Here is a 56,900-nt window from a genome sequence, read left to right as displayed (position 1 = left end):
TGTCTCGGCAAGATCTCGGCAAGATGGCTGAATCTCAGAACATGGCCATGACCTGCGCAGCACAGCCCCGGTTGGCAAGGTCACACTGCCATCTCCGGGGCAACGGCAGAGACCTTGGCGACCGCCTTGCGGGTGCGGTCCGAATCGACACCGGCCACCACCGGCAGCGCTGCCCGCCACAATCGGGCCGCGTCCTCGTGCCGTCCGAGTTTCCAGCGCAGTAGCCCGGTCTCGATTTCACTCAGCGCGCGAATCCGGGTGTGAGTCTCCGGGTTCCAGGCCGCCGCGCTCATATCCAACTGCCGCTCGGCCTCACTCAGATCACCGAGCGCGGCGAACGCCTTCGACGCCTGTCGGCTGACCGATGCCTTGTTCGGGCAGAACAGCGACAGCCAGCGCGGCAACTCCGTCGTCGTGGTCGGCGTGAGCCACGGATCAATCCCGCGCAGCGTCTCCCGCGCCGCGCGGTGGTCTCCGCCTTCGGCGTACATGCGAGCGAGCGCGACATCGAACACCGCCATCGCATCCACGTCGACGTGCCCGCGTGCCCGCGATACCGCGCGCTCGGCCAGCTCGATGCTGTGCTGCGGCACGCCCACATCATCAGCGTGCAAGGCGATGATCCGCAGCACGAAACCATCCTGACCGGGCACGCCGGATTCCTCGGCCAACCGCAGCGCGGCCAGGAAATACCGCAGCGCCGCCCCGTCCGCGCCGACATCGTGCGAACTGAACCCGATTGCGTAGGCCAGTTCCGATGCCGCGCTGAATGCGTCGGCACGAATGTGAGCGTCGGCGAATCGGGACCGGAGCAGGGCGGAAACGTCGGTCGACAGAAACGCCGTCATCGCGAGACGCCCGGACCCGCCGCCACGGACTTCATCGAACCGGAGCAGGGCATCGGTCACGCCGCGCACCGCCGCCACGTCAGCCGCGCCGGTACCGGTGCCGTCACCGATGGCCGCCAGGCGCGCGTGTTCGGGCATCGGCAGCAGGGCCGTGGCAGCGAGTGACGCACTGTAGGCAGCGGAGCGGAGAAACCCCCGCCGGTCCAGGTCGGCTCGGCCCAGCGCTTCCGCCGTCGTGACCGCGTCCAGCAGGCCGCACGCGCGTCGATACTCCGCCAGAACATCGGCAGTGGGTACGCGCCGCCCGGTCTCATAGTGGCCCAGCGCGGCCCGGCTGTAGGCCACTCGGTCGGCTAGTTCGGCCAGGCTGAACCCCGCTGCCTCACGGGCCGCGCGGAGCTGTGCCCCGACGACTGCGGGGGGTGGGCCGGATTCCATACAACACACGGTAGCCGCGCAATGGAGTTGTAGACGCGCTGTAGCCGAAGAACGGTTCTACCTGGAACCCGTCAGCGGAAAGCTTGGTCTCAGCCCCACCGCCGGGGTATGCCGGGCAACGCTGCTCGGCACATCGGGCGCAGCGAGCTGCGGGACGATGGCGAAAGCTCTGCGGCGGTGGGCGCACTGACCTGACACCCACCAGGGGGACCCGTGACACTGCCTCAGCCCACGCCGCACACGAAACGACCGCACCCAGTAGAAGTCGCGCCACCCGAAGTGATCCGGCGGCTACTCGCCGCGCTCGATCGGTGGGAACCGAAGCGGCGGACATCGTGAGCGGCGCGATACAGCCCCGCCTGGACAAACTGACCGAACGGGCCGCGCTGCGGTCGATGGCGATCCGCAAGGCGCACGAACCGCCCTATGGCTGGGAGTTGTACAGCCCGTTCCGCGTGGTCGTCACGGGGTCGCTGGACAACGTGGCCGATTGGCTTACGGCGGCCGAAGCGCGCGACGATCAACCGCCGGTGCTGAACCTGGCAGGCGAGAAGGCTGACGGGTGACCGCGCTGGGGTTCGCCATCGCGATCGGCCTGCCGCTGCTCGTGCTGTTCGGGGTGATCGTGTGGCCCGAACCCGTCGCGCCGGAGCGCACCGTGGACGCGATCCGGCGGCGGGCGGAGTCTGAGACCGAAGGCCATCTCGGTCACCGCCGACCTCCGCCGTGGTGATCGGCCGACCCGCTGTGAATGTTCGAACTTGTCCGCTCTGGTTCCGGGTGGTCACGTTATCGGGGACTCGCCATGTCCCCCTCCGTGGATCACGATCGTCAAGGCGTCGGGTTGTTCTGCCGACCCCAAGACCAGTTGGCATACTACCGACAACATCTTGTCTCGCCCGGGTGCGTTGGCGATGTCTGGTCGATCGCACACGTGTAGACACACGTCCCACACCAAGGCGGCGCGGCGGTCGTCTGACAGCGGTGTCTGCACCGGCATGCCGCCGGAGTTCGTGCGGACCCGCGCCGAAACCGAGGCGCTGCTGGTCCTGTATGGACACGACCCCTGTGAGGTCGCGCGCCAGCTCACCGAATTCACTGACGAACCGCCGCGGCACGCAACAGATGACCTGGCGGCGAGTCTGTTCACTCCCGACGATCTGGCACAACTGCGCGCTCGGCTGGATCGTTGAGCAATCCGCACGACGCGTGTGCTCTCCGGGAGAGAAGTGCCGGGCAGCTGGATGAGACGATCGCAGAAGCGGTGCGCGGCGCGCTGATTGCCCAGAACTGGCTTGTCGCAGCGTAGGAGTTAGGCCTCCAACACCAGGAACAGGAAGGCCAGGAACCTGGGGTCCTCACGGTCCTGGAAGAACTCGGGGAACCGCTCCACCGCTTCCGGGGCAGGTGCCGGTTCCTCCAGGCGGGTGATACGGAATCCGCTGTCGGAGAATGTCTGGAACATGGTTGACAAGGACCGATCCCAGAATGTGAGGTCTGCGGTCTGCCCGGCCATATCGGTCACCTTGCGTTGGCGCGTGGCGAAGTAGTTGGTGGTCTCGCCGGCCTGAAGTTGCGTGAACCACATGACCAGCGGGTGCTCCACCGAGAGGATTAGGCGGCCTCCGGGCTTGAGCACGCGGCGCATCTCCGCCAGCGGGGAGCGCCAGTCTTCGAGGTAGTGCAGCGCGAGGGAACAGACAACGTCGTCGAAGGTGCTGTCGCTGAATGGAAGAGGGGCAGCCAGGTCCCCGACGTGTAGCTCGGCGGCGCCCCCGACTCTGTCTGTGGCGATGTCGATCAGGGCTTGGCTGCCGTCGATTCCGACCGCAGTCGCTCCGCCTTCGATGAGGTCGACGAGCGTGGGACCGGAGCCGCACCCGGCGTCCAGCACATGCTTACCCGTCACGTCGCCGAGTAGGTTCCGGATCGCGGGCCGGTTGTAGTACTCGTTGAGGAGGCTCGTCGCGTTCTCCTCGGCGTAGGCCCTGGCGATCGGGTCGTATGCGGCCGCGCCGCCGGAGTCAGTTCGCTGCGTTGTTGTCCCCACGTGGCCGACGCTAACACGGCAGTAGCGGATGGGCCTGAACGCTCCCTGTCCACGTGCAGAATCTGAGTTCCTTTGCGCGCCAGACCATCACCCCCACTCAACACGACGACGGGGGCGCCAGTCGGGTCGCCGCCGCGTCCACTGGTTCGGCAAGCCTCAGCATCGGGTGTTTCATAGGTAATCACCTATGAAACACCGGCAGTCGCGGTCGGCATCCAGCGCGTTTCTCGTTTCATAGGTTGTTGCAAATGTCTATCGTAATGAAACGTACCTATGAAACACTGTGTGGGTGAGTGACGACGATTTCCTCCGCGTGGAGGTCCACGACTGCCCGATGTCGAGTTGCGCCGCCTCGGCCGGGTCACCGTGCCGGACCGGCAAGGGCAAAGTCGCCATCGGCTACCACACCGCCCGCTTCCGCCTCGTGCCCTCACTCGCCAAGGTGCTCAACGTCGCCACCCCCGCGGTGCGCAAGCCCGGAACGGTGTGGACCGAGCTACCGCGCCCGGCCGCGACGGTCACCGCCACGGGCGGGCACGTGCGTATCGGCTACGCCCGCGCCTCCACCGTGCGCCAGTCCCTCGACACCCAACTCGATTCCCTACGCGCCGCCGGCATCGGCAGGATCTTCTCCGAGAAGATCTCCACCCGCGCCCTCATCCGACCGGAACTCGACCGCGCTGTGGCCTTGGCGCGGGAGATCCGCGCCTCCGGCGCCGCGGTCACCCTGGTCGTGCACGAGCACAAACGCCTCGGCCGCGGAATCGAACTCGCTGCCCTGGCCGAACAGCTCAAAGCCGCCAGCATCGGCCTGGAATTCCTCACCGGCGAACTCCAGGGCTCCCACGACCCGTCCGGGGTGGTGTTCACCGTGCTGGCCGCCCTGTCCGGGATGGAACGCGAATACATCCGTGACCGCACCCTCGAAGGCCACGAATCCGCCCGCCAGCGCGGCAAAACCATCGGCGGCGCCGCCGTGGTCGATGACGCCATGCTCTCCATGGCGTTGCACCTGCGTAGCAACAACCACAGCCTGCGCGACATCGCTGCCCGCTTGGTTATCACCAAGGGCAAGAAGAAGGGCCAGCACCCCTCACCGGCCACCGTCCTGCGGCTGTTGCGCGAGCACGATCGGACCAGCGCGCCGATAGGTTGATCACCTCCGAGTCGACACGGGGTTCTGGCACTTCCCGTGCTGGCCCTTCCACACCCGAGACGGGTTGTCGGCGAAGGACGTTTGCCGACAACCTGATCCGCGACTTTTTCGCGGATCGAGACACTCCGTGCTGACTACGCGATTGACTGGCGTTCCGACGGAATACTGGAAAAATGGCAATGTTTCCCGAGGGCAACTTCACCATCGTCAACAACGAGACCGGCCGGTGCGTCCGGGTTCGACTAGGCAGAACGCACGACGTCAGCGACCACAGGCTCGGGACCAAGTACCTCCAGACCGTGACCGAAGACCCGACCCTCACACTGGGGCCCGCCGACAACAGCCCCGCGACCGCCTGGTGGTTCCATTCCAGCCGAGACTCCCTGGAGCGCAGGCCGTTCGACCAGATCGCCAACTTCGCCGTCAGCGAGTACCAGAACATCGGCAACCTCTGTGTGTGGATGCACAGCGACCCCCGCACCGAGGAGGAGGACAGAGAGCGGACGGTCGAGGTGTTCGTCGACAAGCTGAACAGGATGCCCGCAGAACTCCGGGAGAAGCTTGGCACGCTGATCTCCGAGGAATGGAAGGCCCTGGATGCCGAGGTGTCCAGGGCCGCGCAGCAGCTCTGGAGGCGTAAGAAACTGCCCGAGCCGGTGATCCGGGATGAGGTGGAGATGCTGAACGAATGGCACAAACTCTGCGCCGGTCTCGCGTTTCGCGGTGCCGATGGCATCTACCTGGCCGACATCAATGACGTGAAGGAACAAGCTCGGGAGCAGCGGATGATCTTCGACGACGACGAGGATGTGGATTCGGCCGCCGTTGCCCCCCAGGCGGAGTGGGACAAGGCAGAGTGGGACAAGAGGGTCATCGCCGCGCTGCGTGCCTACCTGGACGAGGCTGCGAAGGAAGGCATCGCCCCGTCGCCGTTCACGTCTGCCTCGCGGACCCGCATGTTCGGTTGCGGCGCCAAGAGGGGCAAAGGCGCCACCTATCGGTGGGCGTACGACGGCACATACATCTACGGCTCCGACAGCGAAACAGTGCCGTCGGAGCGAACCTACTGGACAGACCACAACGGCCAACTGGTCGGCAAGCACAAGGGCGTCCCCGGGCAGACCTGGACCATCGCCCCATGGAAGCCCACCCCCGCCCAGGCCGAGAGCGACGTTTCCGCCATCCTGCTCACTGGCCTGTTCGGCCCCATCGGCAGCGTCCTCGGACTCTGACACGGGAACAGCCCCGCCCCGCCCGGCGCTTCTGCGAGGTCAGGGCGTCACGGACGGCGCGGGGCCAACTGATCGTTTCAAAATGAGTTGAGATCTTGTGCCTGGCGATCTTGGGCGGCAGGCTGCCGACAGTCCAGCTCGGGGGTCCACCAGCTCTACGTCGGCGGCCTGGCCTTCCCCGTAAACCTGATCACCAACGGGATGGGTCAACGGGCCGGAACCCTACGAGACCCCCACATGACTGAACAGGACTTCGAACATCACTGAAGGCGACTTCGAACACTGACAAGCGTCGACAGCGGACTCGCAGGCGCGGGTGTTCGGAAACCCGTTCGGAAACAGGCAGTCTCGTTCCTGATTGTCGAACACGTTTCCCGAACGGGCGGAGGGGTGTCATGGCGTTGGTCGCACCACCCGAGCTAGGCGGTCCCAGCAAGGCTTGGCACGGGCCCGAATGCCCAACCCTTCGCCAGCGGTGGCGGCGCACAAGCCACCACCGGTGCGGCCCCGGCCGACTGCGTCCACATCGTCCGTCGCGGCGGATCGGAACCGCGACAAGGCGGTCCGCAGACAGCATCCATCAAACACACAGCCAAAACGGGGGGTTTACGGGGGCCAGGACCGAAAAACAGGTCAGGCCCGGTCGCTGACCGGGCCTGACCTGCTATTTCTGTGGAGCTAAGGGGACTCGAACCCCTGACCCCCACACTGCCAGTGTGGTGCGCTACCAGCTGCGCCATAGCCCCGTGTTCAGTTGTTCAGCTGCTCTCGCTGCTGCCTGAATGAAGTTACACCATGCGTCTGAGAGACAACAAATCGGCTGGTAGATGGCGAAAATGCGGGGTGTGGGCTGGGGCTTCGGGGGCGCGTGGGGCGGGACGGATCGGCTGGTCGAGGGTAGAATGTGCCGAACCTCACGCGGGGGCTCATGGGGCCAGGTTCACTACCCAGTTCTCGTCTTGCCAGTTGATCTTGGTGGTGCCGTCGTAGATCGAGGGGGTGGCGGCCTTGTTGCCCGTGCGGGCGTCGAGGTCGGCGAGGTTTTTCGCGGCGGCGGTCTTGGCGGCATCGGATTGGGCGCTGTTGTTGATGCAGGCGGCGACGGATTCGGGGGCGCCGGATTCGGTGGCGATGGTGGCCAGCGCGGGGTTACTCAGGTCGGAGCCGCCTTCGGCGGGCTGCCGCTTCGTGAACAGCGTCTCGTGGAACTTGCTGTACGTGGGGCCCGAACCCGATTGGGCGACACAGAGATTCGCGGCGGTCGCGCGGGTGGAGTAGTCCTTGCTCTTGGACTGGGGGTCGAGGAAGGCGACGAGGTGGTAGTTCACCGCGAGCTTGCCTTCGTCGATCTTCTGGGCGAGTTCCTGGCCGAAGCTGTTTTCCATCGCGCCGCAGGCGGGGCAGATGGGGTCTTCGAAGATGTCGACGGTCTTGGGGGCGTCGGGGCGGCCGAGGCGGATGACGCCTTCGGGGGTGGTGCTGACCTGCACGGCGGCCTCGCGGACGGGGCCGTAGCCCTCGTTGCGTACGGCGGGCGGCGGTTCCGCGCTCCACTTGTAGGCAGCGAACACGATCAACCCGATGAGGACGACCGCCACCGCGGCCAGCGCATAGGTGGTGTTGCTGGAAACGGGGCGCGGATTGTGCGAAGAACCGGCTGTGCTCACCCGTCCACTCTGCCTCGAGTCGCGGGCGGCCCGCCGCCCGGGCGGGCCGAAATGGCGCTGACCTGCTATTGCGGCTTGTGGTAATCGCTGGGTCGACCCGCGGGAACCATGCCGTCACGCACCACCGGCACACCGTCGGGGCTGCCATCGCAGCTGCATTGCGGGTCGATGCCGTCGCCCGCGTGATCGGGGTGCTCGGGATCTTCGGGATGGGTGATCTGCGAGGGCTCGGGTGTCACCACCCACACCGCGGCCGACACCGCGAGCACCGCACCGGTAACCGCCATGCCCACCCCGAAGGAGGTGCGCTCGGCCAGCCAGCCGATGACGATCGGGCCGAGCACGGTGCCGAGATCGGCCGACATCTGGAACGCGGCAAGCACCGGGCCGCCGCGAGCGCGCGAACCGATCACATCGGCCAGTGCCGCCTGCTGCACGGGGCTGAACATCCCCGACCCGAGGCCTGCGATAAATGACGCGATCAGGAACCACACCAGGTTCGGCGCGAAACCGAGCGCACCGGTCCCGAGGGCGCAGATGGCGGACCCGGCGATCAGGAACGGCTTGCGACCGAACCGGTCGGAGAGCCGACCCGACAGGAACAGCACTGCCGCATTACCCGCGGCGAACACCGTCAACGCCACGCCCGCCATGCCGATTTCCTGATGCAGGGTCTCGACAACCAGCAGGGGCACGAACGCCATCCGCACACCGAATACCGCGATGCCACCCGCGAAACTCGACAGCAGCACCGCCCGGTAAGCGGGCTCGGCCCACCCTTGACGGAAGGTGAATTCGATCGGCTGCACACCGTTCTCGGGTGTGAGCACCGGCGATTCACGCAACCCGGCGAACACGATCACACACACCACCAGCAGCGCGGCCATGTAGATGACGAACGGCGCACGCAGCCCGAACTCGGCCAAACTACTTCCGACCAGCGGGCCGAGCAGCGACCCGATCAGAAAACTCGTCGAGTAGACGCCGGAGATCCGGCCACGCGCCGCAGGCGGTGACACCCGGATGATCAACGCCATCGACGACACCGTGAACATCGTGGACCCGATGCCGCCCAGCGAACGCAGCACCAGCAGTTGCCAATACGTCTGCGCCAGCGCGCACGCGCCGGTGGACAGGGCGACGATCGCGATGCCGGCCAGATACACCCGCCGCTCGCCGAGCTTCTGCACGAGCCGCCCACTGGCCGGCGCGAACAGCAACCGCATCAACGCGAACGCGCTCACGATCGCCGAGGCGGCCGCGATGCCGACCCCGAATTCACGCGCGTACTGCGGCAGAACGGGTGCGACAAGGCCGAACCCGAGTGCGATCACGAAGGCAGCCGCGATCAGTACCCAGATCTCGGCGGGTAGCCGGACTTTGGCCGGAGCGCTCACTCGATCAGCGCCTGGTTCACCATCTCCTCGGCCGCCGCCTGCACCTGGGTGAGATGTTCGGGGCCGAGGAACGACTCGGCGTAGATCTTGTATTTGTCCTCGGTGCCCGAGGGACGTGCGGCGAACCAGGCGTTCTCCGTGGTCACCTTCAGCCCGCCCAGCGGCGCTCCGTTGCCGCGCGCGGTGGTGAGGATGCCGGTGATCTCCTCACCCGCGATCTCGGTGCCGGTGACGGCCTCGGGCGTCAGGCGCGCGAGTTTGGCTTTCTGTTCGCTGGTCGCGGCGGCGTCGATGCGCGCATAGGCGGGGCTGCCGTACTGGCGTTCGAGTTCGCCGTACCTGGCCGACGGGGTCTGGCCGGTGACGGCGGCGATCTCGGCGGCCAGCAGCGCGAGCAGGATGCCGTCCTTGTCGGTGGTCCACACGGTGCCGTCCATCCGCAGGAACGACGCGCCCGCGCTCTCCTCACCACCGAAAGCCAAACTGCCACTGAACAATCCGGGCACGAACCACTTGAACCCGACCGGCACCTCGTGCACATCCCGCCCGAGCACGCCGACCACACGGTCGACCATGGACGAGGTGACGACGGTCTTGCCGATTTTGGTGAGCGCGTCCCACCACATCCGATTCGCGACCAGGTATTCGATCGCGACGGCCAGGAAGTGATTGGGATTCATCAGGCCACCGTCGGGGGTGACGATGCCGTGCCGGTCGGCGTCGGCGTCGTTGCCGGTGGAGATGTCGTAGTCGTCCTTGATGCCGACCAGCCCCGCCATGGCATGGCGTGAGGACGGATCCATCCGGATCTGGCCGTCGCTGTCGAGAGTCATGAAACGCCAGGTGGGGTCGACGAACGGGTTGACCACCTCGAGCTCGAGATCGAAGCGCTGCCCGATCTCCTCCCAGTAGTCCACACTCGCGCCACCCATCGGGTCGGCGCCCATCCGGATGCCCGCACCACGAATCGCGTCCAGGTTCAACGCGTTCGGCAGATCGGCGACGTACTTATCGAGGTAGTCGTAGCGCTGCACGTGGGAGTTCATCGCCTGATCGAGCGAGACCCGCTTGACCCCGGCCAGGCCGCCACGCAGCAGTTCGTTGGCGCGAGCGGCGATGGCGTCGGTGGCCTTGGTGTCGGCGGGGCCGCCGTGCGGTGGGTTGTATTTGAAGCCGCCGTCGCGCGGGGGGTTGTGCGAAGGGGTGACGACGATGCCGTCGGCCTGGTGCTTGGTGCCGCCGCGATTGTGGTTCAGCACTGCATGACTCAGCGCGGGCGTGGGGGTGTAGCGGCCGCGAGCGTCGATCACGGCGGTCACATCGTTGCCTGCCAGGACCTCCAAAGCGGTGGTCCACGCGGGTTCGGACAGGGCATGGGTGTCGCGCGCGAGGTAGACCGGGCCGGTGATGTCACGGGTGGCGCGGTATTCGACGATCGCCTGCGTCATCGCCATGATGTGGGCTTCGTTGAACGCGCTGTCCTCGCTGGACCCACGGTGCCCCGAGGTGCCGAACACCACCTGCTGGCTCGGCTCGTCCGGATCGGGGACGAGGCTGTAGTACGCGGTGACCAGGTGAGCGATGTCCACCAGGTCGGTCGGGCGGGCAGGCCGTCCGGCGCGATCGTGGGCCATGGTGGGTGTTCCCTTCCGTGTCGGCTGCGCGCGGCTGGTCATGAGAATCATGCGCACAACCACTGGGTCAGGGACGCGGCGGCGTACACCGCGGCCAGGCTCGCCGCGACGCTGATCACGACGTTGCCCACGGCATACACGTAGGCGCCCTCGGTTACCAGACGGATCGTCTCGTACCCGAATGTGCTGAACGTGGTCAGCGCACCACAGAAGCCGGTTGCCGCGAATGCCAGCAGCGCACTGCCCGCACTCGCGCCGATCAAACCCCCGAGCAACGCCGAACCGACAATGTTAACGGCTAGCGTCCCCCACGGCAGCCCAGTCGGAAACCGCGCCGACATCTGCCGGTCGATCAGGTACCGGGCGGGTGCGCCGAGCATGCCACCGGCCATCACCAGCGCCACCGTCATGCCACGCCTCCCTGTGTGGGAGCCCATGTCTCGACCATCGGCCCACCCCCTTCCGTCGTCGATTTCATGCGCATCCCCGTCGCGCGACCCACCGGGTCGCGCTCATGGCGACTGCCACGGCACCGAGTGCCGCCAGCACCGACAGACCGAGATAGGCCACCGCCGTGCCCGTCGCACCGGTGCCGATGAGTGTACGAATCTCGAGGCTATAGGTGGAGAACGTCGTGAAGCCGCCCAGCACACCGATTCCCAGGAACGGCCGCACGAGTTTCGGTGCGTCCCATCGTTCGGTGACCACGACCATCAGCACCCCGATCGCGAAGCAGCCGAGCACATTCACCGCCAACGTCGACCACGGGAACCGGCCGGGGAGCACCGGCCACCAGTGACCCATCCCGAATCGTGCGGTGGCGCCGAGGCCGCCGCCCACCGAGATCGCCACGAGGACGGCCGGATCGAGCGCCGGGGGCCGCGATGTCATGCGTTCCCCTCCCGTTGGCCGATCCGTGTGGTGGTCGTTGCTCATGGTATCGAGACCCACCGACACCGATCCGCGCGGTGCGGTCGCGGCAAACATTCAGCAGACTGCGCGAACGAACGCCGATGGCCCGAACCGACTGTCGGTTCGGGCCATCGTCTGGCGAGGTTTTCCAGATCAGTGCGCCAGCACCGGCTCGCCTTCGGCCGGAGCGGGCACGGTGTTCGGCATGAGCACCGCGATCACGATCGCACCGAGCACGAAAGTGGCCGTCGCCCACCAGAAGCTGGTGGTGTAGCTCTCGATCGCGCCCTGCGCCATGGTGAGCGGGCCCGGCTCATGTGCCGACACGTAGTCGGTCATCGCCGAGGCCGCGATGGTGCTGAGCAGCGCGGTGCCGATGGAGCCACCGACCTGCTGGCTGGTGTTGACCATCGCCGAGGCGACGCCGGCGTCCTCGTGCTGCACACCCGCAGTCGAACCCTGGAACGCGACCGACATCGCACCACCGAGGCCGAGGCCGAGCAGTACCAGCGCGGGCAGGATATGGGTGACGTAGCCCGAGTCGAGACCGATCCGGGTGAGCCAGAGCATGCCCGCGGCGGCGACCAGGAAGCCACCGCTGATGACGATCTTGGGGCCGAACTTCGGCAGCAGCAGCGACGGCGCGGTGGTCGAGGAGACCACCATGCCCGCCACCATCGGCAGGAACGCCAGACCGGTCACGATCGGCGTGTACGCCAGGGTCAGCTGCATGTAGTAGGTGAGGAACAGGAAGATCGCGAACATGCCGATGCCCATGACGAACACGGTCAGGTACGACGCGCCACGGGTGCGGTCGGCGACGATGCGCAACGGCAGCAACGGATGCGCGACCTTGGTCTCGATCCACACGAAGACCGCGAGCAGCACGGCGCCGCCGATCAGGAAGGCCAGCGTGGCCGGGTTGCTCCAGCCATTGGACTCGGCGTGGGAGAAGCCGTAGACGATGCCGAACAGCGCGACGGTGACGGCGACAGTGCCGGTCCAATCGAGCTTGGGCCGCGAGGTCGCGACGTGCTTGGCGAGCAGCAGCACGGCGCCGACGAGCGCGACGGCGGCGAAGATCAGGTTGACATACATCGCCCAGCGCCACGACGCCCATTCGGTGAGCACGCCACCGAGTAGCAGACCGATCGCGCCACCGGTACCGGCGACGGCGCCGAAGATGCCGAATGCCTTGGCTCGTTCCTTGGGTTCGGTGAAGGTGACCGTGAGCAGCGAAAGCGCGGCGGGCGCGAGCAGCGCACCGAACACACCCTGGCCGACCCGGGCCGCGACGAGCATCTCGAAGCTGGTGGCCGCACCGCCGATGGCCGAGGCCACCGCGAAGCCGATCAGGCCGACGATGAAGGTGTTGCGGCGACCGAACAGGTCGCTGAGCCTGCCGCCGAGCAGCAGGAGGCTACCGAAGGCGAGGGCGTAACCGGTGATGACCCACTGCCGGTCACCGTCGCCGAAGCCGAGGTCGGCCTGGGCGGCGGGCAGGGCGATATTGACGATCGTCGCATCGAGCACGACCATCAGCTGGGCGATGCCGAGTACAGCAAGCACCCACCAGCGCAGGGCGTGCGAGCCGCGACGCGCTGTGCCCGCAGAGCGCTTCGGCCCTGAATCGAGTGTGGTGGTCATAACTCCCCTTGAAGGCTGCGGTTCGGTTTGTGGGTGACATAATTGGAGGTCATACCTCCGCTTCAATCGAAGCTACCAGAGTAACGGAGAAACGACCTCCACTTAATCCCCGGATTGATAGGATGTACTTGTGAATCACGCCACGACGACTGCCACACCACCCCGCAGATTGCGCGCCGACGCCGCGCGCAATCAGCAACGCATCGTCGCGGCCGCCCGTGAGCTATTCGCCGATCACGGCCTCGAGATCACCCTCGACGATGTCGCCGAGCGCGCGGGGGTCGGCGTCGGCACGGTGTATCGGCGCTTCGCGAACAAGAAGGAACTCATCGCCGAGGTCTTCGACCAACACGTGAAGGACTTCGCCGACGCGGCCGACGCCGCCATGGGCAACTCCGACGCCTGGCTCGGGCTCGTCGAGTTCTTCGAGAGCGCGTGCAAACATCTGGCGACCAACCGCGGTTTCGGCGCAGTGATGCTCGAACTCGAGGAAGATCCGGCCCGTTTCGCCGAGCTGCGCGACCGGATCCGTCCGTCGGTCGCGGGGATCATCGATCGCGCACGCGAGGCAGGTGCGGTAGACCCCGACGTCGCCACCTCCGACTTCTTCGCGCTGATCCACATGGTCAATTCCATCGCCGAGTTCGCCGCCCCGGTGAATTCCGAAGTGTGGCAGCGCTATATGGCCATCGCACTCAACGGCGTCCGCACCGACTCGGTGCCACGCAGGCCACTACTGGTCGCGCCGTTGACCGACGAGGAGGTCGAGCAGGCCAAGGCCGCCGGCTGCCTCGGCCGCCGCCGCTGAGCCGAAACCTGTCCAACGAGTAGCGCGCGTCACAGCGCATCCTCTAGTGTTGGACACATGACCAAGAGCACCTGGGTGAACTGGGCAGGCGAGCAGCGCTGCACACCCGCCGTCGTCGCCGCGCCGCGTGACGTCGAGGAACTGGCCGCGATCGTGACCGATGCGGCCGCCGCGGGGCGGACAGTGCGCGTCGCCGGGTCGGGGCACTCGTTCACCGACGCCGTGCTCACCGATGGCACGCTGGTCGATCTCAGCGGTCTGGACAAGGTCCTCGATGTCGACGCCGACACCGGACGGGTCCGGGTGGAAGCCGGGATCTCGCTGCACGCGGCGAGCCCACTGCTGCACGGGCACGGACTGGCTTTCCCCAACCTCGGCGACATCGACACGCAGAGCCTCGCGGGCGCGACCGCCACCGCCACCCACGGCACCGGCGCCCGGCTGCGCAATATCTCCGCGGCACTGCACTCGGTGGAGGTACTGCGCGCCGACGGCACCAGGGTGGAGCTCAACGAGCAGACCGACCCCGACGGCTGGAAGGCGGCGCGGGTCAGCGTCGGCGCGCTCGGCATCGTCACCGCGGCTACCTTGCAGCTCGAGCCGTCGTTCGTGCTGGAGTGCGTCGAGCGGCCGGTGCCGCTGACCGAGGTGCTCGCCGATATCGACGAATTCGCCGACGGCAGCGATCATTTCGAGTTCTTCGCCTTCCCGCACAGTGACACCGCGATGACCAAGGCCATCGATCGCACCGAGGCGCCCGAACAGCCGCGCGGCACGGTGAGCGAGTGGATCAACGACATCCTGATCGCCAACCATCTCTACGACGGCCTGTGCAGGCTGGGCCGGCGAATTCCGGCCGCCATCCCCATGATTCACCGCGCGGCCACTCTGGCAGGCAGCAACAACCGGCAGGTCGACCGCTCGTATCGGGTGTTCTCCACCCCGCGGCTGGTGAAGTTCAACGAGATGGAATACGCGATCCCGCGCGCGCACGCGGCCGAGGCGATTCGCGAAATCCTGGCATTGGGAAGGCGATTCGGCACACCGATGCCGATCGAGGTGCGCTGGGTCGCGCCCGACGACGCCTTCCTGTCCCCCGCGGGCGGACGCGAGACCTGTTACATCGCGGTGCACCAGTATCAAGGCATGGTGTGGGAGCCGTACTTCCGCGCGTGTGAGGCGGTGTTCGACGCCTACGGCGGCAGGCCGCACTGGGGCAAACACCACTTCCAGACCGCCGCGACGCTGCGCTCGCGCTACCCCGAATGGGACCGTTTCACCGCGGTACGGCGGCGCTTCGACCCCACCGGCGTGTTCGCCAACGACTACGTGCACCGGGTGCTCGGCGCACTCGACTGACGCCACGCGGTGCGGACACTGCTCGGACAACAGCGTCGCCGGATCGCCCGCACCGCTCCCCGCCGCAGCGCCCTGATGGAATGATGACGGGTGATATCCGAAGCGCCACAAGCACTTCGCCCCTGCGCCGAAAGGGCGACCATGGCCCACACTCCCAGCGTGTTGTTCGTCTGCGTCAACAATGCGGGCCGATCACAGATGGCGGCGGGCTTCCTGCGCGCCATGGCCGGTGACCGGATCGAGGTGCGCACCGCGGGCAGCGAACCGGCGGCCGAGCTGAATCCCGCCGCGGTGGCGGCCATGGCCGAGATCGGGATCGATATCTCCGGCGCACGGCCGACACCGCTCACCGATGATGCCGTCGGGCTCTCGGATGTGGTGGTCACGATGGGGTGCGGCGAGGTGTGTCCGTACTTTCCCGGAATCAGCTATCGGGACTGGGTGCTGCCGGATCCGGCCGGGCAGCCGATCGAGGTGCTTCGCGGCATTCGTGATCACCTGCAGATCCTGATCGGGAACCTGATCACGGAACTGGTGCCGGTACCGGCGCGCTGACGTCCGATTCGTTCAAGACCGCACGCCACTCGGGTGCTTAGGCTGCGCATATGACTCCGCAGCTCGATGTCGTGTCCGTTGTTGTTTCCGATATGGCCATTTCGGTGGCCTTCTACCGCAGGCTGGGACTGGTTTTCCCGGAAGGTGCCGAATCCGAGGGGCATGCCGAGGCCGTGATCGGCGGTGGCCTGCGACTGGCGCTGGACACCGAGGCGACGATCGCCTCCTTCTCCCCCGGCTGGCTGCCCCCGACCGGTCCCGGCCGCAGCAGTCTGGCGTTTCGATGCGCCGATCCGGCCGAGGTCGACAAGCTCTACGCCGAGCTCGTCGACGCCGGCCATCACGGCGAACTCCCACCGTGGGATGCCTTCTGGGGCCAGCGTTACGCCTCGCTCGCCGACCCCGACGGCCACGGCATCGACCTCTACGCGCCGTTGCCCGCCGAATAGGCCGACCAGTCGTGGGGGTCGCGCTGGCGCTGCTGATACCGGCCGAGCATCTCGCGGACCTCATCGCTCACCGGGGGTTCTCCGGTGAGCCTTGTCCACAGGTGCGCGTCGTGGTCGGTGAGCGTCACCGGTCCGGTCGCGGCCACGTCGACGACGAAGGTGAACTGCCTGGTGCGGGCGCCTTCGCCGGTCAGGTAGTCGAAATCGCCGAGGTAGTCGCTGACTCCGGTGACCTCCAGCCCGGTTTCCTGCGCGACTTCGCGGGCCAGCGCTTCGTCGAGTGCCTCACCCGGCTCGACGACGCCGCTGGGCAACTCCCACCGGCCACCGAGGAAATCCGATCGTCGGCGGCGCAGGATCAGCACGCGCTGATGGCGGACGACGACGGCGCCGACGACAAGCCGACGGATTTCGTCTCGTTCTGCCTCGATACGGAGCGTGGAATACACGGATTCGTCGATCATCAGGTCACATCCTCTCGTCGGTGTTTCGGACTGGCCTAAGCACTTGCGACGGGGCGTGCACTACCGAGCCTAAACCTTCCGTCACGCTGTGCCGAATGAGACTTTCCGGGCGCCGAGACGCCCGATCAGCGTTGTTGCAGGGCGCCTACCGAGCATCCCGCCAGGTCACGGAACTCCCGCGACAGGTGTGCCTGGTCGGCGAAGCCAGTCGTCGCGGCGATTCGCGCGGCCGGAATTCCGGTGCGAACCGCCGCCAGTGCGCGTTGAAAGCGCAGAATACGGGCCAACATCTTGGGTCCGTAGCCGAAGGCGAACAGCGAGCGCCGGTGCAGCATCCGGGCCGACATCCCCGTCCGGGCGGCGGTCTCGGCGACCGTCGCGCCTGCCGACAGCGCATCGACGACGGCGGTGAGAGCCGGATTCGCAGGACCATTTTCGGTGGCGAATCGCCATGCGATCGTCTCGAGCGCCGCAACGCGGTCGGGCGCGTTGTCGATGCGGTCGACGAGTTCGCGGGTGGTGCGCGACGGTGCTATCTCGGCCAGGTCGACCCGCTGGTTCAGCAGTTCCACCGCCGGAATCCCGAGCAACGTGGGCGCGGTGCCCGGCGCGAACCTGATGCCGACGAATTCGCTCGCCCGCGCGGTCGGAGCCAGAAACGCGCGACTGTCCGGGCCCGCCACCATCAGCGTGCCCTCGGTCCAGATCAGATCCATGCACCCGTCGGGGAACACCGTGACGGGACCGGTGTGGGCAGGCATGGTTCGCGACCAGACCACCGCTCGGTCCAGCCGTGATGCACGTTCCCGGTACTCGGCCACACTTCGACGGTAACCCCACCCACCGACAACAACCTGGTATGTCTCTACCCGGAGGGGCCCGCCCCGATCTGGACTGACCGGAGGGTGCGACGAAGGAGTACCCGGAGGGAGGGAAGATCGGGGGCCCGAAGGGCCCCGACTCGAGCGCGTCAGCGCTCCAACAAACACAGCAAGGTACACCGCCCCAGGCTCGGTTTTACCCGCTGCGTCCGAACCTGCGCGCGACCCCCACTCCGCCCAACCCCGTAAGATCTGGCGGCACAACGTTCGGCTCGGCAGAGGGGTGCCCATGCAACCGACAGCATCAGTGCAGGGCGGACGGCCGCGTGTGGCTGGTTTCCCGGGGGCGGACATCGACATCGAGCCCGACGTATGGTCCGGGACGTCGGTTGATGACGACCGGATCAGGGCTTTGGCCGTCGGCGCGTATTACGGGCGCAGTTGGGGTGCGCAGTGCGATGGCGTGGCGTTCCTACCCGAGGAACCGGACAGCGCGTCGACCCGGCGCGAGACCGCGATCGAAGGACTGCACGAGTCATGGGGTGTCGACAACGCCGAGGACGCGCATGACACTGTGCGGCGGTTGCTGGCCGGGATGCACGCGCCGCTGTTCGAACTCGTCCATCCACTCGCCGTCACGGCCGCGTCCGATACCGGCCGGGTCGACCGGTCGGGGTTGGCCGACGAGCATCGCGAATTCCTGCACACGCTCTCGGGTTTCCGCGGCTATCGCGGGCCTGCCGGCATCGATCGCGATTACGACGCGTGGCTGCAAGCCATCAAGCTCGGCATCACCGACAGTCTGCCGACGCCGTTGCAGATCGACGCCACCGCATGGGATCTGGCCCGGCTGGTGTTCATCGCCCGCGCGGCGTGCACGGCGGGTTATCTGACCGACGACGAGGCGTGGGAGCACATGCTGATCGGGCTGGATCGGGCGCGGCAGCACTATCGCAACTGGCGGCAGTTCGGCGACGGGTTCCTCACGGGTGCGATCTTCTGGGCGGCCACGCAGGATCTGTCGGCCGCGAAAAGCCAAGTGGCCGAACGTAGGCGGATGATCGCGGGGCTGCATCTTCGGCCGTCGAGTCCGTGGCGGCGGGTTGCCCTGCATTCGGGTGCGCCGGTGTTCAGCCCGGCATCGTCAGCATGATGCCGACGGCTTGACGGCGGAACGGGTCGTCCTCGACCATCCCCAGTTTGCGGCGTTCCACCAGCAGTTGCCATTCGCCGAAGAGGTCTGCTGAGCAGGGCATGGATTGGGCGATGGATCCGTCGACGTGTTCGATTTCGCAGGCCAGGCGAACGGCCTCGGTGACGCGGGTGAAGTCGGCGGGTTCCCAGTCGACGAAGTCCAGGTCGGTGCCCGCGCCCGAAACCCGCAGGGTCGCAACCTGTCCGGGTTCCGTGCGCACTTCGGCACCGGTGAGAACCGAGACCGGGAATTCGTAGACCGCCCACGCGGAGACGAACAGCAGGCGCAGAGTGGTGATCGCGACCAGACCCGGCGCACCCTCGTGGCCGGCCTGGGCCAGTTCGAGAACGTACTCGTCGGGGCGGGCACAGCCGTGCAGGATGTCGATCTCGCGTAAGGAGTTGCCCGCGTGGCGCATTCGGCGCGCTGCCGCAGTGACATCGGGACGGTGCCGGCCGTTCGAAGCCTGAACCAATTGCGGCGGAACGAGATTCGGGCGGGGCGGAAACACTCTACGTAAGCTGACGAGGTCGCGTTCGACAGCTCTGATCAGCGCCTGCGCCTGCTCGCGTAACTCGGTTTCGAGGAACACCGGCACCGGATGACGATCCGTCGGCGCACCGTTGACCACGAACTGTGCCGACCGGAAGAACAGCAGCAGCGCCATCTGCCCATCCTCGGTGGTCGCGAGCGCGATCCTGCCCAGCTCGGCCACGCCGACGTCGAGCGCGATCTCGTTGTCGGCGCGCAGCGGCGTCGTCACCAGCCGCCCGTCCGCATACCGGACCGCGACTCGCGCACCCCATACTTCGATCACCGCCGCGTCCCTCCTGGCATGCCCCCGCATCGGTGGATCCTACCGAGGAGCCATCGCGGGCCCGGGGGATGGCCCCGCCGGTGGTGTGCGAACGTGCGCTGAGGTGGCAGGCTGTAGGTATGCCCGATGAACAGGAAGTCTCCGCCGAACAGCCCGGCGCCGCGAACGAAACTCCGGAAGAGGCGACCAAGCGGAAGTTCCGCGAGGCGCTCGAGCGGAAGAACGGCCACTCCTCCGCGGGTGGGGCCGCCCAGAATTCCGCCAAAGTGCGTGGTACGCATGCCCAGGCTGGTGGGAAGCGGACGTTCCGCCGTCGCGCAGGCGGGTAGTTTCGCAGCCGGTATCTCTCCGTGAGCAGCCCTGCCGCCGCTGGTAATCACCCTGCGGCACAGGGCTTTTCGTGGATCTACTGCAGGCGGGAGGTATCGGCGTCCGCTTCGGCTCGAACGGCGTTCTCGAAGGCGACGCCGCTGTCCGCTTCGCTGAAGACCAGCCAGCAGCCCCTGATAGCGCCGAGGAGATCTTCGAGCAGGTCGATCGCGGGTCGGGTGGGGTCGAGGCGGCAGATGCGGTAGCCGTCGGTCCAGGCGTCGGGATCGTCGTCCTCGTCGCGTTCCTCGATTTCCCGTGCGGCTTCGATGATTCCGTCCAGGTCGCGGACCTTGCCCTCGGAGACGGCGATGGCATCGGCGATCAGGTCGACCACCACCTGGGTCGGCGTCTCCCCCTCGCTGAGCCGTTCCAAGACCACAGTGGGTGTTTCGACCTCGAGCGCTTCGATGTCGTCCGCCTCGGCGACCACGTCCACCGGGTCGATGCCCGTCACCTCGCCTGCCACGGTCGCCGCTGCCCGGAGCCAGTGAGCGGCGGCAACCGATGCGGCGGCGGGGTCGAGTTCGGTGAACAGGTCGATCGAGCCCAAGGGGTTCGCGCGCAACAGCGTATCGGCGGCGTGCACCTGGACCGGGGAGATCTCCGGTCGGGTGAGCTCGACGGCTTGTCGCGCCCTGCCCGCCAGATCGCCCAGTTCCGCGGCCGTGATGGCCGCCTGCTCGGTCAAAACCTCGTTCACCAAACGGTCGACCAGGCCCGCATCGCCGATCCCGTGGAGCACACGGCCGAGGTGATGCGCCGATTCCTCGATGGGGCTGTAGAAGACGAGCATGAAGCCGTCGTCATCGGGCAGATTGGGCGTGCGCAGCGCCTCTTCGACCTTCGCGAACCGTCCACGCTCCTCCGCCCGCCGCCACGCCTCCCCGTTCTCGACATCGGGATCCCCGGCCGCAGTCGCCGGGTGGGTATAGGTCCGCCACTGACACCGCGCCAAACTCGCCAGCGCCGCCGCCAACTCCACCCCGTGCTCCGCCCCCGGTACCTCGGCGATCGTCTCGGCGACATCACCCCGACCGGTCCCCCAGGTAGCGACCAACGTCCCCGCCCCCGAGTCGTATGCATACCGCGTCATTTGCTCAGTTCTACGTGGCCCACCAGCACGGCCCTGCACCAGGGTCGCACCGATCAGTTCGGAGTCCGATCGACGCCGGGAAAGAGCCGCTTTCCGGCAGCGCACCAGGTCTTTCCGGGCGGCACACATCCCGCCGCCACCCGACCAGGAGCGGTCACGCTGTCGTGTACACACGAATGCCATCGTCGGGGCATGAAAAAGCCCCTCACCTGTGTGTCAGGTGAGGGGCCTCGAGTGGAGCTGCCGGGAATCGAACCCGGGTCCTCCGCCGCGTCTTCAGGGCTTCTCCGTGTGCAGTTCGCTATGTCTCTGCTTGGATCTCCTGGTCTCGCGAACAAGCCTGGATGACGATCCCAGTCGCTGTTAGATGTCCCCTTCGACTCCGCGACCGAGCCGAACGGTAATTCCCTCTAGCTGATGCCAGTACCCGGGTCGAGGGACGAACCCGGACTGACAGAGACGTCCTGGCTACTTAGGCAGCGAGGGCGTACTCGCGCTGATTGGAATCGGCGCTTAATTGGTTGCAGCGACGCTTACGGTGGTCTCTTGCCTGCACCGACACGCTTCCCCTGAATCAACGTACGCAGTCGAAACCGTTCAGCCCCGTACGTGCCCGCACCGTGCGGGCTAGTCATATTAACACCGGCGCGGGGTCAGTTCTTCCCATTATTTCTGCCGGCTCGCGATGTCGCCGACGTGACCTTGTGGCGAACCACTGTGGACCACGTCGGCGAATCGGGGTAGGAGCGTCAGTGGTGGCGGGTACTGTTCTCGTTCGGCCGCCGCGGAACCGTGAAATGTCCTGGGCGACTGGAGCAAGGAGTTATCCCATGGCATTCACCGGTCAGCGTGGGCTGCGCCGATTCGCGGCGATCCCGGCTGTTGCGAGCCTCGTGCTGGCCGCGGCCTGCTCGTCGGGCGAGCCCACCGCCGGGCCTGGCGTCACCAGCACGCCCTGTCCCGGTTCGGCGAACTCCGATCGCGGCTGCATCTACCTCGGGGTGCTCTCGGATCTGGAGAACGGGCCGTTCACCCCGCTCGGCGCCTCGATGAACGACGGCCAGGCGGCGTTCTGGAAGCAGGTGAACGCGGCGGGTGGCATCGGCGGCTACGACATCGACATCAGCACCTATACCCGCAACACCTCCTACGATCCGCGGACCCATCGCAGCAGGTATCAGGAGATCGAGCCGCATGTGCTCGCGTTGTCGATGAGTTTCGGGACCGCGCAGACCGTCGCGATGCTCAATCAGATGGACGTCGACGACATGGTGAGCACGGCGGCCACCCAGTGGTCGGGCTGGAACTATCGCAGCGCCGACCGCAATCTGGTGCTCAGCGCCGGCTACTCCTACTGCACCGAAGCGGTGACCGGCCTCGACTGGTTCGCCGAAACCCATTACGCGCCACGCAATATCGCTGTCGTCGCCTATCGCGGCAACTACGGCGGCGACTATGCCAGCGGCGCGCTGAAGTGGGCGGTGGCCAACGACGCGACCATCGCCGATCGCATCGACACCGGGCCCAACGCCGAGGTCGGCAGTCAGGACGGGCCGGTGGCGGAGATCCTGGCCGCGGCACCGGATCTGGTGATGCTGGCCACCGGACCCGCCGAGACCGCGGAGATCGTGGGCAAGCTGGTGAAGTCGGGCTTCACCGGCCGGTTCCTCGGCTCGCTGCCCACCTGGAACGCGGCACTGCTGCAATCGGCGGCCGCGCCCGCGCTGACCGCGCTCTACAACTACACGACCCCGGTCGACAGCTGGGCCGGTGACAGCGTGGGCGCCAAGCACGCCCGCGACGCGATCACCGGCGAACCGGCCAACTTCGGTTATTCGCTGGGCTGGGCGATCACCTATCCGCTCAAAGCCCTGCTCACCACGGCGGCGGCGAACGGCGAGCTCACCCGCGCCGGCTTGCGGCGCAGCATCGGGGCGATGAAACCCGACGGTGAAGGCATGGTCGTGATCCATCCGGCCGGTGCGGCGGGACCTGATCTGGAAACGGAATGGTCGGCGGTGTTCGAACCGGACAAGGCGGCGCCGATGGGAGCGAGGGCGGTGAGCGTCGGCTATCAGGGCAAGACACTGGGCCGGCTGAACCTGCACGAGCCCTGCACCCGGTTGTAGCGGAAATCAGCTCGCGGCGATCATGGCGACCGCCGTGAGCGCGAGCACCATTCCTATCTTCTGGGTGGCGCTGATGCGTTCGCCGAGCAGGACCATCGCCAGCAGCACGGTCGCCGCCGGATACAGCGAGCCGATCACGCTCACTACCGACAGCATCGCGCCGTGGAAGGCGTAGAGCAGCGCGGCGTTGGCGATCACGTCGAGCACGCCGACCGCCAATGCCAGGCGCAGCGGTTCGCCGTGCAGGCCACGGAATTCACCCGCTGCCAGCGCCGAGGTCCACACGACCGCTGTCGCCGCGACGCGCTGGGCTAGCAGTGGCCACAAACCCGCGCTCGCGTGGGTTTCGTGCAGGAAGTAGAACGCGAAACCGAAGGCGGCACCGGACCCGATAGTGAGCAGCGCGACCCGGCGGGTGAAGCGCAGTTGCCTGCCGCCGGTGATCTCCTCGGTGGTTTCGTCGGGTGCCTCCCGGCTGACGAGCACCACCGCGACCAGGGCGACGGCGATGCCCGCGACCGCGACCGCACCGGGTCGTTCGCCGAGAAAGAATCCGGCGATGACCGGGATACCTGCCACCAGCACCGCGGTCAGCGGCGACACCACCGACATGGGTCCGTCGGCGAGCGCGGCATAGAACCACCACACCGCCAAGCCGCTGGCCACGCCCGCGGCCAGGCCCCACAGTATCGACGCGGTGTCGGCGTGCCCGCCGACCAGCGGCGCGATCAGCAAGACCAACAGCACCGAGAACGGGTACGACACCACGACCACCCGCAAGGCGGTCACCCTGCGTGCCGCGATCCCGCCGAAGAAATCGCTGACTCCGTAGCCCGCCGCCGCGACGAGGGCGAGCGCTACGGAGAGCACTAACGCATGCCCTTGACCCGCCGACCGACCTCACGGGTGACCTCGCGCTCGGCCTGCTTGCGAGCCAGATCCTGACGTTTGTCGTAGTCCTGCTTGCCCTTGGCGAGCGCGAGCTCCACCTTCACCTTGCCGTCGGAGAAGTACATCGACAGCGGCACCAGCGTCTGGTTGCCCTCGCGCGATTTGCCGACCAGGTGCTCGATCTCGCGCTTGTGCAACAGCAGCTTGCGGGTGCGGCGCGGCGAATGGTTGGTCCAGGTGCCGTGGCTGAACTCCGGGATGTGCAGGCCACGCAACCAGACCTCACCGTGGTCGACGGTCGCGAAGGCGTCGACGAGCGAGGCCTTGCCCTCACGCAAGCTCTTCACCTCGGTGCCGACCAGCGCGATCCCCGCCTCGTAGACGTCGAGGATCGTGTAGTTGTGCCGGGCCTTGCGGTTGGTCGCGATGACCTTCCGGCCTTTCTCCTTCATAACGGTCAACTGTAAGTGACGGCGCCAGCGGTTTATTCCATGGCCGACTCAGACCCTGGCGGCAGCTCTGGCCAGGGCGCGGTCGCGCTGCTCTTCGAAACGGGCCGCCTTGACCTCGAGGTCGAGCAGGTAGGTGTGCAGCTCGTCGCGGGCGATTTCGCCCTCGGGGCCGAAATCGGTGCGCTCGAAGATTCGCCAGGTGCGCAGGGTGGGGCGCAGCACGACGTCGAGGTGCTGGCGCAGGTCGTAGACGCCGTGCTTGGCGAGCAGCACCGCGTTGCGGCGGAAGTTGGGCTGGTTGAGGCCGGGCATCTGGAAGCGCAGGATCACGTCGGTGATGGCCCGCATGGTCGCGTCGGGGGTGAGATCAAGGGCCGCGGCACAGAGCTTGCGATAGAAGACCATGTGCAGGTTCTCGTCGGCGGCGATGCGAGCCAGCATGCGGTCGGCGACTGCGTCGTTGCACAGGGCGCCGGTGTTGCGGTGGCTGATTCTGGTCGCGAGTTCCTGCAAGGTGACGTAGGCGACGCCTTTGAGGAACTGCGAACCCTTCTCGGGCTTGGCGATGCCCGCGGTCATGTGCGCCATCCTGGCCTCTTCGAGGGCGACCGGGTCGACGGCGCGGGTGACGACGAGATAGTCGCGCAGGACGATGCCGTGCCGGTTCTCCTCGGCGGTCCACCGGCCGACCCAGGTGCCCCAGGCGTTGTCGAAGCCGAAGGTGTCGGCGAGTTCGCGATGGTAGGAGGGCAGGTTGTCCTCGGTGAGCAGGTTGGTGATCATCGCCGCCTTGGCGACCTCGCTCAGCCGGGACTGTTCGGGGTCCCAGTCGTCGCCGCCCATGGCCGCGAAGTTGCGGCCCTCATCCCACGGCACGTAGTCGTGGGGGTGCCACATCTTGGCCTTGGCGAGGTGATCGTTGAGGTTGGCTTCGGCCGTCGGCTCGAGCTCGGCGAGGATGTCGCTGTCGGACAGGTGGAGCGTCATGGGTCGACGTTACGAGGCGAAGGGTGGGTTCTCGGGGTTATTGCCGAGATTTCCGCGACTACTCATCACAACTGTCGACGTGCGGCGATGATCGGTCACAGCGACGCCGAACGGACGACCGCGCATCGCGTTTCGCGGCAGCTCACGCACGGGCGGGTACGCATCATCGGGCCGAGGACGCGGGGCCGAACCGGCCGATGTGCAGTGGCGCCGAATCCCACTGGGCGCGGTCGGGAGTGAGGTCGCCGACGACGAGTACACCCGCGTCGACGAAAGCGCCTCTGGCTCGGGCGATGTGGTCCTCGGAGGTGACGAGAACGACCGAGCGCAGCCCCTTGTCGGCGAGCATCGCCGCGGTATTGCGGGCATTGGCGACTGTCGAGTCGGCCTCGGATTCGCGGATGATCCTGCTCTGGTCGATGCCGGCGGCTACCAGCCAGTCGGCCATGGCGTCGGCTTCGGACAGGCCGGCCCGCGGGTTGCCGCCGGTAACGATGATCGGTGACCACGGCGCGAAAGCGGCTTGGGCCAGGCCCGCGCGCAGTCGCCGGACCAGTTCCTCGCGCATCGTGCCCTCCGGTGTCAGGCCGTAGCCGAGAACCACCACTGCGGTGTCGGGGCCGTAGATGCCGGGCAGCGCGGGAGTGCCGAGCGCCCGCGCGAAGTCGAGACCGGGTGGGGCCGAGGCGTCGGCACCGGCGGGTATCGGCACGCAGGCCAATCCGGTGACCGCTAACGCCGCGCACACCACGCGCTTGCGCCAAGTCCATCGCACCATTGCCGTCGCCTCCTCGAGCTCGGGCCGATCTGGTGTGATCGGTCCCGCTCGGCAACGGTGCGCGACGGGGACACCAGCCGGTGCCCCTTTGACCTGCGGTTACGACAACTCACATGCGCAGGTCGGCCGACGCTGGTGCGGGGCATCGCAAAATTTCCGGAATGGGATGCCGAGTCAACGAGGACTCGGCGAGCGCACAGCTGACACCCGTGGCGATCAGCGGAGTACGACCGTCAGTGACGCAGCACAGGATCCGGCAGCGGTGCATGCGACATTGCCGAACCGCGGACGATCGGTCGGCGGGGGCGCGGACGTCAGCCCGGGCTCAGTACGAGGTAGAGAACCAGGGCGGTGGCGAAGATGGCGATCAGCGCGATGGTGGACCACCGTGGCCTACCGCGGTGGATCGCGCCGTGGTGCACGCCGAGCAGGGTGGGCGCGACGACCGGGTCGATGTGGCGGTGCGGCATCGGGGGTGTCGGGGAATCGCCTCCCGCACTCGGGCTGCTGCCCGACGTATCGCTGTCGGAGCCTTCACCATTCGCCATGACTCGACAGTAACTCGGGGTCGTCGGATTCGGTGTGGGTTCCTTTCCGCCGCGCGTGTACGCCCTTATGGGCGCATCGCCGGCGGCGGAAGTGCGCCTATTCCTCGCCCAGTGTGGTCAGCACCCCCTCGCCGTAGCGGGCCAGTTTGTTCTCGCCGACCCCGGCGACGGTGCCGAGTGCGGCGAGGTCGGCGGGCTTACGCGCGGCGATCTCGCGCAAGGTGGCGTCGTGGAAGACCACGTAGGCGGGCACACCCTGTTCCTTGGCGGTAGCGGCACGCCAGGCCCGCAGCCGCTCGAACAGTCCGACGTCGGCGGCGGGCAGGTCGACGGTCGCCTTGGCCGATTTCGAAGTGCGCGCGGGGCGGGCGGCGCGTTCGGGCTCGCGCCGCATCGGTACCTTCCTGCCCTCGAACAGCACCTCGTTGCTCTCGTCGGTCAGCGCGATGACACCGTATTCGCCTTGCACCGCGAGCAGACCGCCCGCGAGCAACTGCCGGACCACACCGCGCCATTCGGTATCGCGCAGATCGGTGCCGATGCCGAATACCGAGAGCTCGTTGTGCCGATGCTGGGTGATCTTCTGGTTGGTCTTGCCGAGCAGGATGTCGACGAGATGGCCCGCGCCGAAGGATTGTCCGCGTTCCCGTTTGAGCCGCAGCACCGTGGACAGCAGCTTCTGCGCGGGCACCGTGCCGTCCCAGGTTTCGGGCGGGTTCAGGCACACATCGCAATTGCCGCAGGCACCACCGGTCTGGCCGAAATAGTTGAGCAGCCGCGCGCGCCGGCAGCCGACTGTTTCGCACAGGGCGAGCATGGCGTCGAGGTGCAGTTGCAGCTGCCTGCGATGCGCGGCGTCACCCTCGCTGGAATCGATCATCTTGCGTTGCTGCACAACATCATTGAGGCCATAGACCATCCAGGCCGTAGACGGCAGGCCGTCGCGGCCCGCGCGCCCGGTCTCCTGGTAGTAGCCCTCCACCGATTTGGGCAGGTCGAGGTGGGCGACGAAACGCACGTCGGGCTTGTCGATACCCATGCCGAAGGCGATGGTGGCGACCACGATCAGGCCGTCCTCGCGCAGAAATCTGGACTGGTTCTCGGCGCGGGTCCGGAAATCCAGGCCGGCGTGATAGGGCACCGCGCGGATGCCGTTCTCGTTGAGCATGGCCGCGGTCTTCTCCACCGAATTGCGCGAGAGGCAGTAGACGATGCCCGCGTCGCCGGGGTGCTCGGCGCGGATGAAGTCGAGCAGCTGACGGTCGGCGCGGTTCTTCGATTCGATCCGGTACTGGATATTGGGCCGGTCGAAACTGGAGATGAACTGCTTCGCGGCGCCGAGATCCAGACGTTCGACGATCTCGGCGGCGGTCTTCTCGGTGGCGGTCGCGGTGAGCGCGATGCGCGGGACATCGGGCCAGCGCTCGTGCACCAGCGACAGCGCGAGGTAGTCGGGCCGGAAGTCGTGGCCCCATTGCGACACACAGTGCGCCTCGTCGATGGCGAACAGGGCGATCTTGCCGCGGTCGAGTAGCCGCAGGGTGGCTTCCAGTCGCAGGCGTTCCGGCGCCAGATAGAGCAGGTCCAGATCGCCGGACACGAACTGCGCCTCCACGGTCCGCCGCTGATCCGGTGACTGGGTGGAGTTGAGGAACCCGGCCCGCACACCGAGGGCACTGAGCGCGTCGACCTGGTCCTGCATGAGCGCGATCAGCGGTGAGACGACAACGCCGACGCCATCGCGGACCAGCGAGGGGACCTGGTAGCAGAGAGATTTTCCGCCACCGGTCGGCATCAGCACCAGCGCGTCGCCACCGCCGACGACCTGTCCGACGATGGCCGCCTGGTCGCCACGGAAGCTGTCGTAGCCGAAGACGCGGCGTAATACTTCGTCGGCGGTCTCGGCGCGGTCGGGAGCCGCGACCCGGCCCGGGGTGGCCGGGGCGAGATCGTCGAAGTGGAAGCCGCCGGTGTCGGCGAAATCGTGCTCGGAGACGTACCCGCCGTCGGACGGGTACGCGTCGTCGGGTGGGAAGTCTTCGGGCGGGAAGTCGTCGACATCGGGGGCTGTGGCGCCGGAATTGCTCACCGGGCCATCCTACGAGCGAGCGTGGGGCCCGCCGCCCGTCGACCGGAGCCGATGGCGGCGGATGCGGAAGTTGCTCACATGTGGATAACTCGAATTATCCGCGCAAACAAGCCAGGACCTCGTCTTGGAGCAGGCCGTTGGAAGCCACGGCGTCGCCGCAGTGCGGGCCGGAGCGTCCGTCCAGGGAGGTGAACGCGCCGCCCGCCTCGCGGACCAGGATGTCGAGGGCGGCCAGGTCCCACAGCGAGACCTCCGGCTCGGCGGCAATGTCCACCGCACCCTCCGCGACCAGGCAATAGTTGAAGAAGTCGCCGTAACCGCGGACCCGCCAGACCGCATCGGTGAGGTCGATGAACTTCTCGCGCAGGCCGCGTTCGTGCCAGCCGGACAGGCTGGAGAAGGCCAAGCTCGCGGCGTCGAGGTCGGCGACCGCCGACACCGAGATCGGCTTGGGCGCCCCGGGGTGGACCTGCACCCACGCGCCCGAACCGGCGGCGGCCCACCAGCGCCTGCCCAGCGCGGGCGCGCTCACCACGCCGACCACCGGAACACCGTCTTCCAGCAGGGAGATCAGGCTGGCCCATACCGGCACGCCGCGGACGAAGTTCTTGGTGCCGTCGATCGGGTCGACCACCCACTGTCTGCCGGTGAACTCGGCGTCACCACCGAACTCCTCCCCCAGCACGGCGTCGCCGGGGCGCTCCTCGGCGAGCACGCGGCGGATCATCTGTTCCACCGCGAGATCGGCATCCGAGACCGGGGTGAGGTCCGGTTTCGAATCGACTTTGAGGTCGACGGCGCCGAAGCGCTCCTGTGAGATGGCGTCGGCCTCGTCGGCCAGTCGCAGGGCAAGGTCCAGGTCAGCGGAGTAGGCAGCCACGTTGGGGAGTGTATTTGGGGGGTCGGTGCGGTCGGGTTCGCGGGGCTGTCGTAAGTGCCCTGGGGTTTGGTGGTCCCAGGACGGTGTACGAGCTGTGTTTGTTGGCGCGCTGGCGCGCGCGTGTCCGCGGCCCTGAGGGGCCGCCGATCAGGGCTCGAGACTAACGCCTTCGGCGTAGCGCTTTCGAGCCCTGATCGGCGACCCGGCCGCGGACCGGCCACTTCGTGGCCGCCGCTCCCCAGGGGTCGCGGGTGGGGGTTGGGAGTGCGGTCATGGCGGATTTGGGGTGTGGGTGTGGTTGGGAGTGTGGGCATGGCGGATTTGGGGTGTGGGTGTGGTTGGGAGTGCGGGCATGGCGGATTTGGGGTGTAGTTGGGTCAGGCTGCGACCTGGGCCGACTTCGCCGCGACCAGAGCGCTTGTCCACCAATGCAACTGGTCGAGCAACGCCATGGCGGCCTCTTCGGGCTCATGCGGGTCGCGCAGCTGTCCGTTCTCGTCGAAGAGCAGGTAGTAACGCGGGAACGAAACGTAGTTGCGCACGGTGTGGGCGTTGAGTTCGTTGAAGATCTGGCGCAGGTGCTCGATCGCCAGGAGCCCACCGGACGCGCCGCTGTAGCCGACGAAGCCGATGGCCTTGGCGTCCCACTGGGTGAAGTGCCAGTCGATGGCGGACTTGAGGGCGGCGGGGTAGCTGCGGTTGTAGTCGGGAGTGACGATCACGTAGGCGTCGGCGGCGGTGAGTCGCGCGGTGAGATCGCGCATGCCGACCGGACGCACCGGGTCGGGGTCGAGCATGGGCGACACTGCGGGCAGCCCGGCAGGCAGATCGGCCTCGGCGAGGTCGATGATGTCGACCTCGAAGCGGTCGTCGACCTGCTGCGCGAACCAGTTCGCGACCACGGGGCCGAACCTGCCGTCGCGGACACTGCCGATGATGATCGCGAGCTTCACTGTGGACACGATGTTCTCCTCTGTCGTGGAACCGGCCCGATCAGCCGGCACGACCAAATCTCGCGGACCGTGAGCATCGCAGGGAGACCACGCTGAGAGTGGTAGTGGCACGGCCACTCTCCGCCACGCCGAGCTGGGTACCGTCGATGAGGTGAGCGACAACGAACTCGGACTGTTCCTGCGGACCCGCCGCGAGTCTGTCTCCCCCGCCGAGGTCGGGCTGCCCGCCGGGCCACGCAGGCGCACGCCGGGTCTGCGTCGCGCGGAGGTCGCGATGCTCGCGGATGTCAGTGTCGAATACCTGATCCGGCTCGAGCAGGGTCGCGACAGCCATCCCTCCGCCCAGGTGTTGTCCGCGCTCGCCGAGACGCTGCGGCTGAGCCCGCGCGAACGCGTCCACCTGCACCAACTCAGCAAAGGAGCGTCCGGCTTCAGTTGCGGCGCCGCCGAGCAGGGCCCGAACCGCACGGTGCGCCCCACGATCCTGGCCGTGCTCGCCCAGCTCGAACCCGCGCCCGCCGCGATCACCAACCGCTTCACCGAGATACTGGCCTGCACCGAGGGCTATCGGAAGCTGATGGCGCCCAGCGGCCTGTTCGAGCAGGGCGAACCCGCCAACGTCGCCCGATTCGTCTTCACCCACCCCGGTGCCCGCGAGCTGTACCCGGACTGGGACGCCGCCGCCGACAAGCTGGTCGCCTCGCTCAAACAGGGCCCGTACCGCGCCGACCCGATGGTCGCCGCCCTGGTCGACGAACTCACCGTCACCGCGGGTAGCGCCTTCACCGATCGCCTCGCGACCCTGCCCGGACTGCCACCCTCGGGTGGGATCAACCGCCTCAGTCACCCCGAGGCGGGCACGCTGCGGCTGGCCTACGAATCACTGGATCTGTCCATCGACGACGACCAGTCGCTCTACGTCCTGCTCCCCGCCGACGAGACCAGCGCGAGCGCCCTCGACCAGCTGGTCGGACGCCGCCCCGGCGGCCTCCGCGCCATCGCGAGCTGACCGAAATCGCGGCGGCCGCCACGGGGCCCGCGGCCCGATTGTCCCGATAACCACGGTGTCGGCGGGGACCGGTAACCTAGGACATCGTGCATCCTGACGTTATCGCCGACCTCGCCGAACTCGACACCACGCTCAAGACGGTCGAGTCGGTCCTCGATGTCGAGGAGCTACGCCGCCGCATCGACGAGCTCGAGCACCAGGCCGCCGATCCCGAGCTGTGGAACAACCAGGAGCACGCCCAGCAGGTGACCAGCGAGCTCTCGCACGCGCAGAGCGAATTGCGCCGCGTCGAAGATCTGCGCCAGCGGCTGGAGGACCTGCCGGTGCTCTACGAACTGGCCGAGGCCGAAGAGGACGCGGCCGCCGCCGAAGCCACCGCCGACGCCGATGCCGACCGCGCGACCCTGCGTGAGGACATCGAGGCGATGGAGGTGCGCACCCTGCTCTCCGGCGAGTACGACAAGCGTGACGCGCTGGTCAACATCCGTTCCGGCGCAGGCGGCGTCGACGCCGCCGACTGGGCCATGATGCTGATGCGCATGTACATCCGCTGGGCCGAGCGGCACAAGTTCCCCGTCGAGGTCTACGACACCTCCTACGCCGAAGAAGCGGGCCTCAAGAGCGCCACCTTCGCGGTGAAGGCGCCTTACGCCTACGGCACGCTGTCGGTGGAGATGGGCACGCACCGCCTGGTCCGGATCAGCCCGTTCGACAATCAGGGCCGCCGCCAGACCTCCTTCGCCGAGGTCGAGGTCCTGCCCGTGGTGGAGACCACCGACCACATCGAGATCCCCGAGGGTGAGATCCGGGTCGACGTGTACCGCTCGTCGGGCCCCGGCGGCCAGTCGGTCAACACCACCGACTCCGCGGTGCGCCTGACCCACATCCCCACCGGCATCGTCGTCACCTGCCAGAACGAGAAGTCGCAGCTGCAGAACAAGATCTCGGCCATGCGCGTGCTGCAGGCCAAGCTGCTCGAGCGCAAGCGCCAGGAGGAGCGCGCCCAGATGGACGCGCTCAAGACCAACGAGGGCGCCTCCTGGGGCAACCAGATGCGCTCGTACGTGCTGCACCCGTACCAGATGGTCAAGGACCTGCGCACCAACCACGAAGTCAACAACCCGACCGCGGTGCTCGACGGTGACATCGATGGCTTCATCGAATCCGGAATCCGTTGGCGGATGCGCGATCAGGACGACGCGTAGCCAGCTGTTCGCTCACAAACCGTGTGCTTCAGCACGTTTGACCGCACGCCGTGACCGACCTGTAACCTTTCTGGTGTGCGTTCGACCGAACCGAAACTGTGCCTGTACAGGTCCATGAAGGAGACGCGATGACCGACGTCCTCGCGGCCAACAGCGGATCCGAGATCACCAGCTGGTTGCGTTCCAGCGGGCTCGAAATCGTTCTGCTGATCGTCGGCGCGATGCTGTTCGGCCGGTTCGCCGCGTTCCTGCGCGACCGGGTGACCACCAAGATCGACTCGGGTTTCCAGACGAGCGACGCCCTGGTCCGCACCGAAGCGGCCAAGCACCGTCACGCGCTGGCCCAGGTGGTCACCTGGGTGGTGCTGACGATCGTGTACGTGCTGGTCGGCATGGAGGTGCTGCGCAGGCTCGGCTTCGCGGTGACCGGACTGGTCGCACCCGCGGCGGTGCTCGGTGCCGCGCTCGGTTTCGGCGCGCAGCGCATCGTCCAGGACATTCTGGCCGGGTTCTTCATCATCACCGAACGCCAATACGGCTTCGGTGATGTGGTGGAGATCGCGGTGATCGGTTCCGCCGATCCGGCCGAGGGCACGGTCGAGGACGTGACCCTGCGCATCACCACGCTGCGTAACTCCGACGGCGAGGTGATCATCGTCCCCAACGGGCAGATCGTGAAAGTCACCAATCTGTCCAAGGATTGGGCGCGTGCCGCGATCGATGTACCCGTGTCCACGCAGGCCGACATCACCAAGATCAACGAGATCCTGCACGAGGTATGCCAGAAGGCCTACCAGGATCGTCGCCTCAAACCACTGCTCCTCGACGAGCCGTCGGTGATGGGTGTCGAAGATCTCTCGCTCGACGTGATGAACATCCGGATGGTTGCCCGCACATTGCCGGGCAAACAATTCGAAGTGGGCCGCGAACTGCGCGTACGCGTCGCCGCGGCCCTGCGTAAGGAGGGAATCAGTGAAACCACGTAAGTCCACAGCGATCCTGATGGCGGCGTGGCTGTCGACGTTTGTCGTGTACGTGTTCGTCAAACCCACCGATAAGGCGGCGGACGGTCCAACGACGTTCCTCAATGCGGTCCCGACCTGGGTGAATTCCGACCCCGAGCGCTGATCGGCGCGTCGCGTCCGGCTGGGACGCCCGCATCGCTGGTTACACTGGCTCCCCGTGATCACCATGCGCAACGTGAGCAAGTCGTACCCGACCTCGACGCGACCGGCGCTGGACAATGTTTCCGTCGATGTGGAAAAAGGCGAGTTCGTCTTCATCATCGGCCCGTCCGGTTCGGGCAAGTCGACTTTCATGCGACTGCTGCTCAAGGAAGAGGCGCCGACATCGGGCGAGATCCGGGTCGCCGACTTCCGGGTCGACAAGTTGCCGGGGCGCAAGGTGCCCAAGTTGCGGCAGCGGATCGGCTGCGTGTTCCAGGATTTCCGGCTGTTGCAGCAGAAGACCGTGGAACAGAACGTCGCGTTCGCACTGGAGGTGATCGGCAAGCGTCGTCAGTTCATCGAACGGACGGTGCCCGAGGTGCTCGACATGGTCGGGCTCGGCGGTAAGGGGCAGCGGTTGCCCTCGGAGTTGTCCGGTGGTGAGCAGCAGCGGGTGGCGATCGCGCGCGCGTTCGTCAACCGGCCGCTGGTCCTGCTCGCCGACGAGCCGACCGGCAACCTCGACCCCGATACCAGCGCCGACATCATGGCCCTGCTGGAACGGATCAATCGGGTGGGAACCACCGTGCTGATGGCCACCCACGACAATCACATCGTCGACGCCATGCGAAGGCGGGTGGTCGAACTCGACCACGGCAGACTCGTGCGCGACGAAGCGACCGGCGTCTACGGGGTGGGTCGATAATGCGACTGAGTTTTCTGTTCACCGAGGTCGTCGACGGCTTGCGCCGCAATCTCACGATGACCATCGCGATGATCCTGACCACGGCGGTGTCGCTGATGATGCTCGGCGGCGGCATGCTGTCGGTGCGGATGGCCGACAAGACCGAGAACTTCTTCATCGGCCGCCTCGAGGTGCGCTTCTACCTCGACGACGCGGTCTCCGACACCGATCCCGACTGCGCCGCCGACCCGTGCAAGTCACTGCTCGCCGACCTCAAGCAGACCTCCGGCGTGGAGAGCGTGCAGTTCCTCAACCGCGCCGACGCGCTGGAAGAGGCGAAGAAACTGTTCGCGGACCAGCCGGAAATGGTGCAGTACATCGCCGACTCACCGCTGCCTGCCTCGTTGCGGGTGAAGATGACCGATGCCGATCAGTATCAGCACATCTACGACAGCTTCGCGACCCGGCCAGGTGTGCGGATCGTGGCCAATGACAAGGAGTTCGTCGACCGATTGACCAGCCTGTTCGACGGGCTACGCAATGCCGCATTCGGCTTGGCGCTGGTGATGGCGCTGGCCGCGATGCTGCTGGTGCTGAATATGGTGCAGATCGCCGCGTTCACGCGGCGCACGGAGGTCGGCATCATGCGACTGGTCGGCGCGACCCGCTGGTACACCCAGCTACCGTTCCTGCTCGAAGCCGTCGCGGCCGCCTTCGTCGGTTCGGTACTCGCGATCCTCGGACTGGTGATCGCCCGGCCCCTGGTGATCGACCGGGCGCTGGGCCCACTGTTCGACAGCAATGTCTTCCCGCGCATCACCGGCGACGACATCGCGGTGGTGGCCCTGACGATCGCCCCCGTCGGCATCGTCTTCGCCGCCGTCACCGCCTACCTCACCCTGCGCTACTACGTGCGCGAATAGCGGTGCGCGCGGCGGACCGACTCGATCGGTACCGCCGCGCCTCACCGATACGGACACCAAGCGTGCCGATCGCCGTCCCTACCGGGCTTCGGGCCCGTCACGGGCGCTCCCCCGGCCTGGGCGAGACTCGCGCCGAGCCCCGCGGCGGCGGATGCGCGAATGCGCCGGGTCACCCGAGCGTGCGCAACTGCGGCCACACCTGAGACCAGGGCCGGATCGGGTTGCGGCAGACGAACATCGGCTCGCCCTGTTCGTCGTTGTCGATGCCGAGGCCGTTGTCGAGGGTGCCCGCGGGCTCCACGATCGAGCAGAGCTCGGTGAGTCGTTCGCGGTCGATGCCGACGGTGAGTACCTCCGTCGCGGTGTCCGGCGGAGGTCCCCACCACCAGTAGGCATTGTGGCCGGAATATGGCGTGGGCAGGGCGTATTCGGGGCCGTAGCGCTCGATCGCGCCCGCCTCGCCGTAGTTGGCGGTGAGGATGGGGGCGCCGGGTGGGCGCGCTGCCGCGATCTGTTCGACGTAGCGGGGCCAGGCGATGGTCTCGCCCGCGTCGTAGTTGATAGCGAGGACAGGCGAGTCCCGCAACCACGCGATCGGCAGCACCGGCAGCAACAGCAGCGCCGACATCACCGCGTTCACCACGATCACCGAAGTGACTGCTGCCCATCGCTTTCGGTCATCGGCCAGCCACCGGCACAGGCCGACAGCACCGGCGGCGAGCAGCACCGGATACATCCCGCCGAGGTAGTACGCCTTTCCGCCGGTCACGAGAAACACCACGAACAGCACCGCGTAGGTCAGCGGAAACGCCCGCCATCGCGTGTTCCACAACCGCCACAACCCGTACCCCCACAGCGGAACCAGCAAGGGCCCGAACAGCCCGAACTGCAAGAGCACGAACATGATCGGCGAATCCGAGGTCCCCGACGAACCACCGGCGATCGCCCTGCTCAGCTCCCACTGCGGCCACCCGTTGCCCGCCTGCCACCACAGATATGGCAGCCACAACACCAGCGCCATCCCGACAGCGAACCCGAAGTACCTGGTAGCGAACAGCTTTCGTTGACCTGCCAGGGCCAGCGCCGCGGCCAGCACGCCGACCGGCACGATCAGCAACACCTTGTTCTGCAGTCCGATCCCGACGACCAGCCCGATCAACAACCACCATCGCGGATCCCGCCCGAGCTTCAACACCAGTAGACAGATCAGCGACCAGGCCGCCAGATCGAACACCGTCGTCCCCAGCAGGTGCCCCGCGCCCATGACCAGCGCGGAACTCGCGACGGCACCGGCGGCCAGCGCTCGCGCGCCACGTCCACCGCCCAACTCCCCCGCGATCAATCCCGCGCACACCACGATGAACGTGGCCGCCGCGATCGCAGGCAATCTCATGACACATAACGAATCGGGATCGACCGCAGCCATGAATCTGGCCAGAAACGGCGACAACGGCGGCTGATCGGGGTAAGACCAGTCCAGTCGCCGACCAGCTGCCAGAAAGTACAGCTCGTCGCGGTGGTAGCCATAACGCCCCGAGGTCGCCAGCAGAACGAGCGCGAAAACCGACGCTATGACGGGCACCAGACCAGCGTGACAGACGTCGGCTATCCCACAACGAGTCAGCGCACATCTTACTCTGGAGTAAGATAGACTTACCGAAGAGTAAGATGGTGGGGTCGAAGGCACCCCGACAGCCGAGGAAATCAGGTGATGATGAGCACTCGAGACAGCGCGACGAAGCGACGTCCGAACGACACGTCCGCGGTCGGCCTCAGCCAGCCCAAACGGGACTGGATGGGCGCCGCGATGCGCACATTGACGACCATTACCGGGTCGGAGCTCGCGGAGAAGTACAACCTGCGCAAGCCGATCGAGCGAGTCACCTACGAGGGCACCAAGACCGGGTTCCGCACCCTGGGTGCCGCCACTCGGGCGTTCGCCAAGGTGGCAGGCGGCGGTGAGCCCAAGCGACTGGTCGACAACGAGTCCAAGACCAAGGGCTACTTCGACCTCACCCCGTCCGACGAGCAGCAGATGATCGTCGAGACCGTGCGCGATTTCGCGGGCGAGATCCTGCGCCCCGCGGCCTACGACGCCGACCACGCTGCCAAGGCTCCGCGCGATCTGCTCGAGCGCGCCGCCGAACTCGGCATCACCCTGATCAACGTCCCCGAGGAGCTGGAAGGCGCGGCTTCCGAGCGCGGCGCTGTCACCAACTCCCTGGTGGCCGAGGCGCTCGCACACGGCGATATGGGCCTGGCGCTGCCGATTCTGGCGCCGAGCGGTGTCACTGTGGCCCTGTCGCAGTGGGGCACCGACGCCCAGCAGCAGACCTACCTGCCCGCCTTCACCGGCGATGCCGTCCCGCAGGCGTCCGTGGTGATCAACGAGCCGCGCGCCCTGTTCGACCCGTTCGCGTTGCAGACCAAGGCCGTTCGCTCCCCCAGCGGCTTCAAGCTCACCGGTGTGAAGAGCCTGGTCCCGGCCGCCGCCGACGCCGAGCTGTTCATCGTGGCCGCCGAGCTCGACGGGCGCCCCGCGCTGTTCATCGTCGAGTCCGACAGCGCCGGACTGTCCGTGGAAGCCGACCCGAGCATGGGTCTGCGCGCTGCGGGCCTGGGTCGACTGATCCTGGACAACGTGGCCGTCGGTGCCGACGCCATCCTCGGCGACAGCGACGCCAAGACCCGTGCCGCCGAGTACGGCGACGCGGTGCAGCTGGCCCGGCTCGGCTGGGCCTCGCTGGCCATCGGTACCGGCCAGGCCGTGCTCGACTACGTGATTCCTTACGTGAACGAGCGCGAAGCGTTCGGCGAGCCGATTTCGCACCGTCAGGCGGTGGCGTTCATGGTCGCCAACATGGCGATCGAGCTCGACGGCCTTCGCCTGGTCACCCTGCGTGGCGCGTCGCGCGCCGAACAGGGTCTGTCGTTCGCCCGTGAGGCGGCGCTGGCGCGCAAGCTGGCCACCGACAAGGGCATGCAGATCGGTCTGGACGGCGTGCAGCTGCTCGGCGGTCACGGCTTCACCAAGGAACACCCGGTCGAGCGGTGGTACCGCGACCTTCGTTCCGTCGGTGTCGCCGAAGGCATCGTGCTGGTCTAGGCCCGTTTCTCACCTTCGAAGGAGCCCCCTCATGATCAATCTCGAACTCCCCAAGAAGCTGAAGGCGAGCGCCAACCAGGCCCACCAGGTCGCCTCGCAGATCTTCCGTCCCATTTCCCGCAAGTACGACCTCGCCGAGCACGAGTACCCGGTCGAGCTCGACACGATGGCGGCCATGATCGAAGGGCTCGCCGACTCCGGCACCCAGAAGATCGGCGGCGCCGCGGGCGGCCGTAACGACGAGGCCGCCTCGGACCTGACCGCCAATGCCAACGGCGGCAACATGTCCGCGCTGCTCAACTCCCTCGAGACCTCGTGGGGCGATGTCGGCCTGATGCTCACCATCCCCTACCAGGGACTGGGCAACGCCGCGATCGCCGCCGTCGCGACCGACGAGCAGCTGGCGCGTTTCGGCAAGGTATGGGCCGCGATGGCGATCACCGAGCCGTCCTTCGGTTCCGACTCCGCCGCCGTGACCACCACTGCCACCCTCGACGGCGACGAGTGGGTGCTCAACGGCGAGAAGATCTTCGTCACCTGCGGTGAGCGTGCCACCCACATCGTGGTGTGGGCCTCGGTGGACAAGAGCCTCGGTCGTGCCGCGATCAAGTCCTTCGTCGTCCCGCGTGGCGCTCCGGGCCTGTCGGTGGCGCGGCTCGAGCACAAGCTCGGTATCAAGGCTTCCGACACCGCCGTGCTGCTGCTGCAGGACTGCCGGATCCCCGCCGACAACATCCTCGGCTCGCCGGAAGTCAACGTGGAGAAGGGCTTTGCCGGGGTCATGCAGACCTTCGACAACACCCGCCCCCTCGTGGCGGCCATGGCGGTCGGCGTCACCCGCGCCGCTCTCGAGGAACTGCGCACCATCCTCACCGAGGCGGGTATCGAGATCTCCTACGACACCCCCGCGATGAACCAGTCCGCCGCGGCCGCTGAATTCCTGCGCATGGAAGCCGACTACGAATCGGCCTACCTGCTCTCCCTGCGTGCCGCCTGGATGGCCGACAACAAGAAGCCGAACTCGCTCGAGGCCTCGATGGCCAAGGCCAAGGCAGGCCGCACCGGCACCGACGTCACCCTCAAGGCAGTGGAGCTCGCCGGCACCATCGGCTACTCCCAGCGCACCCTGCTCGAAAAGTGGGCCCGCGATTCGAAGATCCTGGATATCTTCGAAGGCACCCAGCAGATCCAGCAGCTGATCGTGGCTCGCCGCGTGCTCGGAAAGACCAGCTCCGAGCTGAAGTGACCCGGTAGACAACGACAAACCGGTGCGAGTCATCCCGACTCGCACCGGTTTGTCGTTTCCGGCGGAGATCGGCGTTTGCCGGATCGGCCCGGATCGGGTCCACGCGGCGATACGGTGATGGCCGAATTGTTCAGCGCTGTCACGAACACCGCTGGACGAGCGGCCAGACGACGGTGATGGGATTTGTGCGTTGTGAAGATCGATACGACGTTGACCGGTGGGCTCGCCACGATGGGCAAGGATGCCGCGGCCGCCGAGAGCGCGGGGTACGCGGGCATCTGGACGTTCGAAGGGGCGCACGACCCGTTCCTGCCGTTGTTGCTTGCCGCCGAGCACACCGAGCGGGTCGAGCTGGGTACCTCGATCGCGGTGGCGTTCGCCCGGAATCCGTTGTTGCTCGCCACCATCGCCTGGGATCTCCAGGCCTTCTCCGGCGGTCGGTTCGTGCTCGGCCTCGGTAGCCAGATCCGCGCGCACATCACCCGGCGCTACTCGATGCCATGGAGCCGACCGGCCGACCGGATGCGTGACATGGTGCTGGCGGTGCGCGCTATCTGGTCGAACTGGGAGCAGGGCGGGCGGCTCGACTACCAGGGCGAGTTCTATCAGCACACTCTGATGCCGCCGCTGTTCCGACCCGACGCCGCCGAGGTGGCCGGGTTCGGCCCACCGCCGATCTATCTCGCGGGCGTGGGGCCGGCGATGACCGCGGTCGCAGGCGAAGTCGCCGATGGATTCATGTCGCACCCGTTCTGCACGCCGAGATTTCTGCGCGAGGTGACCCTGCCCGCCCTGGCGCAGGGTGCAGTGCGCGCGCGGAAACCCGTAGGCGACATCGTGATCCACCATTCGGCGATGATCGCGACTGGCAGATCGGGCAGCGAACTCGCCGCGGCCAGGCAGGCCATCCGCAAGCAGCTGGCGTTCTATGGATCGACACCGGCCTACTGGCCGATTCTCGAGCTGCACGATCGAGCCGAACTCGGACCCCGGCTCAAAGGTATGTCCAAGAACGGGGAATGGGATCGGATGGCCGACCTCATCGACGACGATTTCCTCGACGCCGTCGCGATAACGGCCACCGACCCCGCCCGCGCGGCGGAGCAACTGCACGAGCGCTACGACGGAATCGTCGAGCGACTCGGCTTCAACACGCCCTATCGAGTGGACCCCACGCTGCTGATCGAACTGTTGCGGGAGTTGTGATTTCGCGCTAGCCGTCGAGTGTCAGAGCGCGGTCGTATCGTCGACATGGAGTTGACGGTTGAGGCGGTGGGGGTCGACTTCGAGGAGGGGGCGATCCCAGTGCGCCAGCTCGGCGGCGGAGGCGTAGGTGGTGTTCAGGAAGTGCAGAAGGGTGGCATCGGGGTCGGGGGAATTTCGGACTGATTCGTAAGGGAGGACGAATTCGCCGAGGGTGGTGTCCCACTGGGCGCCGTCGGGGCCTGCGGGGCGGCCGGAGTAGCCGTCGGGTGCGGGATAGGAATAGGCGTAGAACGTGCCTTCGGTACCGCCGGGCCAGAAGCCGGCGCTGGCGCATTCGCGGGAGTAGGCCTCTTCCATCACCCAGTCGGCGCAGTTCGGGGCGCCGCCGGGGTGCAGGGGCGCGCGACGGCCGGAGAAGCGCGTGCACGCCAGGTCGAAGGAACCCCAGAAGAATTGCACCGGACTGGATTTCCCGGCGAAACCGGCGCGCCAGAGCTGGAAGACTCGCTCGATCTGGACAAGCTGTTGCCAGAACAGGTGGACGGCGTCCGCGTTGTAGGAGTGGTGGGTGGTGTCCTCGGCGAACGGGATGGCCGGATCGACCTCGTTCGGCGAGGCCTCGATATCGACCACGATGTCGAGGCGACCGAGTACGTGGCCGAGCTCGGCGTAGAAGTCGGCGACCGTGCGCGGGCGCAGGGCGATCGCGGCGTGGCGGCCGTCGCTGCTGCGCAAGACCAGTTCGTGGTCGGCGAAGTCGAATTCGATGTCGAGCAGGCGGCCGTCGACGGGAATCGCACCGGTCGCCAGCCCGCGCGCGCTCACCGCGAACGTGACATTCCACCAGTGGTTGACCAACGGTGTCCCCGCCAATTTCAGCTTGCCGATGATCTGCGACCACATGTGCAGGGTGTCGCGGGTATCGGACCAGGAATCGACGCGCAGGGTCGGCCAGACGGCCTTGGCAGGAGTTGAACGAGCCATCGGATTCCTCGCTCTCTCGGTGCGCGACCGATGTGGGTCCCGCCCGTTCACAGCCAGGTGCGCTGGCTGACCGGTCAACCGCGTGTCCTACGACGTTTCATCCTACGTCGGCGCTGGTAGATCGCATCGCAAGGGCGAATCCAACCCTTGCGGGGTTGTGTGGGACTCCGAGTCTCATATAAAGTGGAGACTGCGCCACACCAAAGGAGACACCACCGATGCTGTCGACAACCAAGAACACCGCCACCGATCCCGAGTACCACGAGATCCTGCGCAACCTGTCCGAAGGTTCGGTCAACCGGCACTTCGATCCCTACGTCGACATCGACTGGGACTCAACGGAATTCGCCGTGCACAGCGACGACCCGCGCTGGATCATGCCCGATGAGGACCCGCTCGGCCGTCACCCCTGGTACAAAGCCCAGCCGATCGAGAAGCAGATCGCCATCGGCATGTGGCGCCAGGCCGGTATCGCCAAGGTCGGGCTGGATTTCGAGCAGCTGCTGATCCGTGGCCTGATGCAGTACCTGGTGTCGGTCCCCAACGGCGACCCGGAATTCCGCTACATCACCCACGAGGCTGCCGAAGAGTGCAACCACACGATGATGTTCCAGGAGATGATCAACCGTATCGGCTATCGCGATGTGGTCGGCATGGGCACCATCGATCGCAAACTGACGATGGCCATCTGGCCCGCGGTGAAGTACTTTCCCGAGCTGTTCTTCACGATGATCCTCGGCGGCGAGGAGCCGATCGACCACCTGCAGAAGTCGCTGCTGCGCGCCGGCGTCGACCTGCATCCGATGGTGCAGCGGGTCATGCAGATCCACGTGGCCGAGGAAGCCCGGCACATCTCCTTCGCTCACGAATACCTGCGACGGAACGTGCCCGGCATGAACCCGATCGCGAAATCGGTTCTCTCCGTGGCTTTCCCGATCGCGATGCGATTGATGCTCGACATGATCATGACGCCGCCGAAGGAGTTCGTCGAGAAGTTCGACATTCCGGCGGAGGTTATGCGTGACGCGTACTGGAGCAGCGAGGAATCGCAGATCACGATGCGCAATATCTTCGGTGACGTGCGCGCCCTCGCCACCAACAGCGGCCTGATGAACCCGGTCGCCAAGCGCACCTGGCGCCTGCTCGGCATCGACGGCCCGGTCACCCGCTACCGCAGCGAACCGGCCCGCAAAGTCGCCTGAGTGATCAGCTGAACATCGACGACCCGCCGGCCAATCGTTGCGGCGGGCCGTCTTGTCTCATCGGAAGCAGGACTGTACACAGCGATGTACAGTTGACTATGGCCGATTACGACAGTGTGCCGCTGACCGAGTTACGTGGTCAGCTCGGTAGTGTTTTCGACGGGGTGTCCGTGAGCGGACGGCCGGTGATCGTGACGCGGGAGGGGAAAGAATTGGTCGCGGTGGTACCTGCTGAGGTGTTGCGGCACGGGGCGTTGCCCCCCGCGTACTTCAACGATGATCTGCGCGAGCAGATCCTGGGCAAGCTCGACGCCAGGATCACCCAGCATTGCGCGGAAGACATCGCCGAGGCCGAAGCCAAACTGAGCAAGCTGATGGGCGCGCTGGACAGTCGCCAGTGAGCGTCGCCGATCACACCGCGCTCACCTCGCTGGCATTGTCGCCGCTGTTCGGGCAGGTGATCATGCGCCAGTTCACCCAGCAGCGCCGAATCCTGGTGGTGCCCACCGTGAGTCTGATGGCCGCGATGCGCGCTGTCGACAACATCGACGAACTCGGGCGACTACTCGACAATCGCGTTGCCGTGCGCTGGGCCGAACTCGACGCGCCCACCGCCATCCGCATCGGCACCACGGTGCCGATCGCCGACGACCACCTCGACTGGCCGCTGATCGCGCCCGTGGTGTTCACCGCGCAGAATCTGGACATGCCGGTCCTCACCGCCAAACCCGAGCTGTATCGCGGCTACAAAGTAGAGATCGCGAACATGCCATAGCCGACCTCTCGAGGTCCTGAACTCGGCTTTCCCCGGGGTAGTGATCGAGCCCACACCTGCTGTCGGTACGGTGCACAGGCGGTCGGCAGCTAGCACTCCCGACCGACACACAGCGGACGAATTACCCGGAAAAGCAGTACCAGGAACACTCTAGGAGAGCTGGTTATGCATCATCTGAGTTTCATGCGTCGCTTCACCACCGCGGTAGCCGTCACCTCGGCCGCCGCCGCCATCGTCTTCGCGGGCCCCGCGGTCGCGGATCCGACGCCACAGACTGTCGACGTGGCCTCGGCCGTCGCGCAGCTGCGCACGACAGTGGCGGACAATCCGGGCGCACTCGCCGCCCTCGACAAGCTCACCGCCACCGGCACCGTCGACGTCGCACTGCCCGCGCAGCCGTACCAGATCCCCGCGACCTCCGATATCGGCCAGAACGGCGGCGGAGCCGGGGTATACGGCTCGGGCATCGCCCTCGATATCGACGGCTTCCGCTTCGGCTTCTTCGGCGGGCCAGGCACCATCTCGCCCAATCAGGCCGGCGCCAAGCTCGAGGTCATGTGGCTGAATCTGTCCAGCGGGCAGAGCGGCACCGCGGTCCTGACCGAACACCAGGACGTGCCGGTCGACACCACCATCCGCACCGCATCGCTGAACACCGGCGGCGGGCTCATCGTGGCCGCGGTCTTCGGCAACCTGTGGCACCGCTGGTCCGTGCCGGTCAGCGAGGCGCACCCGGACGGGTTCGCCTACCAGCTCGGCACCATCCAGCAGCCCTCGTTCGGCGCTGTCACGCGGTAACTTTCGGCCACCACGCACCCCGGGTCCACTCGGTCCCGGGGTGCGTTGTCGTTTCGATGATGCAGCGCAACAGCTTCGGTGTGGCGTAGGTTGACCGGCGTGGAGGAACTGGTCGACCGACTCGAAGAACTGGAACGCCGCGTTGCCGCCCTGGAGAGCGCGCGACCCGAGGACGCGCAGCTGCCGTGGGCGGTGGCCCGGCTGCGGCAGGAGTTCGCCGACGCCGGGCAACGCACCGGCGGTGTGCTGCTCGCGGGCGCGCTGCAACTGCCGACCGGCGAGCGATTCGACTGGCAGGCCCAGTACGCCACCGATGCCATCGTCGGCGATGTATGGACCATCGAGGCCGCCAATTGCCTTGCCGCACTGGCGAACCCGGTGCGACTACGACTGTTGCAGGAGATCGTCTACGGCCGAAGGACCGCCGCCGATCTCGCCGCCATCGAAGAGCTCGGCACCTCGGCCGACATCTACCAGCATCTGCGCCAGCTCGCCGCGGTCGGCTGGTTGCAGACCGCGGGCCTCGGCCGTTTCGAGGTGCCGGAGGGCAGGCTCATCCCGCTACTCGCCGCGCTGGCGGCCGCGCAGCGCTGACCTGGGCGGCGTCTTCACAAGATGTCCTAATTGTCCGGATAGACTACTGTGACGCAAGGCACATCGACTGCTACGGTGAGCGTCGAGTGATCAATGCAGCGGAGGTAGTCGAGTGAACGTGTCACATCTGCTCGAAAGCGTGAAGGCGATCGGCGTGCTGCGCGCACGCGGTGTCTCTGATCCCAAGAAGCCGCTGGAGACCCTGCGGACGATGAAGGAATCGAAGATCTACGGCCCGCAGGCCACCCTCGTGCGCCATTCGGCCCGTGTCGCCCCCGATCAGGTGGCCCTCGTGGACGAGCGCGGTGAACTCACCTACCGCGAACTCGACGAGCAGTCCACCGCCATCGCCCGCGGCCTGCGTGAAGCGGGCATCGGCGAGGGCACGGTCATCGCCGTGCTGGCCCGCGATCACCGCGGCCTGATCATGTCGATGATCGCGGCGGGCAAGCTGGGCGCGCGGATCGCGCTGATGAACACCGGCTTCGCCAAGCCGCAGTTCGCGGAGGTCTGCGAACGCGAGAACGTGCGCGCGGTACTGCACGACAGCGAGTTCCTCGCCCTGCTCGACGCGCTGCCCGCCGACCTGCCGCGCTACCTCACGTGGGTCGACGAAGGCACCGCGCTGCCCGCCGGCGCGACGACATTCGACGACCTCATCGCGAACAACGCCACCGAGGATCTGCCCGCGCCGAGCAAGCCGGGCGGCTTCATCATCCTCACCAGCGGCACCACCGGCCTGCCCAAGGGCGCACCGCGCACCAAGGTCACACCGATGGCTACCGCGCAGTTCGTCGACCGCGTGCCCTTCCCGAGGCGGGGCACGGCGATGATCGTGTCGCCGATTTTCCACAGCACGGGTCTCGGCACCTGGCTGGTCAACTCGATCCTGTCGAACAAGATCGTCATGCGCCGCCGATTCGACGCCGAGGCCACCCTCGCCGCGATCGCCGAGCACAAGGTCGAGATGCTCGTCTGCGTGCCGACGATGCTGCACCGGATGACCGAGCTGCCGCCGGAAGTCCGCGCGAAATACGACCTGTCGTCGCTGAAGGTCATTCTCTTCGCCGGTTCCGCGCTCACCCCTGAGCTGTGCATCCGCGCCACCGAGGCCTTCGGGCCGGTGCTCTACAACCTCTACGGGTCGACCGAGGTGGCCATCGCGACCATCGCGAACCCGGCCGAGCTGGCGGAAGCGCCGGGGACGGTCGGCCGGTCGCCGATCACCTGCGAGGTCCGCCTCTACGACGACCAGGACCAGCCGGTCCAGACGCCGGGCGCCCGTGGCCGGATCTTCGTGCGCAGTGGCGCGCCGTTCGAGGGCTACACCGACGGCAGGCACAAGCAGATCATCGACGGTTTCATGTCCAGCGGCGACATGGGCCATTTCACCGAGACCGGGCTGCTCATGGTCGACGGCCGCGATGACGACATGATCGTCTCCGGTGGCGAGAACGTGTACCCGCAGGAGGTCGAGAACCTGCTGGTCGAGCGGCCCGAGATCTTCGACGTGGCGGTGATCGGCGTCGATGACCAGGAATTCGGAAAACGCTTGCGCGCCTTCGTCGTTCTCGAAGAGGGTCAGGCGATCGAGGCCGCCGAGATCCAGGCGCACGTCCGGGCGAATCTGGCCAGGTTCAAGGTGCCGCGCGAGGTGATCTTCCTCGACGAACTGCCCCGCAACGCCACCGGCAAGATCGTGCGCCGCACCCTCATCGACTATGAGGTCTCACAGGGATAAGCCCGAGGTTACTACGGAGTAGAGTACGGCCGGATCGCTTGCTAGTGTTAGCGACAGCACTGGATCTCGAAGACGCGGTCCGGCCTGCGGTTCCGCGCGGGCTCGGTCTGCCGGAAGGCTGTTCGATGTCTCTGTCTCTGCCCGCGCTAGGTACCACCGCCCGACGTGCGGGTGATCTCGCGCTCGGCGTCAAGGTCATGGTGGATCGCAAGCTGTTCAACCCGCTGCGCCTCGACCACGCTGCCCGTTCCTTCCGCAATGTCTCGAAGTTCGGCCCGTTCGCCGGCGTCGTCATGCATGCCGCGCAGAGCAGGCCGCAGGCGGGCGCGATCGTCGACGAACTGGGTGAGATCACCTTCGGCGAACTCGACGCACAGGCCAACGCGTTCGCCCGCGGCCTGCGCGCCAGCGGGATCAGCGAGGGCGACGTGGTCGCCGTGCTGGCCCGCGACCATCGCGGCATGGTGTTGAGCCTGCTCGCGGCGGGCAAGCTCGGCGTGCGCGCGGTGCTGATGAACACCGGGTTCGCCAAGCCGCAGTTCGCCGATGTCGCCGCCCGCGAGAAGGTCAAGGCGGTGCTGCACGACAGCGAGTTCCTCGACCTGATGAGCGCCATCCCCACCGAGATCCCGCGCGTGCTCACCTGGGTCGATGAAGCGCACGGAGCCGACCCGTCGATCCCGACCGTGGCGTCGCTGTCGGCGGGCCGTTCCAACGCCGCGGTCGCCGCGCCGAGCAAGCCCGGCGGCATGGTGATCCTGACCAGCGGCACCACCGGCACCCCCAAGGGCGCACCGCGCGACAAGGTGAGCCCGTTCGCCTCGGCGCAGTTCGTGGATCGGGTGCCGCTGCCCAACAACGGCACCATGATCATGGCGGCGCCGATCTTCCACGGCACCGGTCTGTCGCAGTTCACCCTCGGGCTCGCCCTCGGGAACCGAGTCATCTTCCAGCAGCGCCGGTTCGATCCGGAGCAGACCCTCGCCAATGTGGTGAAGTACCAGGCGGATTCGCTGGTCGTGGTGCCGACCATGTTGCAGCGCATCCTCGATCTGGACGAGCAGATCCTGGCGAAGTACGACCCGTCGACGATGAAGGTCATCTTCGCCGCGGGCTCGGCGATCGCGCCCGACGTGGTGACCCGCACCCTCGACTACTTCGGTGATTCGCTCTACAACCTCTACGGGTCCACCGAATGCGCGGTGATGACCGTGGCCACCCCCGAGGATCTGCGCAAGGCGCCGACCACCGCGGGCAAGGCACCGGTCGGCATCCGGATCGTGTTGCTCGATGAGAACCGCAAGCCGATCACCGCGCCGAACGTCACCGGAACGATCTTCGTGGACAACGGTTTCGCGTTCACCGGGTACACCGACGGGCGGACCAAGGAGATGGTCGACGGGATGATGTCCAGCGGCGACGTCGGCCATTTCGATGCCGACGGGCTGCTCTTCATCGACGGCCGCGACGACGACATGATCGTCTCCGGCGGCGAGAACGTCTTCCCCCTGGAAGTGGAGAACCTCATCGCGGGTCGCGCCGACGTGTTCGAGGCGGCGGTCGTCGGTGTCGACGACCACGACTACGGCAAACGCCTGCGCGCGATCGTGGTGCCCGGCCCGGAGTCCACGCGGGATGCCAAGGAGATCAAGGACTTCGTCCGCGAGAACCTGGCCCGCTACAAGGTGCCGCGCGAGGTGATCTTCGTCGACGAACTGCCCCGCAACGCGACCGGCAAGCTACTGCGCAAGCCGCTGATCGAGATGGCGGTCGACGCGGACTGAGCAGGCAACCATAGTCCGCCCGATCGTTTCGGGCGGGCGATGGCGGTCGACTATCATCAGCGCGTGATCATCGGGTTCGAGCAGGCGTCCGCGCCGTCGCGTGCTGTCGGCGCGCGGCTGCGTGGTGCCTGCGCGGGTTCGATGTCGGGTGCGCTGTCGTTGGCCGCACACGGCGTGGCGGCCGGTGGGTCGCTGCCGGGTAGCACGGCGATCGTGTTGCTGGCGGCGGCCTCGGCCGTCGTCGGCGCGCTCGTCGCCGGGGTCGGCCGGCTGCGCGACGGTGCGCTCGGATTGGCGGCGGTGCTGTTGGGCGGTCAGCTGATCGGCCACTCCACGATGAGCTGGTCCGGGCATTCGCACGCGCCCGACGATTCCCTCGGGCTCGGCATGCTCACCGCCCACACCGTCGCCGCGCTGCTCGCGGCCGTGGTGATCGTCGGCGCCGAGGCCGCGTATCGGATCGGCAGCGCCGTTCTGGCGCGCATCCTGCCCCTGCGCTACCGCACTTCTCGCATCCCCGACCCGGCGCCGTTGCGCCTGGTCCACCGCGATCGCGTCATCCTGCGAATCTTCGCCACGCAGTCGCTGCGCACCCGCGCTCCCCCGCTCGCGATCGGTTTCTGAACTCTCCCTCACCCAGTGCACGGACTTCGTCGTGCGCTGCCCGCGCGCATCAACTAGGCGACGAGTTGTCGGCACCGGCTCCCAAGCCCGCGCCTGCCGCGTCCGCTCGTGCCTGCTCGATGTGACCGACGCTGCTCGATGTGACCGCTGCTCGATATGACGGGGCTGCTCGATATGACGGGGCTGCTCGATGCGGCCTCTCGATGCGAGCGAAGCGCGCTCGAGCGGCCGCGATTCGTCAGCGCCGCGCGACGAAAATGCCGGCGCACAGTCGATCCACGGTGCCCGCGAGGTCAGCGTCGTCTCCGCATCCGCGCGGCCGCACCGTGGGCTGTCGCCGATTCCGGCGCACGGCCGGATACGCCTACGCGCACTGGGTTCCAGCACTCCAGAAATGAATCATCATGAGCATCACGGACACCCGTCCAGCTGAGGAGAACTCCCCCTCGGCACCGCCGGCTTCCGGTGGACGTCCACGTTCCGGCTCGCGCCGGGCCCTACACCTCTATCCGCTGGCCCTGCGCCTGCATTTCTACGCGGGGATCTTCGTCGCCCCGTTCATCCTGATCGCCGCGCTCACCGGCGCGCTGTACGCGATCGCGCCGACGATCGAAAGTTTCGTCTCGCGCGACCTGCTCCAAGTCGACACCACCGGCCCCGAGCAAGCCCTGTCGAGCCAGGTGGGGGCGGCCGTCGCGGCCCGTCCCGATCTGACGCTGGTCGCCGTCGCCCCCGCGCCGAACGAGGGCGACACCACGCGCGTCCTGTTCAACGATCCGACGCTCGGCGATTCCGAGCGGCTGTCGGTGTTCGTCGACCCGCACACCGCCCAGCCGGTGGGTGAGTCCGTGGTCTACGGCAGCGGCGGCGCGCTGCCGCTGCGCACCTGGCTCAGCGAGTTCCATCGCAGCCTGCACCTGGGCGAACCCGGCAGGCTCTACAGCGAACTGGCCGCGTCGTGGCTGTGGGTGATCGCGCTGTTCGGGCTCGTACTGTGGGTGCATCGGGTGCGGATGCGGCGCGAGCGCAGGTCCGCGCAGTGGTTGCTCAAGCCGGATCTGTCCCAGACCAGGCGTCGAAAGATGAACTGGCACGGCGCGATCGGCGTCTGGATCCTGCCCGTGGTGCTGCTGCTCTCGGCCACCGGTATGACCTGGTCGACCTATGCGGGCGAGAACGTCACGAAGCTGCGCGAAGAACTCAGCTGGACCACGCCCGCGGTGAGCGTCGCCCTGCCGGGTGCCGGGTCCGCGGCGCCCGCGCCGAGCGAACACCACAGCGCGGGCCACATCGCCCCGGCACCGGTCGATCCCGCTGCCCAGATCACGCAACTCGATCGCGTCTACGAGGTGGCCCGCGCCAACGGCATCACCCAGGGCGCGGAAATCGCCATCCCGGCGACGCCCACCAAGGCCTTCGGAGTCAAGGAACGGCGCCTGCCCGGCACCTATACCGTCGATTCGCTCGCCGTCGACGGGTCGACCGGCACGGTCACCGACCGACTGGCGTTCGCCGACTGGCCGCTGATGGCCAAGCTCACCAACTGGGGCATCGCCTTCCACATGGGTCTGCTGTTCGGCCTGGTCAACCAGCTGCTGTTGCTCGCGATCATGGGCGGCCTCGTCACCGTGATCGTGCTCGGCTACCGCATGTGGTGGCAGCGTCGACCCACCCGGAGGGCTGCTCTGCCAGTCCCGCCACGGCGTGGGGTGCTGCGCCGCACGTCGCCGTGGATCACCGTCCCGCTGGCCGGTTCGGCGGTGGCCCTCGCTTGGTTCATCCCGTTGATCGGGGTGAGCTTGCTCGTCTTCCTGCTCATCGATATCGCATGGGGACTCGCCGCGCGTGCGGAGAAGGTGTAACGCATGGCTAACTATCGAGGAAACATCCCATGTAACCCATGAACCTCGATGATCGGAGCTTCCCTATGAGAACCTCAGCTCGTGCAGTTGCGATGTGCCTGGCCGCACCGGTCATCGCCGTCGCCTTGACCGGTGTCGCCGCTGGTACCGCCGCCGCTGATACCGGCTGCCAGGGGTCGATGAACGGCCCGTGGGCATTCAACGGTGGATGTTATGGCGGCGAGGGCACCTACCGGCTCGAGGTCGACTGCATCGGATACAACATCGCGCCCTTCGCCGTCGGGCCGTTCACGATCCGCCAGGATCTGCCCGTCGGCCAGGCGGGCACGGTGGCGTGCTTCGGTCCGAACTGGTCCAGCGCAGGCTGGGCTGTGGGTTCGCGGATCTTCCGGCTCTGACACCGCGCTGCGCGGACGGGGCCCCTAGGATCCGATGATGCCGCTGTCCCGTCGACAACTCCTGCGTACCGGCGTGACAGGTTCGATCGCCGCGCTGGTCGGAGTGTCGGCGGTGAGCAGTGCGAGGTTCGCCGCGCCCCGGTGGCTCGGCGAACCGTTCTCGCTCGGGGTCGCGTCCGGCGAACCGACCTCGGACGGGGTGGTGTTGTGGACGCGACTGGCTCCCGATCCGCTCGCACCCGACGGGTACGGCGGGATGACGGTCGACGCGGTGACCGTCGACTACGAGGTCGCCGAGGACGAACAGTTCACGAAAGTGGTGGTCAGGGGATCGGCGCTGGCCACCCGCGCGTTGGGCCACAGCGTGCATCCCGAAGTAGCCGGGCTGGCACCGGATCGCTGGTATTACTACCGCTTCCGGGCCGGCTCGGCGATCTCACCGATCGGCCGCACCCGCACGGCGCCGCCACCGCACAGCCCGACCGAACGGCTCCGGTTCGCCTTCGCGTCGTGCCAGTCGTGGAGTTCGGGCTACTACACCGCCTATGAGCATCTCAGCGCCGAAGACCTCGACCTCGTCGTCCATCTCGGCGACTACATCTACGAAACCTCCTGGATCCTCGCCCGCCGCGGTGCGCACATGCCGCCGCAACTCGCCGGCGAGGCAGTGGATCTGACCGGCTACCGACTGCGCTACGCCCAAGCCAAAGGCGAAGCGCCGCTGCAAGCCGCGCACGCGGCGTTCCCCTGGCTGGTCACCCTCGACGACCACGAACTCGACAACAACTGGGCCGGTGACAGTCCCGGCCTCGGACTCGACGTGTACCGCCTCCCGCCCCTGTTCCGGCGCCGCAAAGCCGCCGCCTTCCAGGCCATGTACGAGCACCAGCCGATGCGACTCGCCCAGCTCCCCGCGGGCCCGTCGATGCACTTGCACCGGCGCTACCGGTTCGGCGATCTGGCCGAGTTCACCATGATCGACACCAGGCAGTACCGCACCCCCCAGGCCTGCGGCGACGGCTCCGCGGTGATCGGCTGCGCCGACCGGTTCGCCACCGACCGCACCATTCTCGGTGCGGCCCAACGTGACTGGCTCGTCGATGGGCTCGCCACCTCGAATGCCCGCTGGCAGGTACTCGGCAACCAGGTCGCCATGGCCCAATCCGACTACGACCCGGGCCCCGACCTGCTACTCGGCACGGATGCGTGGGATGGCTATGTCGCCGACCGCAATACGGTGCTGGCCGCTGCCGCCGACCACGCTGTCGACAACCTGGTCGTGATCACCGGCGACCGCCACGAGAACTATGTCGCCGACCTACGCCGCGACTATGCCGATCCCGAATCCCCTGTTGTAGCAACCGAGTTCACCGGTACCTCGATCAGCACCGGCAGCGACGGCGCCGACCTCACCGACGCGGGCCGCACGCTGCTGGCTGCCAACCCGGATATGAAGTTCTACAACCGCCAGCGCGGATACGTCCGCGTCGACCTCGATCATCGTCAGTGGCGCAACGACTTCCGCGTCGTCCCGTATGTCAGCCGACCGGGCGCACCGATCACCACACGCGCGAGTTTCGTTGTCGAGGAAGGAATCCCGGGCGCCATCGAAGCGTGAGGTTTCCCGGGCCCTTCGCACTGAACAACAACGTTCAATCCAGTTTGTGCGCACCCGCGGCGGGCTCGACGGCGAAGACGCTCGGCGGGGCGAAACCGGTGGTGGCGAACCGATTGATGATGTTCTCGGCGACCTGGTCGGCGTGGTCGACCAAGGCGATGATGCTGCCGCCGAAGCCGCCCCCGACCATGCGCGCACCGTAGGCGCCCGCGTCGAGCGCCGCTTCGACAGCGAGATCCAGGGTGGGCGCGGATACTTCGAAGTCTTCGCGCAGCGAATGGTGCGAGGCCGTGAGCAGCTCACCGATCGCCCGCGGGTCCGCACCGGTGCGTAGCCGGTCGGCGACCGCGAGCACCCGCGCGTTCTCGCTGACCACGTGCGTCGCGCGGCGGCGCAGCAGTGGATCCCGCAGCCGGAGAAGGTCTTCGGCGGTGGCCTCGCGCAGGGCGGGCAGGTTCAACGCGTCGGCGGCGGCTTCGCATTGCGCTCTGCGTTCGGCGTACCCGCCGTCGGCCAGGTCGTGCGGGTTACCGGTGTCGGCGACGATCAGCGTCAATCCAGCGGCATCGAGATCGAACGGAATCTGTTCGGCACCAGCGGTTTCCTTGCTGACGAACGCGCGGATGTCGAGGAACAGGGCGTGGCCTTCGGTGCACAGGATCGAGGCGGACTGGTCGAGCAGGCCGGTCGGCACGCCGGCGAAACCGTTCTCCGCCGCCCTGGCGATCTCGACCATGTTCCGATCGGTGAGTTCGGGCGCGAACAGATCGCGCAGCGCGATCGTCACCGCGCAGCACAGGGCCGCCGACGAGGACAGGCCGGCGCCGATCGGCACCGCGCCGTCGAGTTCGAGATTCACCCCGTCGACTCGATGACCGCCGCGAACGAACTCGTCGACGACGCCGAGCGGATAGCGGGCCCAGCCGGGCAACCGATCCCGTTGCGCCACGAGTTCGCGCACCCGCACCTGAACGACGTCGCCGGGCCGCTGCGCCGAGGTGAGCCGCACCAGCCCGTCACCGCGTGGCCCGGCCGCGCAGACGACGCCGAGCGATAGCGCGATGGGCAGCACGAACCCGTCGTTGTAGTCGGTGTGCTCGCCGATGATGTTGACCCGGCCCGGCGCGATCCATTTGTCCACCCGTCTGTCCCTTCCGCTTCCTGCGACGATGCCACCACCGAACACCCGCGACAGACAAGCGTGGGATATCGGGTGCCGAATCGGTATCCGGCAATGCTCGCAACGCATCGACAGCGGGGCCACGGACGTGTCATGATCGACTGAGTTGTAAAGGTTTTGAGCGTCGGCGCTTGCCGGCTGGGGATAGTGCTCGAACAACAACACTCGGTGTTCTCGGCCGATACTTCGAGTGATTCACCGGCCTTCCATTCGATCGACGCTCGTCGCGTGCGCAGCAAGATCGAGGGGGGCTGATGACCATCAGCGAGACACGCTACGGAAGCCGGCGACGGTGCGCGGTGCTGCTCGGCGCGGCGGGGGCCGTGCTGCTCGCGCCGTTATCAGGTGGCCGGGCGCTGCCCTTTGTGCTGCTCGTCGTGATCGTCGCGGGATCGCTGGCGATGATCGGGTACGGCATGTACAGCCATCGGCCCACGCACCGGCTGCCCTGGTATCTCCTGGCCGCCTCGGTTCCGCTGTTCGCCACGGGCACCGCGATACGCGCGCTCGGGCTGCATCCGGGCTGGCATCCGGTCGACGATCTGTGCACCTTGGCCGCCTCGCTGTGCCTCGGCCTGGCCGCCGTCGGCTGGCTGCAGCCGCACAAGCTCCGTAACGCCCGTGACCTGTGGCTGGACTCGACGCTCATCGGACTCAGCGCGCTGCTGGCGTCGTGGACGTTCCTGATCTCGCCGATTCTGCGGCACGGCACCGGGTTCGTCGATACCGCGCTGGCCGCGAGCTATCCGGTGATCCACGCCTTGCTGGCCACCGTGCTCGGGCATTCGCTGGCGACAGTGGTTCGCTCGGAGACGTCGCTGCGGTTGTTGCAGGCGGCGCTGATCGCCGTGCTCATCGGCGGATTTCTCGAAAGCCTCACTGCCGCAGGCACAATCGCGGTAGATCCTGAGTTCGCGGTGGTGCCACAGCAGTGGGCGTATCTGCTGGCCGGATTGGCCGCGGTGCAGCCGACGATGGGCGCCCTGCGCGACGCCGAGGATGTGGGACCGCATCGATCGCGGCAGCGGGCCGGGATGATCGCGGTGGCGCTGGTGGCGGCCTCGCTGGTCAGCGTGGTCGGCGCCGACCTCGGGGTCCTCGACCGCGTGGTGATCTGTTCGCTGCTCACGATGCTGCTCGTCGGGGTGCTGGTGCGCAGCGAACGCGCCATCGCCCGCAGCATGCGCAGTGAACGCCGAGCCCACTACCAGGCCGACCACGACCTGCTCACCGGCCTGTTCAACCGCGCCGCCCTGCTGCGCGCACCACACCGGTACCGCGAGCAGTGGGCCGGAAAACCGGTGTGCCTGCTGTTCATCGACCTCGACGGCTTCAAAATGGTCAACGACAGCTACGGCCACGCCGTCGGCGACGAACTCATCGCCAACGCCGCCTCCCGCATCCGCCGCACCACCACCAGCGCCGACCTCACCGCCCGCTACGGCGGCGACGAATTCGTCGTCCTCGCCCCCCGCACCCGCACCGAAGCCGCGGTCCTGGCCGAACACATCCTCGGCGCCTTCATCCGCCCCTTCGAACTGAGCTGCGGCGAAATCCCCATCACCGCCAGCATCGGCGTCGCCTGCCTGACCACCCGCCCCACCGAGACAACGATCTACGACCTCATCCGCACCGCCGACGCGGCGATGTACCACGCCAAGGAATACCGCCTAGGCCTGAGCTTCCACGACGAGCTGAGAAAACCAACCCCCCGCCGCCCCCATCTACGAACTACCAACCCCGCCAGCACCGCGGTCTAACCCCAAAATCCGCCATGACCGCACCCCCACAACACGCCCGAAGTCCGCAGCCCTACCGCACTCCTAACCACACCCCACACCCCGAAGACCACAGCGCTACCGCGCCACCAGCCACCCCAAGACCGCAGCCCTACCGCGCCACCAGCCACCCCAAGACCGCAGCCCTACCGCGCCACCAGCCACCCCAAGACCGCAGCCCTACCGCGCCACCAGCCACACCCCACACCCCGAAGTCCGCACCCCTACCGCACTCCCAGCCCCACCGTGCACCCCAAATCCGCCATGACCGCACTCCCAGCCCCGCACCCGCGACCCATAGGGAGCGGCGGCCACGAAGTGGCCGGTCCGCGGCCGGGTCGCCGGTTAGCGCTCGAAAGCGCTGAGCCGAAGGCTCTAGTCTCGAGCGCTAACCG

Annotated in this window: 56 protein-coding genes, 1 tRNA gene and 1 other RNA gene; 33 read left to right on the top strand and 25 right to left on the bottom strand. The window is 67.2% G+C overall.

Features of this window, described 5'->3' with window-relative positions; genetic code table 11:
• Positions 1–80: 80 nt before the first annotated feature.
• Entirely contained in the window at positions 81–1,286 is a 1,206-nt protein-coding gene (locus tag ACFWO8_RS20055) for a helix-turn-helix domain-containing protein (protein WP_378953121.1), read from the bottom strand.
• 335 nt (positions 1,287–1,621) lie between these two features.
• On the opposite strand from ACFWO8_RS20055, the gene ACFWO8_RS20050 reads away from it, so the two are divergent.
• The 3 genes from ACFWO8_RS20050 (at position 1,622) to ACFWO8_RS20040 (ending at position 2,479) form a co-directional block, all read left to right on the top strand.
• Positions 1,622–1,852 carry a hypothetical protein gene (locus tag ACFWO8_RS20050; RefSeq protein WP_378953119.1) on the top strand — a complete coding sequence of 77 codons (231 nt, stop codon included), beginning with the start codon at positions 1,622–1,624 and terminating at the stop codon, positions 1,850–1,852.
• Positions 1,849–2,019 (top strand): hypothetical protein, encoded by a 171-nt coding sequence (locus tag ACFWO8_RS20045; RefSeq protein WP_378953117.1) that lies wholly within the window; start codon positions 1,849–1,851, stop codon positions 2,017–2,019. Before ACFWO8_RS20050 ends, ACFWO8_RS20045 begins: the two co-directional genes overlap by 4 nt.
• 265 nt (positions 2,020–2,284) lie before the next feature.
• Entirely contained in the window at positions 2,285–2,479 is a 195-nt protein-coding gene (locus tag ACFWO8_RS20040; RefSeq protein ID WP_378953115.1) for a hypothetical protein, read from the top strand.
• Positions 2,480–2,598: 119 nt separating this feature from the next.
• On the opposite strand, the gene ACFWO8_RS20035 is transcribed toward ACFWO8_RS20040, so the two are convergent.
• Entirely contained in the window at positions 2,599–3,336 is a 738-nt protein-coding gene (locus ACFWO8_RS20035) for a class I SAM-dependent methyltransferase (protein ID WP_378953113.1), read from the bottom strand.
• Positions 3,337–3,625: 289 nt separating this feature from the next.
• On the opposite strand from ACFWO8_RS20035, the gene ACFWO8_RS20030 reads away from it, so the two are divergent.
• Both ACFWO8_RS20030 and ACFWO8_RS20025 read left to right on the top strand, forming a co-directional pair.
• Positions 3,626–4,492 carry a recombinase family protein gene (locus ACFWO8_RS20030; protein WP_378953111.1) on the top strand — a complete coding sequence of 289 codons (867 nt, stop codon included), beginning with the start codon at positions 3,626–3,628 and terminating at the stop codon, positions 4,490–4,492.
• Positions 4,493–4,665: 173 nt separating this feature from the next.
• A complete protein-coding gene (locus ACFWO8_RS20025) occupies positions 4,666–5,724 on the top strand; it encodes a hypothetical protein (protein ID WP_378953109.1) in 1,059 nt (352 codons plus the stop codon).
• Positions 5,725–6,397: 673 nt separating this feature from the next.
• Here ACFWO8_RS20025 and ACFWO8_RS20020 read toward each other — a convergent pair.
• From ACFWO8_RS20020 to ACFWO8_RS19990, 7 genes are all read right to left on the bottom strand, one after another.
• Positions 6,398–6,470, bottom strand: a tRNA-Ala gene (locus tag ACFWO8_RS20020).
• 180 nt (positions 6,471–6,650) lie between these two features.
• Positions 6,651–7,391, bottom strand: a complete 741-nt coding sequence (locus tag ACFWO8_RS20015; protein WP_378953107.1) for a DsbA family protein — start codon at positions 7,389–7,391, stop codon at positions 6,651–6,653.
• A gap of 65 nt (positions 7,392–7,456) precedes the next feature.
• Entirely contained in the window at positions 7,457–8,788 is a 1,332-nt protein-coding gene (locus ACFWO8_RS20010; protein ID WP_378953105.1) for an MFS transporter, read from the bottom strand.
• A complete protein-coding gene (gene pgm / locus ACFWO8_RS20005) occupies positions 8,785–10,422 on the bottom strand; it encodes a phosphoglucomutase (alpha-D-glucose-1,6-bisphosphate-dependent) (RefSeq protein WP_378953103.1) in 1,638 nt (545 codons plus the stop codon). Before pgm ends, ACFWO8_RS20010 begins: the two co-directional genes overlap by 4 nt.
• Positions 10,423–10,469: 47 nt before the next feature.
• Complete coding sequence (gene crcB, locus ACFWO8_RS20000; RefSeq protein ID WP_378953102.1) at positions 10,470–10,832, bottom strand: fluoride efflux transporter CrcB; 363 nt, start codon at positions 10,830–10,832, stop codon at positions 10,470–10,472.
• Positions 10,833–10,896: 64 nt separating this feature from the next.
• Positions 10,897–11,313 (bottom strand): fluoride efflux transporter FluC, encoded by a 417-nt coding sequence (locus ACFWO8_RS19995; RefSeq protein ID WP_378953101.1) that lies wholly within the window; start codon positions 11,311–11,313, stop codon positions 10,897–10,899.
• Between the two features lie 174 nt (positions 11,314–11,487).
• Positions 11,488–12,981, bottom strand: coding sequence for an MFS transporter (locus ACFWO8_RS19990; RefSeq protein ID WP_378953099.1), 1,494 nt, complete (start codon positions 12,979–12,981; stop codon positions 11,488–11,490).
• 130 nt (positions 12,982–13,111) lie between these two features.
• Here ACFWO8_RS19990 and ACFWO8_RS19985 point away from each other — a divergent pair, with 130 nt between their 5' ends.
• The 4 genes from ACFWO8_RS19985 (at position 13,112) to ACFWO8_RS19970 (ending at position 16,152) form a co-directional block, all read left to right on the top strand.
• A complete protein-coding gene (locus ACFWO8_RS19985) occupies positions 13,112–13,789 on the top strand; it encodes a TetR/AcrR family transcriptional regulator (protein WP_378953097.1) in 678 nt (225 codons plus the stop codon).
• A gap of 57 nt (positions 13,790–13,846) precedes the next feature.
• On the top strand, positions 13,847–15,148 hold the full coding sequence (locus ACFWO8_RS19980; RefSeq protein WP_378953095.1) for a D-arabinono-1,4-lactone oxidase: 1,302 nt from the start codon (positions 13,847–13,849) through the stop codon (positions 15,146–15,148).
• 141 nt (positions 15,149–15,289) lie between these two features.
• Positions 15,290–15,703, top strand: a complete 414-nt coding sequence (locus ACFWO8_RS19975) for an arsenate reductase ArsC (RefSeq protein WP_378953093.1) — start codon at positions 15,290–15,292, stop codon at positions 15,701–15,703.
• Between the two features lie 50 nt (positions 15,704–15,753).
• Positions 15,754–16,152 carry a VOC family protein gene (locus tag ACFWO8_RS19970; protein ID WP_378953091.1) on the top strand — a complete coding sequence of 133 codons (399 nt, stop codon included), beginning with the start codon at positions 15,754–15,756 and terminating at the stop codon, positions 16,150–16,152.
• Here ACFWO8_RS19970 and ACFWO8_RS19965 read toward each other — a convergent pair.
• Positions 16,128–16,616, bottom strand: a complete 489-nt coding sequence (locus ACFWO8_RS19965; RefSeq protein ID WP_378953089.1) for an NUDIX hydrolase — start codon at positions 16,614–16,616, stop codon at positions 16,128–16,130. The genes ACFWO8_RS19970 and ACFWO8_RS19965 overlap by 25 nt on opposite strands.
• Positions 16,617–16,741: 125 nt before the next feature.
• Positions 16,742–17,437, bottom strand: coding sequence for a helix-turn-helix domain-containing protein (locus ACFWO8_RS19960; RefSeq protein ID WP_378953086.1), 696 nt, complete (start codon positions 17,435–17,437; stop codon positions 16,742–16,744).
• A gap of 328 nt (positions 17,438–17,765) precedes the next feature.
• Here ACFWO8_RS19960 and ACFWO8_RS19955 point away from each other — a divergent pair, with 328 nt between their 5' ends.
• A complete protein-coding gene (locus tag ACFWO8_RS19955; RefSeq protein ID WP_378953084.1) occupies positions 17,766–18,590 on the top strand; it encodes a DUF1266 domain-containing protein in 825 nt (274 codons plus the stop codon).
• On the opposite strand, the gene ACFWO8_RS19950 is transcribed toward ACFWO8_RS19955, so the two are convergent.
• Positions 18,568–19,479, bottom strand: a complete 912-nt coding sequence (locus ACFWO8_RS19950) for a hypothetical protein (protein ID WP_378953082.1) — start codon at positions 19,477–19,479, stop codon at positions 18,568–18,570. The genes ACFWO8_RS19955 and ACFWO8_RS19950 overlap by 23 nt on opposite strands.
• Positions 19,480–19,568: 89 nt before the next feature.
• Here ACFWO8_RS19950 and ACFWO8_RS19945 point away from each other — a divergent pair, with 89 nt between their 5' ends.
• On the top strand, positions 19,569–19,778 hold the full coding sequence (locus ACFWO8_RS19945) for a DUF5302 domain-containing protein (protein ID WP_378953080.1): 210 nt from the start codon (positions 19,569–19,571) through the stop codon (positions 19,776–19,778).
• 77 nt (positions 19,779–19,855) lie between these two features.
• On the opposite strand, the gene ACFWO8_RS19940 is transcribed toward ACFWO8_RS19945, so the two are convergent.
• Both ACFWO8_RS19940 and ssrA read right to left on the bottom strand, forming a co-directional pair.
• Positions 19,856–20,914 (bottom strand): hypothetical protein, encoded by a 1,059-nt coding sequence (locus tag ACFWO8_RS19940; RefSeq protein ID WP_378953078.1) that lies wholly within the window; start codon positions 20,912–20,914, stop codon positions 19,856–19,858.
• Positions 20,915–21,146: 232 nt separating this feature from the next.
• Positions 21,147–21,519, bottom strand: a transfer-messenger RNA (tmRNA) gene (ssrA, locus tag ACFWO8_RS19935).
• A 225-nt stretch (positions 21,520–21,744) separates the two neighbouring features.
• Between ssrA and ACFWO8_RS19930 the strand changes: the two genes are divergently transcribed.
• Positions 21,745–23,043 (top strand): ABC transporter substrate-binding protein, encoded by a 1,299-nt coding sequence (locus tag ACFWO8_RS19930; RefSeq protein WP_378953073.1) that lies wholly within the window; start codon positions 21,745–21,747, stop codon positions 23,041–23,043.
• 6 nt (positions 23,044–23,049) lie between these two features.
• Here the strand turns inward: ACFWO8_RS19930 and ACFWO8_RS19925 are convergent, their stop codons facing one another.
• The 8 genes from ACFWO8_RS19925 to ACFWO8_RS19890 all read right to left on the bottom strand — a co-directional run bounded on the left by ACFWO8_RS19925 (position 23,050) and on the right by ACFWO8_RS19890 (position 30,630).
• Complete coding sequence (locus tag ACFWO8_RS19925) at positions 23,050–23,913, bottom strand: EamA family transporter (RefSeq protein ID WP_378953071.1); 864 nt, start codon at positions 23,911–23,913, stop codon at positions 23,050–23,052.
• Positions 23,913–24,386, bottom strand: coding sequence for an SsrA-binding protein SmpB (gene smpB / locus ACFWO8_RS19920; protein WP_378953069.1), 474 nt, complete (start codon positions 24,384–24,386; stop codon positions 23,913–23,915). Before smpB ends, ACFWO8_RS19925 begins: the two co-directional genes overlap by 1 nt.
• A gap of 48 nt (positions 24,387–24,434) precedes the next feature.
• Entirely contained in the window at positions 24,435–25,373 is a 939-nt protein-coding gene (locus ACFWO8_RS19915) for an acyl-ACP desaturase (protein ID WP_378953067.1), read from the bottom strand.
• Positions 25,374–25,536: 163 nt separating this feature from the next.
• Entirely contained in the window at positions 25,537–26,151 is a 615-nt protein-coding gene (locus tag ACFWO8_RS19910; RefSeq protein ID WP_378953065.1) for a YdcF family protein, read from the bottom strand.
• A 314-nt stretch (positions 26,152–26,465) separates the two neighbouring features.
• Entirely contained in the window at positions 26,466–26,699 is a 234-nt protein-coding gene (locus ACFWO8_RS19905; protein WP_378920817.1) for a hypothetical protein, read from the bottom strand.
• Between the two features lie 97 nt (positions 26,700–26,796).
• Complete coding sequence (recQ, locus tag ACFWO8_RS19900; RefSeq protein ID WP_378953063.1) at positions 26,797–28,788, bottom strand: DNA helicase RecQ; 1,992 nt, start codon at positions 28,786–28,788, stop codon at positions 26,797–26,799.
• A gap of 94 nt (positions 28,789–28,882) precedes the next feature.
• Positions 28,883–29,668 carry a histidinol-phosphatase gene (gene hisN / locus ACFWO8_RS19895; RefSeq protein ID WP_378953061.1) on the bottom strand — a complete coding sequence of 262 codons (786 nt, stop codon included), beginning with the start codon at positions 29,666–29,668 and terminating at the stop codon, positions 28,883–28,885.
• A gap of 377 nt (positions 29,669–30,045) precedes the next feature.
• Positions 30,046–30,630, bottom strand: a complete 585-nt coding sequence (locus tag ACFWO8_RS19890) for an NADPH-dependent FMN reductase (protein WP_378953059.1) — start codon at positions 30,628–30,630, stop codon at positions 30,046–30,048.
• 142 nt (positions 30,631–30,772) lie between these two features.
• Here ACFWO8_RS19890 and ACFWO8_RS19885 point away from each other — a divergent pair, with 142 nt between their 5' ends.
• The 6 genes from ACFWO8_RS19885 (at position 30,773) to ftsX (ending at position 35,609) form a co-directional block, all read left to right on the top strand.
• A complete protein-coding gene (locus ACFWO8_RS19885; protein WP_378953057.1) occupies positions 30,773–31,630 on the top strand; it encodes a helix-turn-helix transcriptional regulator in 858 nt (285 codons plus the stop codon).
• An 86-nt stretch (positions 31,631–31,716) separates the two neighbouring features.
• Positions 31,717–32,835, top strand: a complete 1,119-nt coding sequence (gene prfB, locus ACFWO8_RS19880) for a peptide chain release factor 2 (protein ID WP_378953055.1) — start codon at positions 31,717–31,719, stop codon at positions 32,833–32,835.
• 128 nt (positions 32,836–32,963) lie between these two features.
• Positions 32,964–33,821: a mechanosensitive ion channel family protein gene (locus ACFWO8_RS19875; protein ID WP_378953053.1), complete on the top strand. Its 858-nt coding sequence runs from the start codon at positions 32,964–32,966 to the stop codon at positions 33,819–33,821.
• Complete coding sequence (locus ACFWO8_RS19870; protein ID WP_378953051.1) at positions 33,808–33,963, top strand: hypothetical protein; 156 nt, start codon at positions 33,808–33,810, stop codon at positions 33,961–33,963. Before ACFWO8_RS19875 ends, ACFWO8_RS19870 begins: the two co-directional genes overlap by 14 nt.
• 54 nt (positions 33,964–34,017) lie before the next feature.
• A complete protein-coding gene (ftsE, locus tag ACFWO8_RS19865) occupies positions 34,018–34,707 on the top strand; it encodes a cell division ATP-binding protein FtsE (RefSeq protein ID WP_378920855.1) in 690 nt (229 codons plus the stop codon).
• Positions 34,707–35,609 (top strand): permease-like cell division protein FtsX, encoded by a 903-nt coding sequence (gene ftsX / locus ACFWO8_RS19860; RefSeq protein WP_378953048.1) that lies wholly within the window; start codon positions 34,707–34,709, stop codon positions 35,607–35,609. The genes ftsE and ftsX overlap by 1 nt, the downstream gene beginning before the upstream one ends.
• A 169-nt stretch (positions 35,610–35,778) precedes the next feature.
• Here ftsX and ACFWO8_RS19855 read toward each other — a convergent pair whose 3' ends face one another.
• Positions 35,779–37,191 (bottom strand): glycosyltransferase family 39 protein, encoded by a 1,413-nt coding sequence (locus ACFWO8_RS19855; RefSeq protein WP_378953046.1) that lies wholly within the window; start codon positions 37,189–37,191, stop codon positions 35,779–35,781.
• Between the two features lie 129 nt (positions 37,192–37,320).
• Between ACFWO8_RS19855 and ACFWO8_RS19850 the strand changes: the two genes are divergently transcribed.
• The 3 genes from ACFWO8_RS19850 (at position 37,321) to ACFWO8_RS19840 (ending at position 41,167) form a co-directional block, all read left to right on the top strand.
• Positions 37,321–38,715 carry an acyl-CoA dehydrogenase family protein gene (locus tag ACFWO8_RS19850; protein WP_378953044.1) on the top strand — a complete coding sequence of 465 codons (1,395 nt, stop codon included), beginning with the start codon at positions 37,321–37,323 and terminating at the stop codon, positions 38,713–38,715.
• A gap of 31 nt (positions 38,716–38,746) precedes the next feature.
• Entirely contained in the window at positions 38,747–39,961 is a 1,215-nt protein-coding gene (locus ACFWO8_RS19845) for an acyl-CoA dehydrogenase family protein (RefSeq protein ID WP_378953042.1), read from the top strand.
• Between the two features lie 192 nt (positions 39,962–40,153).
• Positions 40,154–41,167, top strand: a complete 1,014-nt coding sequence (locus ACFWO8_RS19840; RefSeq protein ID WP_378953039.1) for a TIGR03617 family F420-dependent LLM class oxidoreductase — start codon at positions 40,154–40,156, stop codon at positions 41,165–41,167.
• A gap of 21 nt (positions 41,168–41,188) precedes the next feature.
• On the opposite strand, the gene ACFWO8_RS19835 is transcribed toward ACFWO8_RS19840, so the two are convergent.
• A complete protein-coding gene (locus tag ACFWO8_RS19835) occupies positions 41,189–42,151 on the bottom strand; it encodes a DUF5996 family protein (RefSeq protein WP_378953036.1) in 963 nt (320 codons plus the stop codon).
• A gap of 218 nt (positions 42,152–42,369) precedes the next feature.
• On the opposite strand from ACFWO8_RS19835, the gene ACFWO8_RS19830 reads away from it, so the two are divergent.
• From ACFWO8_RS19830 to ACFWO8_RS19780, 11 genes are all read left to right on the top strand, one after another.
• Positions 42,370–43,353 (top strand): diiron oxygenase, encoded by a 984-nt coding sequence (locus ACFWO8_RS19830; RefSeq protein ID WP_378953033.1) that lies wholly within the window; start codon positions 42,370–42,372, stop codon positions 43,351–43,353.
• A gap of 98 nt (positions 43,354–43,451) precedes the next feature.
• Positions 43,452–43,754, top strand: coding sequence for a type II toxin-antitoxin system Phd/YefM family antitoxin (locus ACFWO8_RS19825; protein ID WP_378953030.1), 303 nt, complete (start codon positions 43,452–43,454; stop codon positions 43,752–43,754).
• Complete coding sequence (locus ACFWO8_RS19820) at positions 43,751–44,128, top strand: hypothetical protein (protein ID WP_378953027.1); 378 nt, start codon at positions 43,751–43,753, stop codon at positions 44,126–44,128. The genes ACFWO8_RS19825 and ACFWO8_RS19820 overlap by 4 nt, the downstream gene beginning before the upstream one ends.
• Before the next feature lie 165 nt (positions 44,129–44,293).
• Positions 44,294–44,926, top strand: coding sequence for a hypothetical protein (locus ACFWO8_RS19815; protein WP_378953022.1), 633 nt, complete (start codon positions 44,294–44,296; stop codon positions 44,924–44,926).
• Between the two features lie 99 nt (positions 44,927–45,025).
• Positions 45,026–45,520 (top strand): helix-turn-helix domain-containing protein, encoded by a 495-nt coding sequence (locus ACFWO8_RS19810; RefSeq protein WP_378953019.1) that lies wholly within the window; start codon positions 45,026–45,028, stop codon positions 45,518–45,520.
• A gap of 112 nt (positions 45,521–45,632) precedes the next feature.
• Positions 45,633–47,261 carry an acyl-CoA synthetase gene (locus ACFWO8_RS19805; protein WP_378953016.1) on the top strand — a complete coding sequence of 543 codons (1,629 nt, stop codon included), beginning with the start codon at positions 45,633–45,635 and terminating at the stop codon, positions 47,259–47,261.
• Between the two features lie 125 nt (positions 47,262–47,386).
• Complete coding sequence (locus ACFWO8_RS19800; RefSeq protein WP_378953013.1) at positions 47,387–49,045, top strand: acyl-CoA synthetase; 1,659 nt, start codon at positions 47,387–47,389, stop codon at positions 49,043–49,045.
• 63 nt (positions 49,046–49,108) lie between these two features.
• Positions 49,109–49,669: a hypothetical protein gene (locus ACFWO8_RS19795; protein ID WP_378953010.1), complete on the top strand. Its 561-nt coding sequence runs from the start codon at positions 49,109–49,111 to the stop codon at positions 49,667–49,669.
• A 404-nt stretch (positions 49,670–50,073) separates the two neighbouring features.
• Positions 50,074–51,531 (top strand): PepSY-associated TM helix domain-containing protein, encoded by a 1,458-nt coding sequence (locus tag ACFWO8_RS19790; RefSeq protein ID WP_378953007.1) that lies wholly within the window; start codon positions 50,074–50,076, stop codon positions 51,529–51,531.
• Positions 51,532–51,596: 65 nt separating this feature from the next.
• A complete protein-coding gene (locus ACFWO8_RS19785; RefSeq protein WP_378953004.1) occupies positions 51,597–51,929 on the top strand; it encodes a hypothetical protein in 333 nt (110 codons plus the stop codon).
• Between the two features lie 37 nt (positions 51,930–51,966).
• Positions 51,967–53,547, top strand: a complete 1,581-nt coding sequence (locus tag ACFWO8_RS19780; protein ID WP_378953001.1) for an alkaline phosphatase D family protein — start codon at positions 51,967–51,969, stop codon at positions 53,545–53,547.
• A gap of 34 nt (positions 53,548–53,581) precedes the next feature.
• On the opposite strand, the gene galK is transcribed toward ACFWO8_RS19780, so the two are convergent.
• Positions 53,582–54,688, bottom strand: coding sequence for a galactokinase (gene galK, locus ACFWO8_RS19775; protein ID WP_378952998.1), 1,107 nt, complete (start codon positions 54,686–54,688; stop codon positions 53,582–53,584).
• 293 nt (positions 54,689–54,981) lie between these two features.
• On the opposite strand from galK, the gene ACFWO8_RS19770 reads away from it, so the two are divergent.
• Entirely contained in the window at positions 54,982–56,487 is a 1,506-nt protein-coding gene (locus tag ACFWO8_RS19770; RefSeq protein ID WP_378952995.1) for a diguanylate cyclase, read from the top strand.
• The last annotated feature ends 413 nt before the right edge of the window (positions 56,488–56,900 follow it).

The organism is Nocardia sp. NPDC058480 (assembly GCF_042720495.1).
In the GTDB taxonomy this organism is placed as follows: Bacteria; Actinomycetota; Actinomycetes; order Mycobacteriales; family Mycobacteriaceae; genus Nocardia.
This window is presented reverse-complemented; position numbering and strand designations above follow the sequence as displayed.

Excerpts from the sequence above, each read along its gene's own strand:
- ACFWO8_RS19785 (WP_378953004.1), top strand. The coding sequence starts at position 51,597 with ATGAGAACCTCAGCTCGTGCAGTTGCGATGTGCCTGGCCGCACCGGTC.
- ACFWO8_RS19910 (WP_378953065.1), bottom strand. The coding sequence starts at position 26,151 with ATGGTGCGATGGACTTGGCGCAAGCGCGTGGTGTGCGCGGCGTTAGCG.
- crcB (WP_378953102.1), bottom strand. The coding sequence starts at position 10,832 with ATGACGGTGGCGCTGGTGATGGCCGGTGGCATGCTCGGCGCACCCGCC.
- ACFWO8_RS20055 (WP_378953121.1), bottom strand. The coding sequence starts at position 1,286 with ATGGAATCCGGCCCACCCCCCGCAGTCGTCGGGGCACAGCTCCGCGCG.
- ACFWO8_RS19830 (WP_378953033.1), top strand. The coding sequence starts at position 42,370 with ATGCTGTCGACAACCAAGAACACCGCCACCGATCCCGAGTACCACGAG.
- ACFWO8_RS19940 (WP_378953078.1), bottom strand. The coding sequence starts at position 20,914 with ATGACGCGGTATGCATACGACTCGGGGGCGGGGACGTTGGTCGCTACC.
- ACFWO8_RS19995 (WP_378953101.1), bottom strand. The coding sequence starts at position 11,313 with ATGACATCGCGGCCCCCGGCGCTCGATCCGGCCGTCCTCGTGGCGATC.
- ACFWO8_RS19930 (WP_378953073.1), top strand. The coding sequence starts at position 21,745 with ATGGCATTCACCGGTCAGCGTGGGCTGCGCCGATTCGCGGCGATCCCG.
- ACFWO8_RS19815 (WP_378953022.1), top strand. The coding sequence starts at position 44,294 with ATGCATCATCTGAGTTTCATGCGTCGCTTCACCACCGCGGTAGCCGTC.
- ACFWO8_RS19845 (WP_378953042.1), top strand. The coding sequence starts at position 38,747 with ATGATCAATCTCGAACTCCCCAAGAAGCTGAAGGCGAGCGCCAACCAG.
- ACFWO8_RS19825 (WP_378953030.1), top strand. The coding sequence starts at position 43,452 with ATGGCCGATTACGACAGTGTGCCGCTGACCGAGTTACGTGGTCAGCTC.
- ACFWO8_RS19975 (WP_378953093.1), top strand. The coding sequence starts at position 15,290 with ATGGCCCACACTCCCAGCGTGTTGTTCGTCTGCGTCAACAATGCGGGC.
- ACFWO8_RS19780 (WP_378953001.1), top strand. The coding sequence starts at position 51,967 with ATGCCGCTGTCCCGTCGACAACTCCTGCGTACCGGCGTGACAGGTTCG.
- ACFWO8_RS19990 (WP_378953099.1), bottom strand. The coding sequence starts at position 12,981 with ATGACCACCACACTCGATTCAGGGCCGAAGCGCTCTGCGGGCACAGCG.
- ACFWO8_RS19950 (WP_378953082.1), bottom strand. The coding sequence starts at position 19,479 with ATGCGGGGGCATGCCAGGAGGGACGCGGCGGTGATCGAAGTATGGGGT.
- ACFWO8_RS19790 (WP_378953007.1), top strand. The coding sequence starts at position 50,074 with ATGAGCATCACGGACACCCGTCCAGCTGAGGAGAACTCCCCCTCGGCA.
- ACFWO8_RS19905 (WP_378920817.1), bottom strand. The coding sequence starts at position 26,699 with ATGGCGAATGGTGAAGGCTCCGACAGCGATACGTCGGGCAGCAGCCCG.
- ACFWO8_RS20040 (WP_378953115.1), top strand. The coding sequence starts at position 2,285 with ATGCCGCCGGAGTTCGTGCGGACCCGCGCCGAAACCGAGGCGCTGCTG.
- ACFWO8_RS19800 (WP_378953013.1), top strand. The coding sequence starts at position 47,387 with ATGTCTCTGTCTCTGCCCGCGCTAGGTACCACCGCCCGACGTGCGGGT.
- ACFWO8_RS19965 (WP_378953089.1), bottom strand. The coding sequence starts at position 16,616 with ATGATCGACGAATCCGTGTATTCCACGCTCCGTATCGAGGCAGAACGA.
- ACFWO8_RS19835 (WP_378953036.1), bottom strand. The coding sequence starts at position 42,151 with ATGGCTCGTTCAACTCCTGCCAAGGCCGTCTGGCCGACCCTGCGCGTC.
- ACFWO8_RS19850 (WP_378953044.1), top strand. The coding sequence starts at position 37,321 with ATGATGAGCACTCGAGACAGCGCGACGAAGCGACGTCCGAACGACACG.
- ACFWO8_RS19915 (WP_378953067.1), bottom strand. The coding sequence starts at position 25,373 with ATGACGCTCCACCTGTCCGACAGCGACATCCTCGCCGAGCTCGAGCCG.
- ACFWO8_RS20025 (WP_378953109.1), top strand. The coding sequence starts at position 4,666 with ATGGCAATGTTTCCCGAGGGCAACTTCACCATCGTCAACAACGAGACC.
- smpB (WP_378953069.1), bottom strand. The coding sequence starts at position 24,386 with ATGAAGGAGAAAGGCCGGAAGGTCATCGCGACCAACCGCAAGGCCCGG.
- ACFWO8_RS19970 (WP_378953091.1), top strand. The coding sequence starts at position 15,754 with ATGACTCCGCAGCTCGATGTCGTGTCCGTTGTTGTTTCCGATATGGCC.
- ACFWO8_RS19770 (WP_378952995.1), top strand. The coding sequence starts at position 54,982 with ATGACCATCAGCGAGACACGCTACGGAAGCCGGCGACGGTGCGCGGTG.
- ACFWO8_RS19945 (WP_378953080.1), top strand. The coding sequence starts at position 19,569 with ATGCCCGATGAACAGGAAGTCTCCGCCGAACAGCCCGGCGCCGCGAAC.
- ftsX (WP_378953048.1), top strand. The coding sequence starts at position 34,707 with ATGCGACTGAGTTTTCTGTTCACCGAGGTCGTCGACGGCTTGCGCCGC.
- pgm (WP_378953103.1), bottom strand. The coding sequence starts at position 10,422 with ATGGCCCACGATCGCGCCGGACGGCCTGCCCGCCCGACCGACCTGGTG.
- ACFWO8_RS19980 (WP_378953095.1), top strand. The coding sequence starts at position 13,847 with ATGACCAAGAGCACCTGGGTGAACTGGGCAGGCGAGCAGCGCTGCACA.
- ACFWO8_RS19875 (WP_378953053.1), top strand. The coding sequence starts at position 32,964 with ATGACCGACGTCCTCGCGGCCAACAGCGGATCCGAGATCACCAGCTGG.